The following is a 56783-nucleotide window of genomic DNA, read 5'->3' as shown; positions in this document are numbered from 1 at the left end:
TGGCCACCCGCATGGCCGAGAGGGGCGGCGACCGGCCGGTCTACGTACTCGACGAGCCGACGGCCGGCCTGCACCTCGCCGACGTCGAGCAACTGCTGGGCCTGCTGGACCGGCTCGTCGACTCCGGCAGGTCGGTCATCGTCGTCGAGCACCACCAGGCGGTCATGGCGCACGCCGACTGGATCATCGACCTCGGTCCCGGCGCCGGCCACGACGGCGGCCGGATCGTCTTCGAGGGCACCCCCGCCGACCTCGTCGCCGCCCGTTCCACCCTCACCGGCGAGCACCTCGCCGCCTACGTCGGCGCCTGACCGGGACGCGCGGCCTCCCACCGCGAGGCGCCGCGCGGACGTCGTCCCGACGGCGTCGACGGGCGGCGTCCCGCCCGGGAGAACACCTGGACTCCGACCGGGACGGCATTCCGTCCGGGTCGGAGTCCAGGGCCGCGGCGTGGCGGGGCTGCCTCCGCGGCCCGGCGCAGCGCCCTGCTGGCTCGACGGGGTCACTGCCGGACTACTCGCTCAGGGCCGGGGAGTGCGGACCGGCTCACGTCCGCGCTCTTCGCGACGCCGGGACCGGCGTACGCGGTGCGCCGGCCCACGGGTGGGGCGAGCGTCCGCCCGCGCGGCGGACCCCGGTGGGGACCGCAGCGGTTGCGGGCAAAGACAAAGGCGAGGGACCCGACCGGACTCCTCGCCACTCTCAACGTATAGCGCACCGGGGGACTTGCGGCAAGGCCCGGGTCGTGCCGCAGGATGGTCGACCGAGGCCGCGACCTGCACAGACGCGTCAGGCGGAGCGCTGCCCGCCCTGGCCACCAGGTTCGCCACACCAGTCCGGACGCCTTGCCGCACGCACGGGTCGCCGGCGACCCCAGATCGGAGCCCACGACGTGAACCCGCTGACCACCGGCGTGTTTGACCTTCCCGACCACCTTTTCCCCAAGGCCGACCCGGCGCTGATCGCGGGCGACGAACAGCACTTCGCGGCCGTCGCCGAGAGCCTTGAGCAGACGATCGCCGAACTGTCCGACCGGCTCGACGCCGAGCGCAGGGCGCCCGGCGGCCTGGGCCGGCAGGCGATGGACCGGGACGCGGAGATCCACCGGCTCACCGCCCGCCTGCGCGCGCTGCGCCGCTTCGGCGTGGACCTGTGCCTGGGGCACATGGTCCGTGCGGACGACCCGGAGCCGGTGTACATCGGTCGGCTCGGCCTGACCGACAGCACGGGCCGCCGGCTGCTGGTCGACTGGCGCTCGCCCGTGGCCGAGCCGTTCTTCGGAGCCACCCATGCCCACCCGATGGGTCTGGCGAGCCGCCGCAGGTACCGCTGGACCGGCGGCCGGATCAGCGACTACTGGGACGAGGTGTTCACCCCGGACGGGTTCGACGGGCACGCCGCACTGGACGACCAGTCCGCCTTCATCGCCAGCCTGGGCGGCAGCAGATCGGAGCGGATGCGCGACGTGCTCGGCACCATCCAGGCCGACCAGGACGCCGTCATCCGCGCGGGATCGCGCGGCGCCCTCGTCGTCGACGGCGGTCCGGGCACGGGGAAGACCGTCGTCGCCCTCCACCGCGCCGCCTACCTCCTCCACTCCGACCCCCGCCTCGGCCACCGTCGGGGTGGCGTGCTGTTCGTCGGCCCGCACCGGCCCTATCTGGCCTACGTCGCCGACGTCCTGCCCAGCCTCGGAGAGGAGGGCGTGCAGACCTGCATCCTGCGGGACCTCGTCGCCGAGGGGGCCGCCGCAGCGGTCGAGAGTGACCCGGACGTGGCCCGCCTGAAGTCCTCAGCCCGCATGGTCGGGGCGATCGAGACGGCCGTCAGGTTCTACGAGGAGCCGCCCACCGAGGGCATGACGGTCACGACCCACTGGTCCGACATCCCGCTGGGCGCCGACGACTGGGCCGTGGCGTTCGAAGCGGCAGAGCCCGGAACCCCGCACAACCAGGCACACGACCAGGTGTGGGAGGAACTGCTCACGATCCTGGTGGACAAGCACGACGGCGACGCCCCGGCCGGCCTGCTCCGCAAGTCGCTGCGGCAGAACCGGGAGCTGCGCACGGCCTTTCACCGCGCGTGGCCGCTGCTCGAAGCCGCCGACCTGGTCGGAGACCTGTGGTCGGTACCCGCCTACCTGCGGCTGTGCGCTCCCTGGCTCGGCCCCGACGAGGTGCGCAAGCTGCAGCGCGATGACCCCCAGGCCTGGACGGTGTCCGACCTGCCGTTCCTGGACGCGGCACGGCAGCGGCTCGGCGACCCGGAGGCGGCACGCCGCGAACGCCGGCGGAAGGCGGCCGCAGCCGCCGAACGGGAGCAGATGGCCAAGGTCGTCGACGCCCTGCTCGCGGCCGACGACGACGGCGAGGGAGCGGTGACGATGCTGCACGGGCAGGACCTGCGGGACGCCCTGGCCGACGAGACGGCACTGTCCGCCGCCGACCCGGACCTGCTCGCCGGCCCGTTCGCGCACATCGTCGTCGACGAGGCCCAGGAACTGACCGACGCGGAGTGGCAGATGCTGCTGGTGCGGTGCCCGTCCCGGAGCCTCACCGTCGTCGGTGACCGTGCCCAGGCCAGGCACGGCTTCACGGAGTCGTGGCAGGGCCGGCTCGAGCGGATCGGGCTCGACCGGATCAGCCTGGCCTCACTGAGCATCAACTACCGGACGCCACGGGAGGTCATGGCGGAGGCCGAGCCGGTGATCCGGGCCGTCCTACCGGACGCCAACGTGCCGGCCTCCGTCCGCAGCAGCGGCCTCCCCGTCGTCCATGGACCGGTCGCGGACCTGGACTCGGTCCTCGGCGCCTGGCTCGCCGCGCACGCCGACGGGATCGCCTGCGTGATCGGCGATCCCACGTTCCGCTCGACCCCCCGCGTGCGGTCGCTGACCCCGGAGCTGTCGAAGGGGCTCGAGTTCGACCTGGTCGTCCTCGTCGATCCGGAGGAGTTCGGCGAGGGCGTCGAAGGGGCGGTCGACCGCTATGTCGCGATGACCCGGGCGACCCGGCAACTCGTCGTCCTCACGAGCAGCTGAGCCCGGCCGAACGCACACCCGCCCCCGGGCCGGGCGGGGCCGGACCGGTGACCGGGCTGATCCGCCGGTCCGGCGCCGCCGAGGTTGGAATCGACGGTTCAGACTGTCCAGGACTCGCTCGGGCGTACTTGGGTCCTTCGAGGTCTTACGTGCTCGAACTGCGGCAACTCCGCTACTTCGTGGCCGTCGCCGAGACCGAACACGTAGGCCGGGCCGCCGAGAGGCTGCACATCTCCCAGTCGCCGCTGAGCCGGCAGATCGCCCAGCTGGGGAAGACCCTGGGCCTGACCCTGTTCGAACGAGGGCAGCAGCGGATCCGGCTCACCCGGGACGGGCAGGTCTTCCTGGCCGAGGCCCGGGCACTGCTGCGGCACGCGGACCGGCTGGAGAACCTGGGCCGCCGGCTCGGCAGCGGGGAGGAGGGCGGCCTGTGCGTCGGCTACGTCGCCGACGCCGTGCACACCGTGGTGTCGTCGTTCCGGGCCACCGTCCTGCGAACGGGCAAGGCCCGCTGAGGCGCGCACGGCGACTCCCACCGCCGGCGCCCCCGGCCGGGCGTGCACCGGCGGCCGCCTCGCCCGCGCCGGCGGCCCGGCCGCTTCCCCCGCACCGGCGCTCCACGACTTGCCGACCGGACGGGGCGCACTAGCGTGACGGTGGTGGGGGTCCGAGGGAGAGGGGCGCATGGTCACGCTGCTCGCGGTCAACATCGGTATGCCCAAGGACGTCGCCTGGAACGGCCGCACGACGCACACCGGGGTCTGGAAGCGGCCGGCCACCGGCCCCCGGATGGTGCGCCGCCTCAACATCGACGGAGACGGCCAGGGCGACCTCGCCGGGCACGGAGGCCCCCACCGCGCGGTACTCGTGTACCAGCTCGACTCCTACCGGCACTGGCGGCGGTATCTGCGCCGGGACGACCTCACCCACGGTCACTTCGGCGAGAACTTCACCGTCGACGGGCTCTCCGACGACGAGGTGTGCATCGGCGACCGGTACCGCATCGGTGACGCCGTCTTCGAGGTCACGCAGCCGCGCGTCACCTGCTACCGGGTGGGCCTGCGCCTGGACGAGCCGCGGATGCCGGCCCTGCTCGTCGCCCACGGCCGGCCGGGCTTCTACCTGAGAGTGCTCACCGAGGGGCAGGTCGAGGCAGGTGACGAGATCGTCAAGATCGCGACCGGCCCCGAGGCCATGACCGTCGCCGAGATCGACGCACTGCTCTACCAGCCGGGTCACCCGCGCCCCCAGCTGGAGAGGGCCCTGCGCATCCCCGCGCTGAGCCCCGGCTGGCAGACCTCGTTGCGGGCCCTGCTGGACGACTACGAGAAGCAGGGCCGCATCACGGGCAACACCGGGCTGACCGCGGCCGCCGCCGGCCCGCCGCCCGCATGGCCCGGCTTCCGGCCGCTGGAGGTCACCGCCGTCGATCCGGAGAGCAGCGACATCTTCTCCCTCGGCCTCGCGGCGCCCGACGCGAGTCCGCTCCCCGCGGCCCTGCCCGGCCAGTTCGTCACCGTCCGGATGCACCCGGACCCCGACCGGGCGCCGGTCATCCGCAGCTACTCGCTGTCCGGGGCGCCCGGGGCCGGCCGCTACCGCATCAGCGTGAAGGAGGAGCCCCACGGTGTCGCCAGCGGCTGGCTCCGCCGGCATGTCGCGGTCGGCGACGTGCTCGACGTGGCGGCCCCACGAGGTACCTTCACCCTCCGCGAGGGCGAGAACCCGGTCGTGCTGGTCTCGGCCGGCGTCGGGGCCACTCCGGTGCTGGCCATGCTCCACGCGCTCGCCGCCACCGGCGGCCCCAGGCCCGTCTGGTGGCTGCACGCGGCCCGCGACGGCACCGCGCACCCCTTCGCCCGGGAGGCGCGCACCCTGCTCGACCGCATTCCCTCCAGCCGCGCCCACATCTTCTACAGCAGGCCGCGGAGCAGCGACCTGCTCGGCCGCGACGACACCCACTCCGGCCGGCTCTCCGCCGGACTGCTCGGAGACCTCCACCTCCCCGTGGACGCCGACGCCTACGTCTGCGGTCCCGTCACTTTCATGGAGGGCATCACCCGGGCACTGGTGGACTGCGGCCTGGACCCGGCACGCGTGCGCACGGAGACCTTCGGTTCGGTGGCCGCCCTCACCCCCGGCGTGGTGCCCACCGGCGGACGGACCCCTCATCCGCCGGCCCGGCCCGTGCCGGAGGCCACCGGTCCGAGTGTCTCCTTCGCCCGCAGCAACCTGACCGTTGCCTGGGACCCCGCGTACCCGACGCTCCTGGAGCTGGCCGAGGCGTGCGACGTCCCCGTCCGGTGGTCGTGCCGCACCGGCGTCTGCCACACCTGCCAGACCGCTGTCCTCTCCGGCCGCGTCGGCTACTCTCCCGACCCCCTCGACCCACCTGCCGACGGCGACGCCCTCATCTGCTGCTCGCAGCCCGCCGAGGACCTCACCCTCGACCTGTGAGCACCCCCGCGGACGGGACCGTGCCGCCTCCACGGCTGGCGGGACAGCGAGCTGACGCGCGTTCAGGCGCCTCCCCCACCCCGCCTCCCGGGGGTCAGCCGCGCGACCCGCCTGGGATGTCACCGCCGTCGCCGGTGATGCGGGTGACGGCTTCCAGGGTGAGGGCGCGGTCGTGGGGTTCCCGGGCCAGGGCGCGGTGCAGCGTCAGTCCCCCGATGAGCGCGTCGAGCTGCCGGGCCGTGTCCCGGTCGAAGTGCCTCTCCAGATGAGTGCGGCTGCGGGCCATCCACTCCTGGGTGAGTTCCCGGTAGGACGGGCGGCGGGCGGCGAGGGTGTAGAGCTCCTGGGTGAGGACGAGGTCCCGCCGGCTTCCCTCCGACAACGTGTGCACGAGGTCGGCGACGGCCGCTCTGGCCTGGTCCCGGTCGGCCGGGCCGGCGAGATGCGCGTCGAACACCGCGACGATGTGGTCGGTGAAGTGACGGAAAGCCTCGCGGAGCAGTTCGTCCATGCCGCGGAAGTGATAGGTCATCGACCCCAGCGGTACGCCGGCGCGCGCGGCGATCTTCCGGTGGGAGACTCCCGCGACGCCTTCGTCCGCGATGAGGTCGAGGGTGGCGGCGAGGATGCGTTCGCGGCGCTGCGGGTCGGCGTGTCCGGTGGCCATGACGGGCTGTCACCGCAGGGTGCGGACCGGCCGGGCCGGGTTGCCGACCGCGACGACGTCGGCGGATACGTCCTTGGTGACCACGGCGCCCGCACCGATGACGGCGTTGTCCCCGATGGTGACACCAGGCAGCACGATGGCGCCGCCGCCGATCCACACGTTGTCACCGACGGTGATCGGGCGGGCCGCTTCCAGCCTGTCCCGTCGCGGCTGCGGTTCCAGCGGGTGGGTGGGGGTGAGCAACTGGACGTTCGGTCCGATCTGGCAGTCCTCGCCGATGACGATCGCCGCGACGTCCAGTGCGGTCAGGTTGTAGTTGACGAAGGTGCGCGCGCCGATCGTGATGTTGCTGCCGTAGTCGACGTACAGCGGCGGCCGTACATGCGCGTCCTCGCCCAAGAAGCCCAGCAGGTCCGTCAGGAGCGACTCGGCCTCGTCCGTCTGTTCGACGTAGGCGGCCTGGTAGCGTGCCGCCAGCCGCATCGCCCGCTGCTGGCGGCGGGTGATCTCCGGATCGTCGGCGATGTACAGGTCGCCCGCCAGCATGCGTTCCAGATGCGTGCGGGAATCCCCCGCGAAGTAGTCCTTCGGCATGCGCGTGAGATTACGCTCAGCAGCGTACGACTGTACACTCCTGTGCGCGTACGGCCCTGAGACGGCCCTGAGGACCACGGCCCACGGGCGGCCTGCGATCAGCGCGGTCCGGTGACTGCCGGCCGTGCGCGGAAGCCGGCCGCAGGCCTTGCCCGAAGGGTGAAGCAACACGAATGAGCCCCATACCTCCCGCCGGTCGTGACCGGCTGCCCTCGCTGACGGGGTTGCGCTTCTGGGCTGCAGCGCTCGTCGTCCTCTACCACCTCTCCCGTCAGGTCGGCCCCCTCCCGGGGCTCAGCGAGGCCGTCTGGTACGGCCGCAGCGGCGTGACCTTCTTCTTCGTGCTGTCGGGAGTCGTCCTGGCCTGGACCTACGACGGGGCGGGCGTTCCCACCCGGGTCTTCCTGTGGCGGCGCTTCGCCCGCATCTGGCCACTGCTCGCCGTCAGCGTCGCCGCGTCGATCGCCGTGTGGGCCGCGATGGACCGCCCGGTGTCCGCCAAGGCCGTGGCGGACACCCTGCTGCTCGTCCATGCCTGGTCGCCCCAGCCGGTCATCTTCAAGGGCGGCAACCCGGCAGCCTGGTCCCTCAGTGACGAGGCCTGGTTCTACGCGCTCTTCCCCGTGCTGATGGCGCTGCTCGCCGGCCGCCGCACCAGGGTGTGGATCTGGACGGCGGTCGCCGTCACCTGCGGTGCGCTCGTGCTGTGGCCGGCCTTGTCCGGTCTGCCGCCCGCCACTCGGAACTGGGCCCTGGACTATCTGCCCCTGACCCGGTCCCTGCAGTTCGTGCTCGGCGTGGTGGCCGGCCTCGCCCTCCGGCGCGGCTGGCGGCCTTCCCTGCCCCTGCCGGCGGCCGTCGCGCTGGTCGCCGGCTGGCACGCGATCCTGATTCCGTGGTCGCACGCGGTGCCGGACGCCCTGTGGTACAGCCCCTACACCGCCTCACAGTGGCTCTCGGCACCGATCTTCGCCGCTCTGATCTGTTCCGCCGCTCGTGCCGACCTGGAGGGCAGGCGCACCGGGCTGGGCGGGGCGGGGATGCTCAGGCTGGGGCACTGGTCCTTCGCCTGGTACCTGACCCATGAGATCGTGATCCGCGCGGCTCTCTTCCACTGGGGCAAGCCCGCGCCGGGCGGCCCGACGGTTGTGCTCTGGACGGGCGTGCTGACGGCCAGTCTGACCGTCGCGGCCGTCGCCTACCACTGGCTGGAACAGCCCGCGGAGCGAATGCTGCGACGCCGCTTCTTCCGTCCCGCCGCCCCGGCGCGCGAGCCGGCGGCTCTCGGCCAACGCTGAACACCGCGTTCCCAGGCGGTGCGCCTGCTGCCTCCCGCCCACGTGTGCGGGCGGGTGCGGGCATCGCGGGAGGAAGGCCGCCCACCACAGAACGATAGGGGAGAAATCCGCTCCGGGCGATGCGGAGCCGGGCCGCAGCGGGGCACCGCGGACGAGGCCGCACAACACCCCCGCATACGGGGCCAATCGGGGCCGACTGAACCGGCCGGCCGGGCAGCACGTCCCGCCTCATGACCAGGTGGCGCGGCACGATCCGGACGCCCCCCGCCGCAGGCACCGCGGGGGCCTCAGGGCGGCGGGTAGGGGTCGTAGCAGTCGGGGACGGGCTTGTAGAGCACGTGCCACGTCCGCCCCTCGACGACGCCGCTCGGCGGCAGGCCGTGGCACTCCTGGATCCACTCGATCTTCTCCACCGTGACCGAGTCGAGCACCCCGCTGAGCGGGAGCTTGGGAGGCTCGCCACCCCACATGTTGCTCAGGCACTGCGCCTGCTTGACCGCAGGGCCGGTCCCGCCCTCGGTGAGGACGGGCTGGAACGCCGGTGAGATGTAGGGGCACCGGGCGGAGTCGGCTGCGCCGGCCTGGGGAACCGCCAGGCCCAGTACGGCGAGGGTGCACAGCGCCGCGCCCGAGGTGACCAGTCCGCGCTGTCTCATGCCGCTCCTTCCACCCGGCCGCCCAACGGGCGGTTCGTGCCGGGGAACGGGTATCCCCATCGTCGCCGCGTTCGGCGGGGCCCGCCAGTTGCGCACGGACGGCGCGGAGCGGGGGAGGGGCGGAGACTCGGGCGCAGGCCGGGCGCGACGTGGCGGACGCTTCGCAGGACACAGGCGCCGGTGGAGCGGACGCCGGCGTGGCCGCGCCGGCGCCGTCCCCGACGGTGATGCCGCCACAATGGGCGCCACGCCGGGGTTAGGGTCGGCGGATGCGCCAGGTCACGGGTAGCGAAGCCTTGTCAGGGATCGTGCATGAGGCACTGGGGGCGGGAGCCCGCGTCGTCGGAGTGGACCGGTTGCGCGGAGGGAGCAGGAAGGGGGTCTACCGGGTCCACACGGACGGATCACGTGCAGCGAGTGTGATCGTCTACAGCTGGGCCGAGGCCGAGAACTTCTGGCCGGCCGCGGGAGCCGTCGATGCGGCCCACCCGTTCGCTCCGGCCTCCGGGCTGGTCCCGTTCCTGGCCGCTCGACGGAGGCTGGACGGCCTTGGCGTCCGGGTGCCAGGGGTGCTTCTGGCTGATGGCAGCCGACGCCGCTACCCGGCGGATGCAGCAGTTGTCGAGGACGTTGCCGGCGGCACTCTGGAAGCACTCCTGGTAACGGATCCCGCACGCGCGTCCCACGCATTGAGTGAGCTGGCAGCAATGCTCGACGCGATGCACCGGCAGCGCAGTCAGCACTACGGCAGGGTGGACGTTCTCGAACGGGGCGACAAAGCGAGTGGCGCTTCGTGCGAGCAACTGGTGCTCGGGCGTGCCGTCGAGGACCTCGCTGAGGCGGCCGAATGCGACCACAGGATCGGGTCAGCCGTGGCCCGTTTCCACGATCGCCTGCAGGAACTGGCCGCGCGAGTTGCTCCGCGCACGCAGCACGGACTGATCCACGGGGAACTCGGGCCCGACCACGTCCTGGTGGGTGCCTCCGGACACCCCGTTCTCATCGACATCGAGGGCCTGATGTTTTTCGATGTCGAGTGGGAGCACGTATTCCTGCAACTTCGTTTCGGCGACCAGTACCCGGTCTTGTCACGCCCCGGACTTGATCCGGCACGGCTCGACCTCTACATGCTCGCGATGCGTCTCTCACTGGTGGCCGGCCCCCTTCGCCTGCTCGACGGCGACTTCCCACACCGGGCGCTGATGGGGGAAATCGCCGAGCACAACGCGAAGGGGGCGCTGGCCCTGTTGGGCCGGTAGCGCCGCGTCCGCCACATGACGCTCCCCACCCCCACGGCCGGCCGCCTCGACGGGCGGCCGGCCGCTCCGCGTTGCGAGCCTTCTGGCGGCGCTCTCGTCGGCCGAGGTGGCACCCCACCTGGGTCACGGCATCAATGCCGTCAATGATCCACCGCTGTCAACACGCCGGGCCTGGGATTCGGCCACGGTGGTGGTGTCGCGCGCCGGCGTGGGTGGCCGGAATCGCCTTGTCGAACTGGCACTCGGGCGCGGGCTGGGTATGCCTCCCGTGCAGAGCGACGCGGGGGCATTGGGGGCGGGTACCGTGGCACGCCTGTCGTGGACGTCCAACGGGTACCCTTCGCCACGCTCGCAACGACGGCTCACTGTGCGCCGTCTGCGAGCCCAGGGCCGCTACGGCCCCGGACTCCGCGATGTCCTGCCCGCCCTGGCCGGGCTGGTGGCGGCGGTGTGCTCGGTGGTCGCCGGGCTCGCGGCGGGATACCGTGCCGCCGGGATCGCCGTCCCCGTCGCCGGCGTCGCCGCCATCATCCTGCTCGTCACACTCGCGATCCGGCGCCGACGCCCGGGCGCCCGGCGCCGCCTCGGCTACTACACCCCGGGTGAACTGCGCGAACTCGACACGCAGGGCCTTGCCCTGGCCGTGGCCCGGATGCTGAGGAGGGAGGGGTGGCGGGTGCGGATGCTGCCCGCGCCCGACCGGCCGCGTCTGTGCGCCCGGGACGCGGACGGCCGGCTGCTCGACGTGGCCTTCCGGCCCGTGGCGGAGCCGTTGCCCGACGAGGACGTGCCCCATCCCCACGTGCACCCGGACGGCGCGGAGGCGCCCCTCCGTCTGGTGGTGCACCGGGGCGCCTTCCGGGCCCGCGACGCGCGGTGGGCACGGCGGCAGGGCAGAACCTGGCTGCTCGACGGCTCCGCGCTCGAACGCTGGGCACAGGGCGTGCACCTGGACGAACTGCTCCCGCACGGCTCGTGACACTCCGCGCGGGGCGAAGCCGGGCATGTCACGGATAGAAGTGCGTGAGGGACTCGGCGACGCAGGCCGGCTTCGCCGACCCTTCGAGCTCGAAGGTGAAGGCGCGGTGCATCTGCACGCCGCCGCGCTTCACCTCGTGCACATCGGTGACGGACGCGTGCAGCCGGATCCGGCTGCCGACGGGCACCGGCGCCGGGAAGCGGACCTTGTTGACGCCGTAGTTGAGGGCCATGGCGACGCCCGTGACCTTCAGCAGTTCGGCGAACATGGGGATGCCCCAGCTGAGGATCATGTAGCCGTGGGCGATGGTCCGGCCGTAGGGGCCGTGGGCGGCTCGTTCGGTGTCGGTGTGGATCCACTGATGGTCGCCGGAGACGTCGGCGAAGGTGTCGATGAGGTGCTGGGTGACCTCCTTCCACGAGGAGTGGCCGAGGTCGCGGCCTGCCAGCCGCGTGATCTCCGGGATGCCGTGGACGGTCAGTGCCATGGGAGTGCGTGTCCCCTCGTGCGGGGCCGCCCCCTCCAGGCGGAGGGGGCGGCGTCGGCGGGTGCGGTGGCCGCGGGTCAGGCCGGGACGGCGGCCGTGGTGGAAGCCGGCTGGTCCACGCCCCGCTCGTCGTGGTTGGGGCGCTTGAGGAGCAGCAGCATGCAGCCGAGGGTCAGGGCGACCTGGAAGATGGCGTACGCGATGACGACGGCGATCGATCCGGTCCGGTTCAGCAGGAACTGGCCGATGATCGGGGTGGTGCCGCCGAGCAGCGTGCCGCAGAGCTGGTAGCACAGGGAGATGCCCGTGTAGCGCAGGCGGGCGGGGAAACGGCTGGCGAGCATGCCGGCCAGCGCGGCGTAGTACAGGCAGTGGGGGATGGTGGCGACGGCCACCCCGAGCATGGCCAGCGCGTAGTTCTGGGTGCCGATCAGGATGAACATCAGCGGCAGCAGCACCAGTTCGGGGACCAGCATCAGCGTCACCGCGCGGGACCAGCTGCGCATCCTCGTGGCGATGACCGCTCCGAAGGGCTGCACGATGACCTGGGTGATGTTCGCGACCAGAATGATCGTGAGGAAGGAGCTGCGGTCGAAGTCGAGACTGGAGGTCGCCCAGGACAGTGCGAAAGTCGACTTGAAATAGGTGGCCGACAGGCCGATGGTGCACGCGCCGACGCCGAGGGCGATGAGGAGCGGCTGGGTGCGCACCACCTCGGCCACCGGAAGCTTGGCGACCTCCTTGTTCTTGATGAGGTCCGCCATCGCGGGCGACTCGGCCACCTTCATCCGCACGAACAGACCGACGATGACCAGGAGCGCGGAGGCCAGGAAGGGGACCCGCCAGCCCCAGGAGACGAAGGCCTCGTCGGGCAGTTGACTGGTGGCCAGGAAGGCGATGGTGCTCAGGGTGTTGCCCACCGGCGAACCCTGCTGGGCGAACGCCCCGTACAGCACCGACTTGCCCTTGGGGGCGTGCTCGGAGGCGATCAGCACCGAGCCGCCCCACTCGCCGCCCAGGCCGATGCCCTGCACCATGCGGATGCCCACGAGCAGCAGCGGGGCCGCGATGCCGATCGAGGAGTAGCCGGGCAGCAGACCGATCAGCGTGGTGGAGACGCCCATCATCAGCAGCGTGATGACCAGCGTCTTCTTCCTGCCCAACCGGTCGCCGTAGTGGCCGAAGAGGATGCCGCCGAGGGGACGGGCGAGGAACCCCACCCAGAAGGTCGCGAAGGCGACCAGGGTGCCCAGCGCGCCACCGAGTTCGGGGAAGAACACCCTGCCGAAGACGAGGGCGGACGCGGTGCCGTAGATGTAGAAGTCGAACCATTCGATGGTGGAGCCGATGAAGGCTCCGATTCCGGCCCGTTGGGCGGTCTTGTTCCGCTCCCTTGCGGCAGACGCGCTCATGGTGGCTCCCATGGTGTCGGTGATCGTGGCGTGGGTGGGGGCTCGGGCGTCGATCAAGGAACGCCCGTGCCCCCGGGGGACGGCTACGGTGACCCCGGGCCGGATGCGAAACGGCTCCGGGACCACCTGGCACTCGGTGCGGCGAAACGGTGTGCTGCGGGAGTGCGGTGGAAAGCAGAGAGAACGCCGCAGGACGCAGAGAAGCGCGAGGAGAAGCGGATTTCGCGTCGCCCGGCGCGACGGGGTCCGGGTTCGGCCCGCGTCGCGGCGGCGTCAGGCGGGGATGCGCTCGAAGACGGCGGCCAGGCCCTGGCCTCCGCCGATGCACATCGTCTCCAGCCCGTAGCGGGCCTGTCGGCGGTGCATCTCCCGGGTCAGGGTCGCCAGGATGCGCGTCCCGGTGGCACCCACCGGGTGCCCCAGCGAGATCCCCGAGCCGTTGACGTTGATCCGCTCGTGGTCGTCCTCGGCCAGCCCGAGCGCCCGCGTGCAGGCGAGCACCTGCGCGGCGAACGCCTCGTTGAGCTCGATAAGGTCCATGTCGGCCAGGGACAGTCCCGCCCGTTCCAGTGCCGCCCGGGTGGCGGGCACCGGTCCGATGCCCATGGTCCCGGCCGGCACCCCGGCCCGGGCGCAGGAGACCAGCCGCACCAGCGGCTTCAGGCCCAGGCGCTCGGCCGTGGCGCGGCTGGTCACCAGGCAGGCGGCGGCCGCGTCGTTCTGCCCGCTGGCGTTGCCGGCGGTGACCGTGGCCTCGGGGTCGTCGCGGAGCATGACGGGCCGCAGCGCGGCGAGTTGCTGCGCCGTCGTCCCGGGACGCGGATGCTCGTCCTCGTCGACGACCGTCTCGCCCTTGCGGGTGCGTACGGTGACCGGGACGATCTCCTCCTTGAACAGCCCGTCGGCCATGGCCCGGCCGGCGCGCTGCTGGGACCGCAGGGCCAGGGCGTCCTGGTGCTCGCGGCTGACGGCGAACTCGCGGCGCAGGTTCTCCGCGGTCTCGATCATTCCGCCGGGGACCGGATGGTTCACGCCCCCGGCGGTGGCCCTGCCGCGCGCCAGGGAGTCGTGCAGTTCCAGGCTCGGCGTCCTGATGCCCCAGCGGCCGTCGTGGGTGTAGAACGGGGCCGCGCTCATGACGTCGACCCCGCCGGCGACGACGACGTCGCTGAAGCCGCTCCGGATCTGCATGGCCGCGTCGAGGACGGCCTGCAGGCCCGAGCCGCAGCGCCGGTCGACCTGCACGCCGGACACCGTGTCCGGCAGGCCGGCGTCGAGGGCGGCGACCCGTCCGATCGCGGGTGCTTCGGCGGTGGGGTAGGCGTGCCCCAGGATCACCTCGTCGATCCGCTCGGGGCTGACGCCGGTGCGGGCGACGACCTCGGAGATGACCAGTGCGGCCAGGGCGGCCGGCCGCTGGGACGACAGGGCGCCACCGAACCGGCCGATCGGCGTGCGCAGCGGTTCGCAGATGACGACGTCGGCGGGCTGAGAGGACATGCGCCGTCCTTTCCGGGCGGGGATCCGAGCGAGAAGATGTCCCGCTGACCTTCGCACCACCGACTAAGAAGGTCCAATATCCAATTCGTACTTCATTGAGACGCGGCAAGTATCAGCCGGGCCACGGGGGGCCGCCGCGGCACCCCGGTTCGCCCTGCCGGCTCCGCCGGGCCGCACGCGCCGGCCGCCGTGCCGAAGTGCGCCGGGACTACGGCGCCTGCGGGGGAGCCGGTGACAGGCGTGGCGTCGGAAGCGCCTCCTCGGCCACGGCCAGCACCGAGTGCAGCGCGGCGGACGGGTTGTCCCTGCGCCAGGCCAGCGCGGCCCGGAGCCGGACGGGCGGCCCGTCCAGCGGGCGGTAGACGAGGCCCGTCTGCTGGATGTGCTGGCAGGAGGTCAGGGTGAGGGTCACGCCCACTCCGGCGGCCACCAGCGCGAGGATGGTGTGGGAGTCCGGCGCCGCCTGCACCACCCGCGGGATGAACCCCGCCCGCTCGCAGGCCGCCACGGTGACGTCCCGCAGCGAGGAACCGGTGTTGGCCGGGAAGCTGACGAACGGCTCCTCGGCCAGGGCCGCCACCGGAATGCGCTCACGCTGAGCCAGCTGATGGTCCGACGGCAGCGCGCAGACGAGCTCCTCCTCCGCGATCACGTGCGTCGCCACGCCCGGCTGGGTCACCGGCAGGCGTACGAAACCCAGGTCCAGGGAGCCCTCCGCGACCTGGGCGAGCGCCACGTTGGCGTACGTCTGGCCCGCCAGCACCAGCTCGATGCCCGGGTGCGCGGCGCGCACCGCCCGGGTCAGCAGCGGCAGGGTCTCGTGGCTCGAGGCGCCGGCGAAGCCGACCGTGACCCGCCCGAACTCGCCGCGTCCGGCCGCCCTGGCCGCCCGCGTGGCGGTGTCCAGGTCCGCCAGCACGGTGCGGGCCGGTTCCAGGAAGGACTGGCCGGCGCTGGTGAGCCGCACCGAGCGGGTGTTGCGCTCGAACAGCTGGACCCCCAGTTCCTTCTCCAGCTGGCGGATCTGCTGACTCAGCGGCGGCTGGGCCATCTGCAGCCGCTTGGCGGCGCGGCCGAAGTGCAGTTCCTCGGCCACCGCCAGGAAGGCGGTCACATGGCGCAGCTCCATGAGGTCCCCGCTCCAGTCTCCCGTGATTCATCTCTCCAGCATCTTGGTGCGACCTTAATTCGGTATTGGACAGCAATCAATCCCGCTGGGACGGTGTGGTCACCCGTCCACCCATGCCGAGGAGCACGACGATGCGACCGGACGATCCGGCAGCCCCGATCGAGGCGCCCGCTTCCGCCGCCCCCCGCCCGCCGCAGGACAAGACCATGTCGATGCGGGAGGCGATCGCCGCCTACGTGCACGACGGCGACACCGTCTCGCTCGAGGGCTTCACCCACCTGATCCCGACCGCTGCCGGGCACGAGATCATCCGGCAGGGCCGCAGGAACCTCACCGTCGTCCGGATGACCGCCGACATCGTGGTGGACCAGATGCTGGCCGGCGGCTGCGTGTCGAAGCTCGTCTCCTCCTTCGTGGGCAACTCCTCCGCCGGTTCCCTGGGCGAACTCCGCCGCCGGATCGAGCACAAGGTGCCCGAACCGCTCGAGTTCGAGGAGTACAGCCACTACGGCATGGTGTGCCGCTACCTCGCCGGCGCCCAGCGCCTGCCCTTCTACCCCCTGCGCTCCTACGCCGGCAGCGGCCTGCCGTCCGTCAACGACGGCATCCGGAAGGTCACGTCGCCGTACCCCGGGCCCGACGGCGCGGAGGAGCACGTCCACGTCGTACCCCCGGTCAACCCGGACGTGACGATCGTCCACGCCCAGCGCGCCGACCGGGCCGGCAACACCCAGATCTGGGGCCTCACCGGCATCCAGGCCGAAGCCGTCTTCGCCGCCCGGAAGGCCGTCGTCGTCGTGGAGGAGGTCGTCGAGGACGACGTAGTCCGCTCCGACCCGAACCGCACGGTCGTTCCCGCGCACGCCGTGGACGCCGTCGTCGTGTGCCCCCGCGGCGCCCACCCCTCCTTCGCCCAGGGCTACTACGACCGGGACAACGCCTTCTACCGGGCCTGGTCGCACATCAGCAAGGACCCCGCCCGGCTGCAGGAGTGGATGACCGAGTGGGTGTACGGCACCCGCGACCACGAGGAGTACGTCGCCAAGCTCGGCGAGACGTTCTGGGCGGAACTGGCCGTCGGCGACGCCTGGAGCCTGCCCGTCAACTACGGGCGGCGGCTGTGACCGGAACGGGAAACGCACCGGAGGGGCCGAGCGCACCGAACGAGCCGTCCGGCCCGCGCGGAAGCGGCCCGGTACCCGACCGCACCGAACGGAACGAACGGAACGAACGAGAGAGGGACATGAACGCCGCCTCAGCGACCTCGGAAGCCGCGACGTCCTCGGAGCTGCTGTCCGTGGTCGCCTCACGCGAACTGGCCGGCAAGCGGACCGTCTTCGCCGGCATCGGACTGCCGACGCTCGCGACCTCGCTGGCCCAGCTGACCGTCGCGCCCGGGATCGAGATCGTCTACGAGTCCGGGGTGTGCGGAGCCCATCCGTCGCACCTGCCCGAGACCATCGCCGACGCCGTGCTCATCACCGGCGCCGAGGCGGTGCTGACCATGCCCGCCCTCTTCGGCTACGTCCTGCAGGGCGGGCACATCGACGTCGGCTTCCTCGGGGCCGCGCAGATCGACAGGTGGGGCAACCTCAACTCCTCCGTCATCGGCGACTGGCACGCCCCCGACGTGCGGCTGCCCGGGCCCGGAGGCGCCATGGAGGTCATGGCCAACGCGCGGGAGGTCTTCGTGGTGATGCGCCGTCACACCCCCCGGTCCTTCACCGCCGAACTGGACTTCTGCACCTCGCCCGGCCCGGACCGCGCGCTCGCGGAGGGGATCCGCCCGCTCGGTGCGGGCGTCACCAGGGTCATCACCGATCTGGGCATCCTGGCCCGCTCGGGCGCCGGCGAGGAACTGCGCCTGGTCGCCACCCACCCCGACGTCACGGTCGACCAGGTCCGCCGGGCCACGGGCTGGGACCTCCAGGTCGCCGACACCCTCACCACCATCGATCCGCCGACCGCGTCCGAACTGCGCCTGCTGCGCGAGGACGTCGATCCCGACCGCGTCTACCTGCGCTGAGAGGAACGAGGAGTCACATGCGCATCAGGATCGTGGGCACCGGCGTCATGGGCCGGGGCATCGCCCAGTGGGCGGCGACAGCCGGTCACACCGTCGAGCTCTGCGACGCCCGGAAGGACGCGGTGGCCGAGGCCGTCGACTTCGTCCGGCGCATGCTCGAACGGGCCGCGCAGAAGGGGCGGACGACCTCCGCGGCCGCCGCGTCCGCCGTGGCGCGGCTGATCCCGCTGGAGTCGCCCACCGCGCCGGGGGAGGGGGTGGAGCTGGTCGTCGAGGCGGTGCGCGAGGACCTGGCCACCAAGACGGAGCTGTTCCGGCAGCTGGAGGAGGCCCTGCCCGCCGGCACGGTGTTCGCGACGAACACCTCCTCGCTGCCGGTCACGCAGATCGCCGCGGGCCTGTCCGACCCGTCACGGCTGGCGGGACTCCACTTCTTCAACCCCGTGCCGCTGATGAAGGTCGTCGAGGTCGTCCCCGGGGCGCTGACCCGGCCGGACATCCCGCCGGCCCTCGTCGAACTGGTCCAGGGCACCGGGCACACCGCCGTCGTCGTGGCCGACACCCCCGGGTTCCTCGTCAACCACGCCGGCCGCGGGCTGGTCACCGAGGCCCTCGCCCTGCTGGAGGAATCCGTGGCCGACGCGGCCGGGATCGACCGCGTCGCCCGCGACGTGCTCGGCCTGCGCATGGGCCCCTTCGAGCTGATGGACCTCACCGGCCTGGACGTCACCGCCGCCGTCATCGACTCCATCTGGCAGGGCTTCCGCCACTCCGACCGGCTCCGGCCGTCCTTCCTCACGCCCAACCGCGTGGTCGCCGGCTTGCACGGCCGCAAGACGGCACGCGGCTTCTACGACTACGGCCCCGACGCCCCGGCTCCCGCCGCCACGGCCGAGCAGCCGGTCACCGGCGACCCCCGCCGTCCGGTCCTGGTGCACGGCCGGGGACCGCACGCCGACGCGCTGCGCCAGGCCCTGGCCCGCTCGGGGGCGGCCCTGGAGACGGGGTCCCAGCCCTCGGCCGGCACGGTGGTGCTGGTTCCCAACTGGGGCACGACCGTGGCGTCCGCGGTCGCCGGGGACGGCCTGCCGCCCGAGCGGACCCTGGGCGTGGACCCCCTCTCCCTCACCACCGGCCGCCGCGTACTGGCGGTCACACCGGCAGCGGACCCGGCCGCCGTTCGCGACGCGCGTGCCGTGCTCGCCCGTGCCGAGGGCACGGACACACCCCTTCGCGTCTCGGTCGTGCGTGACACGGCGGGTTCCGTCGCCCAGCGCCTGCTCGCCTCGATCGTGGCCGTGGCGGCGTCGATCGCCGAGCGCTCCATCGCCGCCCCGGACGCCATCGACACCGCGGTCACGGCCGGTCTCGGCTACCCGTTCGGACCCTTGGCGTGGGGTGACCGGATCGGCGGGCGGCAGCTCGTCGCCCTCCAGCAGGAGCTGTACCGCGGCACCGGCGACCCCCGGTACCGGCCGACCCGCTGGGTCACCGAGCGCGCACAGCTCGGCCTCCCGCTGACCGAGGCCGGCACCACACCCGCCGACTGCCTCGGCTGAGGACCGGTTTCGGTGACGCCCCGGCCCGGGACATGGAGCGGTGTCCCGGGGCGGCGACCACTCAGTGCGACCGTACGGTCAGGTGGACGGTCACCTCGTCCGGGCCGCCGGGCGGGTGGGCACGGACCGGCGGGCGGACGCGGTGGAAGGCGTGCCGGCCCTGGTGGAGGCGGCCCGTGGACACCGCATCGACACCCTGCTGATCCGGCCCGACGGGCCGGAGGTGTCACGTGAGACGTGGGTGGCGGCGGAGCCCGACCAGCCGGCGGGGCGCCGCACCGGCGCGCAGATCCTGGGCGAGAGCGATCCCGTCGCGGTCCGCGCCGACGACGCGCTGCTGCGATCGGCCGTCGCGACCGACGCCGACGTAGTGCCCGTGCCGGCCGAGGAGGACGGCCCCGAGCTGCCCGCGGGCGGCCTCGGCGCACTGCTGCGCTGGACGTACGAGTCCTAGGAGCCTTTCCGGCGCCGGGATCACCCTCACCGGGTGCCGCGCCGCCGGTGCACGAGGCGAGGAGGCCCGCGGCGGCCCGGCGCGGGGCCCCGGCTCCGGCATTCCCGCCGCCCCTGGTGTCGTGCGGGTGATTCGGGTAACCCGCCCACTCCGGGCGGTGGGAGTCGTGATCCGCCAAGGGAGAAAGGAGCCGGACCTCCATGGAACGTGGCAGCAATCCGGTGAGTCGTCGCAAGGACGACGAGATGAAGCACGAGCTGCAGGGATACCTCAGGTCAGGGCAGCACACACACGCCGAGGACGCCGTCGATCCGGAACCCGAGGCCGACGACGACATCCGCCCGGCCACGCCCGGCCCCGTGCCGCCGCCCGGTCCGGAACGCGAGCAGGCCGAGCGGGAGGCGGCAGCGCACGAACTGCACCTGGAGATGGCCCGCCATCTGGACCGCACCGTCTTCCCCGCCGACCGGGACACCATCGTGCGCGCCTTGCGCGACCGGCATGCGCCGGACGCGCTGGTGGCGGCGGCGGAGGCGCTCCCGGAGAAGGGCATGTACCACAACGCGCACGAGATCGTCGTTGCGCTGCTGGGTCCGGTCGGCCTCGTGAACCGGCCCGCCTCGTGAACCGGCCCGGACGGGGTGTGCCGTCGGGACCCTTCGCGGATCGATCGCGGTGACGGCGGCCCTCGCCCGCCGGGCCGCGCGACGGGAGGGGGCTCGCGGTCTCCGGCCGGCCCCCGCCGGCCGCGATCCCCGCGGGACGTGTGAGGCGGCGGTCGTCGGGCACCCGTCGGACGCACGGGCCACACCGCCGCACGGACGCGGGCCGACCGCCCCGGGGGCGTCCGGAAGACCCGGTGAGTGAGGCCCACACCAAGAGCCGCACCCCTGCCCTGACAGCCGTGGGGCCGCGCGGCCCCCCGATGCCGGATCGAGCGCCGTCCGGTCTGCGCCACCCGTACCAGGAACTCCACCAGCGACCCAGTGCGCCGACGACGGAGCGCGGCGGTGTCCGGACGGCTCCCGGAGAGGGACTTCGCTTCCCGCCCCGGAGGGCGCCCGCACCCCGCGGCGCGTCGCCGGCGCGGAAAGGACCTCCTCATGTCCGAGGGGAAGACGGGGGCACACATGCCAGGGCACGAGACACTCCCGCTGCCGGACTACGACCATCTTCCGCTGGGCAGCCTCCGGCACCGCATCCGCACGCTCGACGAGGCGGGTCTGCGCGAGGTGCTCGCCTACGAGGAGGCGCACGGCAACCGGCTTCCCGTCGTGGAGGTGCTGCGTGCCAGGCTCCAGGGGCTCCGCGAGGGTGCCCGGCCTTCGGAAGGCTCGCCTCTCGCGCCGGCTCCCGAGCGGGCGCCCGGGGCCGACACCGGATCCCAGGTGTCACCCGCCACGGCGGGTCCGCCGATGAACCCGTCGTCCCACGGCGTGCCCGAGAACCCGTCCCAGCAACCGCGATGATGATGAGGAGGACGATCCCCGGGACACCGGGCCCGACGAACGCCAGTCCGGCGGGCCGGCACGCGCGCGCGGGATCCCGGCGGTGAGCATCGTCCGGCGCCGCCCGCCCGAAGCGGGCAGCGAGCCGGTGCGCCAGGCGTGAGCCCACGAGCCCACCGACGCGGGGTGCCGCGAAGACCAGGCCGTACTGCCAGGGGAGAAGACCGGGCCGTACCGCCGGGGTGCGAGCCCCGGAGTGCCCAACAGGAGTACGGCCGGCAGCGGCTCGGTCGCCATGATCAGGCCGTTGACCGCGATCGCGTCGAAGAACAGCGGGCGCAGCGTGGGACGGGCGAGGACGTGGCGCCGTCCCGCCGGCAGGTCGCCCGGGCGCAGTCGCGGTCCCCCGGCGCGCGGGGTGCGGTTCCGTCCCGCCGATGGCGCGGATGCCCAGCACCGACAGCACATGGCTGACCGCGTCGGCGACCACGGTCGTCACCGGTCCGAACATCCCGATGGCGGCACCGCCGAGCGTCCGTCCGACCATGGTCGCCGTCCACGTCGTGGACTCGAACCAGCCGGTCGCGACGAACAGGTCCGCCCGGGGCACGAGCGCCTTCAGATACGCGCCGGCGGCGGCGTTGTATGCCCCGGCGGGTACCCCCGCGTCCTCTGCCCCGGCTCTCCCCGATCGCCCGGCCACGACCATGCCCACACCACACGCGCCTGCCCGGCCCGGCCCGCCGGGCGCGCGTCCGCCGCCCCACCGGCAGCCGCCTCGTCGCGGCGTCCGCCGCGCTCGTCCCGGCCGGCAGGCGGTCCCGGGCCCCCGGACACGAAGGGGAGCCGTCGCGGACCTCCACACGCGGCTGAATCCGGTGAGGCAGGGGAGATGGTTAGCCGGGGCCCGCGACCGGCGGGGACCGCGGCGGCAGGCCCGCCGCCTCACCTGAAACGGGAGACGCAGACCATGGGGACGGTCGTACAGGTCCCGCAGACGCGGGACATGATCGGGGACGAGCTCTCCGGCGACGAAGCCTTCGCCGCGCTACGGCGCTACGGCGGTGTCCGGCTGCTGGCCGACGCGTTCTCCAGGTTCCGCTACGCGGACGGCTTCACCAACGCGCGCGCCCTCGGTTTCCAGATCGTCCTGGGTCTGGTGCCGTTCACCATCGCGCTGGTCGGCGTCGCCACGGCCGCGCACACCGAGAGCGTCGGGCGCATCGTCGAGCTGGCCCTGGGCAGGATCGTGCCGGGCGCCAGCTCGGACGTCGTCGAGGACGCGCTGCAGGGCACTCGGCGCACCGCCCACTCCGACGTCTGGAGCACCGTCGCGCTGTGGCTGGGCCTGGCCTTCTCCGTCGTGAACCTCGCCCAGGCCATGGCGCAGGTCGAACGCGGTGCCAACCGCATCTACGGCATCGAGCGCGATCGGCCCTTCGTGCGCAAGTACGGCCGCGCCCTGCTGCTCGCGTTCGCCGCGGGCGTGCCCATGGTCCTGGGCTTCCTCGTGCTGGTGGCGGGCCGGGCCCTCGGCGACTCGACCGCCGAGGCGTTCGGATGGTCCGGCTTCCCGGGGTGGTGGGACGCCCTGCAGATACCCCTGGGCACCGTCCTCGCCTGGGTGGCCTCCGCCGTCGTCCTCCGCTGGTCGCCGCGCCGTGACCAACCCGGGTACACCTGGCTGGCGTTCGGGTCCGCCGTGCACCTGGTGCTGTGGGTCGCCGCCACCTGGCTGCTGACGCTGTACGTCGCCAGGAGCGGCTCCTTCGGCGCCGTGTACGGGCCTCTCACCGCCTTCGTGGCCCTGCTGCTGTGGGCCAACCTGACGGGTGTCGCGCTCTTCCTGGGCATCGCGTTCGCCGCCCAGCTGGAAGCGGCGCGGGCCGGCCTGCGCTCCGCCGTGCGCCCGGACCCGGGGTCCGGGCCCTGACACCGGTGCCACCGACCGGAACCGCGGAGCGGGGCGGCAGAACGTGCGGTGGCGCGGACCTGCCACGGTGAGCAGCGCGCGTGGGGCCGAGTCGCCACGAGTGGCCGGCGGCAGGCTCGAACCGCTCCTGGACGCCGATCCCGCCGTGCGGCGGATGCCTTGGACGAACCGGCCGCCATGCTCGGCCGAGCAGCGTCCCGCACCGGGCCAGAGGCCGGCGCCCTGTCAGGAGTCGGCGCCAGCGTCCCCGTGCGCGGCGGTGAGGTCGTCGTAGACGAGGAGGCCGTCCCCGCGCAGCCGCACGCCGGGCGTCGGCAGGTGAGGGCGGCACCGTCCGTCATGCATCAGGTGCTGGACCGGTACCCCTCGGGCGAGGACGGCGAAGTCGGCGATGAGACGGCGGTGACAGCGCCACCAGACCGCTTCGCTGCACATCACCGCCGTACGGGCCACGGCTGCCTCGGGCAGCAGCCGTTCCATGGCGGCGACGAAGCCGGGCGTCCTGGTGTGTGCGGCGTAACCGCGGAAGGACGCGTTGCGCCAGACGACGTCGGGGCTGTCCGGAGGCCGTTTGCGGAACCCGCCCAGGTCGGGCTCCCACCGGTAGGCGAGCCCTGCTGCGGGCATCCACGCCTCGAGCCGCTGTCTGGCCAGATCGGGATCGCGGCGGCTGCCCGGTGCGGTGCGCACGTCGACGACGCTGGTGACGCCGGCGCCGTGGAGCAGCTCGACGATCCGGTGCCGGCCGGCGGTGCCGTGCCCGAAGGTGACCAGCATCGGTTCCGTTGGCTCACCACGCGTTGGCCCCCGCGCAGGAGGGTCGACCGAAGCATCCACGTCCGCCTCCCGAAGACCACCGTCCCCATCAGTGTGACCGAGCGCACTGCTTGACCAGGCGGGTCGAGCACCCCGCTCGATGTCTCCCGGAAGCCGCCGGACGCAGCCGTCGTGGTGGACGACCGGGCCCCGGACGGGGAGCCCGGCCGCCCGGCGCCTCAGCCGCCCACGTGGACGCCGGGGCGCCGGTCCGGGTCGGGCTCGTTGCTCCGGATGATCTCCCGCGTGACCGGAGCGGTGTCGCCGCGCCCGAGGAGGAAGTAGCGGAACATGTGCCGCAGAGGGCTGCCCTCGGCCCACGCGAAATAGCAGTGCGGCCGCACGCCGGTGGCATCCCGCAGAGCGAGCAGGATCGCGGCGATGGCATTGGGGGCGGCCGGGGCCTCGGCACGCAGGATCCGGTAGCCGTCGACCTCGACGCCGCGAACGCAGAGGGTCTCGCTGAAGTCGGAGGGGTCGACCACGTCGATCTCCAGGAACAGCACGTCGGCCGGGCCGGGCACCGGGTTGCTGCCGCGCTGCTCCCGCTCCTTCGCCGCGTACTCGGCGCCGTCGCCGGCTTGCCGCCGGTTGGCGATGATGTTGATGGCGTTGTCGTGGGCGAGGGTGTCGGTGATGAACCGGCGGGCTTCCGGGTCGAGGACGATGCGGTCGGCGCGCAGTTCGGTGGTGCGCGAGACCCTGGAGATCAGCGACACGGCGATGATGCCGGCGATGAACGTGCCGGAGATGGCGATGCCGTCGGGCTTGTCGACGATGTTGGCCACCAGCGCGTAGAACAGCACCGCGGTGAGCAGCGCGAAGCCCGTACCGGCCAGGCGCCGGCGGCTGCGGACGACCGAGACGGTGACGGCGAACGCGCCGGAGACCATCATGGCCAGGATGCCGGTGGCATAGGCGCCGGCCTGGGCGTCGACGTCGGCGTCGAAGGCGATCGTGATGGCGATGCACAGGACGGTATAGACGACGACGACCGGGCGCACCGCGCGTGCCCACTCGGGGGCCATGCCGTAGTCCGGTAGGTACCGGGGGACGATGTTGATCAGCCCGGCCATCGCGGACGCGCCGGCGAACCACAGGATCAGGATGGTGCTGATGTCGTAGGCGGTGCCGAACGCCTCCCCGACGTGTTCGTGCGCCAGCCAGGCGAGGGCCCTGCCGTTGGCCGCACCGCCGGGCTCGAACTCCTTGTGCGGGATGAGGACGGTGGTCACGAAGCTCGCGGACAGCAGGTAGACGCTCATGACGAGCGCGGCCGTGGTCAGCAGCCTGCGGGTGTTGCGAATACGCTTCTGCAACCGCTGTTCTGCGTCGCGCCCGTCGGCGGACACGAGCGGCATCATGCTCACGCCCGTCTCGAAACCGGACAGACCCAGCACCAGCAGCGGGAACGCCAGCAGCGCGGGCTCCGCCAGATGGGCGAGGCCGCCACCGCCCCGGCCCAGCGCCTCGGTCCACGCCGACAACGCACCCGGCGTGCTGAAGACCTGCACCACACCGACGGCGATGACGACCGCGTTCAGCAGCAGGAAGACACCCACCAGGGGGATGGCCACCTTGACCGCCTCGCTGAACCCGAGCAGGAACACCCCTCCGAGCAGCAGCAACAGCAAGACCGTGAGGCCGACCTCGTGACCGTGCAGGGCATGCGGGAAGAACGGGTTCTCGACCACGTGCACGGAGGCGTCCGCCGTCGACAGCGTGATCGTGATGATCCACGAGGTGGCCACGAACCCGAGCAGGACCAGCACGAACAGCTTGCCCCACCAGAACGGCAGCAGATCCTCCAGCATCGCCACCGACCCGGCACCGTTCGGGCTCTCCCGGGCCACGCGGCGGTACATCGGCAGCATGCCCGCCAGGGTCAGCGCCACGATCACCAGCGTCGCCAACGGCGACACCGCCCCGGCCGCCAGGGCCGCGATCGCCGGAACATAGGCCAGGCTGGAGAAATAGTCGACGCCCGTCAGGCACATCACCTTCCACCAGGCGTGTGACTCGGTGTGTGCCTCGCCGACCGCCGGCCCCACCGGCTGCACCCGGTGCCGCAGGAACCACCGCCCCACGCTGCCGGTCGGCTGGACGCGCCCCGCCGGGCTGTCCACCTCTTCCGGCACGGTTATCCCGTTCGCTCGCTGCACGACCTCATCAGCCCTTCCGCTATCCGCCGCCCGAGTACGTCCGTCCCCGCCACCACGGTGACGGGGGTACAGACGATCACCGAGTATGCGATCTGCCGGGAATCCCGCCCTCGCCGGGACCGGCAGTCAGGGGCCCCGCCCCGCGTGCCGCTGCGGCAAGTCGGACGCCACCCTGGCAGCGCCTGCTCCGCGATCGGTGAACTACACCTCGGCACGGGGCCTGGATCCGGCCCACCGGGGCAGGTGCGGGATGACCGGCGTGTGCCGGCCGATCGAGTGATCCGGGAGGCGGGGAGCACAGGTGTCCAGGAACGACGACACGGCGGACGCGGCCGAGCGCACGGGGGACGCCGCGCCCGAGGACACGCTGCTGCGGGGACTGGAGGTGGACGACAGGCGCCCGGAGCGGCCGATACTCCTGGACGCCGACGGCCGTCCGATCGAGACCTGGCGGGAGAACCATCCCTACGACCGCAGGATCGGCCGGGGCGAGTACGAGCGGACCAAGCGCATCCTGCAGATCGAACTGCTGAAGTTGCAGCGGTGGGTGAAGGACACCGGTCAGCGGATCGTCGTGGTCTGCGAGGGGCGGGACGCGGCCGGCAAGGGCGGCACCATCAAACGGTTCACCGAGCGGATGAACCCCCGCGGAGCCCGGGTGGTGGCACTGGAGAAGCCGACCGAGCGGGAGGCGGGCCAGTGGTACTTCCAGCGTTACGTCTCCCACCTGCCGGCCCGCGGCGAGATCGTCTTCTTCGACCGCTCCTGGTACAACCGGGCGGGCGTCGAGCGCGTCATGGGTTTCTGCACGGAGACCGAGTACCAGCGGTTCCTCGGACAGGCCCCGCTGTTCGAACGAATGCTCGTCGACGACGGCATCCTGCTGGTGAAGTTCTGGTTCTCCGTCTCCCGGGCCGAGCAGCGGACCCGGTTCGCGATCCGCCAGGTCGACCCGGTGCGCCGCTGGAAGCTCTCGCCCACCGACCTCGCCTCCCTCGACCGGTGGGACGACTACACCACGGCCAAGGTCGACATGTTCCGTGCGACCGACACCGCCCGCGCGCCGTGGACGGTGGTGAAGAACAACGACAAGCGGCGCGGCCGGCTGGAGGCGATGCGCGCCTTCCTCGACCGCTGCGACTATCCGGCGAAGGACGCCGAGGCGGTAGGCAAGCCCGACCCCCTGATCGTGGGCGCGGCGAACACTCTGCTCGAGCCCGGCGAGGAACCCACGGACCTCTCACCGACCCCGCTGGCCGGCCCCGGCAACGGCCCCGGCAACCACCCCGAGAACACCGCGCCCCCTTCGACCTGACCACCGCGCCGGCAGCACCGCCTGGCCGGAATCCCGGGTGTCCTGATCCACGGTCGGCTCGACCTGGCCAGCCCCCTGAAGACCGCCTGGGAGTTGTCCAGAGCATGGCCGGACGCGGAGCTCAAGGTGGTGGACGACTCGGGGCACACCGGCAGCCCCACCATGCTGGGACGCGATCCTCGACGCGATCGCACGGTTCGGGAGGAACAGCCGGCGCTGAGTGCCGGGGCGGGCAGCCGCCGGTGGCCGGCACATCGGTGCGTCGCCGCCGAGGGCCTGGGCTCAGCCGTGGTCGACGAGCTGGGCCTTGCCCTGCTTGCGGGCGCAGTGCGCACAGCAGAAGAACGCCCCGTCCGCCTGGAGGCCGTGTCCGAGGATGCGGCACTGGCAGTTGTCGCAGATGGGCGCCATCCTCTGGGCGGCGCACTCGATGCTGTCGAAGGTGTGGACCGCTCCCGCGGCGTGCACCTCGAACGACATCTCGTAGTCGTTGCCGCAGACTTCGCACTCGGCCATGAAGGCTCCACTCCTCGTCGCTGCACGGGCAGGACCGGCTCCCGCACCGGCGTCTGCCGGTGCCCTTGGACCGTAGCCGCAAGAGCCGCCGGCCCTCGGGTGGCACGGTGGCCTGCGTCCGAGCGACACACAGGAATCACTCTGGCGGGCGGCGGTGTCCGGGCCCCGGGCAGCGCGCGGATCACGGCCGGTCGTGACGGCACTGGCCGCCCACGCGCCGGCAGGGTGGACACTGGTGGTGCGGGCACTCTGTGAAGGGGCAGCGTGTTCGCCGGCAACGACGGGGACGCCGATGATGAGCGATCAGTGCCGGGACACGGACGGGCGGCGGATGCTGGCGGGCCTGCTGACCGCCAGCCACCTGATGCCCCTGGAACTCCTTCCGTCCAGGGCGGCCGCGCACGCGGCAGCGGTGGGATTCAGCCAGGTCCTGATCTACCTGGGAGACCTCCAGCGTGATGTGCTGCGGCTGCTGACCGGTGCGGGGCTGGACGCCGGACAGGGTGCAGTCGGCGAGGAGGACGAGCTGAAGATCGACGGCACCGTGGCGGGGCGCGCCTTCCAGTACGGGCAGATCCTGCCCGGCGCCCCGGCGGGCCAGGGCGCGGCTCACTGGTGGGTCCCTCTGCTGGACGGTGCCGAACGCCTGGGCGTGCTGCGCGTCACCACCGCCGACGACGACGCGCGGGCCCGGGAGGACATGCTCCTGCTGGCCGCCGTGGTCGCGTTGATCGTCGACAGCAAGCGGCGCAGCAGTGACTCCCACGCGCGGCTGACGCGGACCCAGCCGTTGAACATCGCGGCCGAGATGCAGTGGCACCTGATGCCGCCGCGCACCTACGCCGACGGACGGATGGTGATCGCCGCGGCGATGGAGCCCGCCTACAGCATCAGCGGTGACGCCTACGACTACGCCACCGCCGGCCACGTGGCGCATCTGTCGATCTTCGACGCGATGGGCCATGACACCGACGCCGGCCTGACCGCCCACCTGGCGGTGGGTACGTGCCGCAATTCCCGCCGCCAGGGTGCCGGCCTGGTCGAGATCACCGAGAGGATCGAACGGACGCTGATCGAGCAGTTCGGCAAGCGGCGCTACGCCACCGGCATCCTCGCCTGCCTCGACACCCGTACCGGTGTGCTGACCTGGGTCAACCGGGGCCACCACACGCCGGTCGTCATTCGCGGCGGCCGCTGGAGCACCCACCTGAGCTGCCGGCCCGCGCATCCGATGGGCACCGGTCTGGGTCTGCCGGTCACGCTGTGCCGTGATCAGCTGGAGCCCGGAGACCGGCTCGTGCTGTACACCGACGGCATCACCGAAGCGCGCGGGACCGGTGACGAGGAGTTCGGCCTGGACCGCTTCACCGATTTCCTCATCCGCCACCACGCGGACGGCCTGCCCGTCCCCGAGACGCTGCGTCGCCTGATCCACGCCGTGCTCGAATACCACGACGGCCAGTTGCAGGACGACGCCACCGTGCTGTTCTGCGAATGGCTCAGCCCCGCCGCGCACCTCACCGAGCAGGCAGCCGCCCTGACAGGTCTGCCGTCCCACCTCACCAGCGGATCGAGCCGTGTAGACGGGGACGGTTCCCCATGAGCGCCGGCCTGTGCGTGACCGTCCGCGAAGCCGGCGTCCGCAACACCGTGGTGACGCCGGCCGGAGCCCTGGACTTCCGCACCGCCGACCGTCTGCACGAGCAGGCCACCGCCGCGATGACCGCCTGCCGGCACCTGGTGCTGGACATGTCCGAGGTCACCTTCTGCGACTCCTCCGGCCTCAGCACCCTGCTGCGCCTGCTCCGGCACGCACAGGGCAACGACGTCACCCTGGCGCTGGCCGCCGTCCCCGCCCAGATGGCCAGACTGCTGGCCATCACCGGCGCGCACGCCGTCTTCTCCCTCCACGCCAACATCCCCGAGGCCCTCGCCGCCGGGAACGAGACGGCCCACGACGGCTGACCGCCGCTCTTCGGGGCCCGCGGTCACGGAACTCCACCCTGAACGGCTGCCGCACCACGCCTGCGGAGGTGGTGCTCGGGGCGCTGCTCAGGCATGGGGGGAGCCGGGGGCGGGCGGCCGGTCGCGGGGGGCAGAGCGACGCTGCGGCTGCGGGCGCCGGCGGCGCTGGACGGCTCCGTAGGTCTTCTCCAGCGCGGCGGTCGTGGCGTCGTACGAACGCTGGGCGACACCGACGAACAGGCAGTCGACCAGCGCCAGCTGGGCGATGCGGCTGACCGTCGCACCGGAACGGAAGGGCGTCTCCCGCGCGCAGGTCGTCAGCACCAGGTCAGCGCTCTGTGCGAGGGTGGAGCGCGGCACGTTGGTCAGGGCGATGGTCGTCGCGCCGCGTTCGGCCGCGGCCTGGAGGGGCTCGACGGTGTCCTCCGTCTCCCCGGAGTGGGACACGGCCAGGGCCACGTCGCCGGGCCCGAGGAGGGCGGTGGCCGTCAGAGCGGCGTGCCGGTCGGTCCAGACGAACGCGATGCGGCCGATGTGGTGCAGTTTCTGATGCAGGTCCTGGCCGACGAAGGCGCTCGCACCGACGCCGAAGATGTCGATCCGCCGGGCCCCCGCGACGGCGTCGACCGCGCGCCCCAGCACCTCCACGTCCAGCCCGGCGCCGGAGTCCTCCAGGGCGCGGATCTCGTTGTAGATGATCTTGCTGACGATCTCGCCGAGGGTGTCCGTGGCGCTGATGTCGGTGCCGGGCGACGGGCGTTCACCGCCGAGGGCGTCCTCGCGGGCCGCGGCGGCGGCCAGCGCGAGGCGCAGCTGGGGGTAGTTGGCGATGCCTATGGCCCGGCAGAAGCGCATCACCGTGGCCACCGAGGTGTCGGCGCGCCGGCCGAGCGCGCTGATGGACAGCTCAGCCGCCTGGGCCGGGTCGGCCAGCACGGCATCGGCGACCCGGCGCTCCGAGGGCGCCAGGGACGGCAGGGCCGCGCGGATGCGCGCCAGGGTCCCGGCGGGCGAGGCGTCCTCCGCCGGCTGGGCCGGTGAGCGGGGTGGTTCTTCCTGGCGGGACATGGGCCGTTCCCTCCTCCGGGGGCTGCGCGACACGGTAACCAGACCCCTGCGGTGCGTCAAAAACTTACCTGCTGAATTGCGTGAGGTTACTTATTGACATACGGATGGTGGCCTTCCGATACTCGCTGGACCGCGATCCGCGCCGGTCCCGGGCTCCCCGGCCGTTCCGTGACCTCCGACGCGACGGATCCTGAGGGACGCGAAGGCATGCCGTATGACAGCAGCAGTGGCGGTCGACCTGGGCAGGACGGGCTGCCGTGCCGTCCTGTGCGGCGACCGCGCCGGCCCCGCACCCGAGGTGCACGAGGTGCCCGGAGCCCCCGGGCCCCCCGCCGGCGACGGAGTGGCGGCGGCCCGTGCCGCCGTCCGCGCGGCCGTCCTCCCGCTCCTCGCCCGCGAGCCCTCGTTCCGGCCGGCCGCGCTCTGCGTGGGCGCCGCCGGACTGCGCGCCGTGCTGCGCGCCCACGACGGACGCGGACCGGGCAGCGCGCTGCCGGCCGCCGCCGTCGACCGTTTCGGCGACCCCGGCCGGCTGCCCTCGGCCCTCACCCGGGACGGCAACCCGGCGCGCACCGCCGCGTCCTTCGCCCCGGACGTGGCGCGCGCGGCCGCCGCGGGTGGCGCCGCCGCCTCAGAGATCGTCCGGGACGCCGCCACCGCGCTCGGCGAGGCGGTCCTGGCCGCCGCCCGCCGCATCGGCGGCGACACCCACCGGGTCACCGTCACCGGCGGGCTCGCCGCACTGGGCGAACCGCTCCTCGGCCCGCTGCGGGCGGCGCTCGCCGGCGCCCCGCGCCCCCTGCGCCTGCGGCCCCCGCTCGGGGACCTGCTGGACGGCGCGCGCCTGCTGGCGCCGGACGCCCCGGCACCGCACGAACCCCAGGTCGCCCGCGTACGGCGGACGACGCCCCTGCCCACTGTCCCCACCCCGCCGGCGGCCCCGCCGGCCGCTGACTAGGAGTGAGCGTGCGCCAACTCGACCTCGTGGTGGTCGTCGTCTACCTGGTGGCGATCGCCGTGATCGGACTGCGCCTGGCCGGACGGCAGAAGACCGCCAAGGACTACTTCGTCGGCGAGGGCCACATGCCCTGGTGGACGGTCTCCTTCTCCGTGGTGGCCACCGAGACCAGCGTGCTCACCGTCATCAGCGTGCCCGGCGGCGCCTACAGCGGGCAGGGCTTCGGCAACGTCGAACTGGCCCTCGGTTACGTGATCGGCCGCGTCGTCGTGGCCACCGTGCTGATCCCCCTCTACAAGCGCGGCGGCTTCGTCAGCGCCTACCAGTACCTGGGAGACAGATTCGGGCTGAGGCTCCAGGGGCTCGCCTCGGTGACCTTCGTCTTCACCCGGCTCCTCGCCGAGGGCGTCCGGCTCTTCGCCTCCGCCATCCCGATCAAGCTGCTGCTCGACGAGTTCGGCGTGCACGCGGGCTACCGGGTCATCATCGTCGTGCTCACCGCGATCACCGTCGTCTACACCTACCTCGGCGGCATCAAGGCGGTCATCTGGACCGACGCGATCCAGATGGGGCTGTACCTGGGCGGCGCGATCCTCGCTATCGCCGTGCTGTCCGGCCACGTCGGCGGCCACGGCTTCTCCCGCGCTCTGCACGCGGGCCAGTTCCGTCTCTTCGACACCGACTTGGGTCTGGCGCACATCCTGACCAGCCCGTTCGCCCTGCCCACGGCGATCATCGGCGGCGCCATCTTCGCCATGGCGAGCCACGGCTCCGACCAGCTGATCGTCCAGCGCATCCTCGCGACCCGCTCGCTGCGCGACGGCCAGAAGGCCATGATCGCCTCCGGTGTCTTCGTCACGCTCCAGTTCGCCGCCTTCTCCCTCGTCGGCGCCCTGCTGTGGTCCTACAACGAGGGCAGGAGCTTCAAGGACCTCGGTCTGAGCAGCTCCGACAACCTGTACCCGAACTTCATCCTGCACGGCCTGCCCGTGGTGGTCTCCGGCCTGCTCGTGGCCGGCATCCTCGGCGCCGCGATGGGCTCGCTGTCCTCGGCGCTGAACTCCATGTCGAACTCGACGGTCGCCGACATCATCCACAGCTTCTTCCGCGCCACGCCCTCCGAGGACTTCCTGCTCAGGCTCGCCCGGGTGATGACGCTGGTGTGGGCGGTGCTGATGGCGGTCTTCGCCTGCGCCTTCAGCACCAGCACCGGCAACGTCTACCTCACCGGCCTCACCATCGCGGGCTACACGTACGGCGCGCTGCTCGGCGCGTTCCTGCTCGGCCGGATCGTCCGGCGCGCCAACGAGACCGACTCCGTCGTGGCGTTCCTGGTGACGGTCGCCGTGATGACGTACATCGTGCGCGACGTCAAGATCGACGTCAGCGTGGCCGGCGCCACCGTGCCCACGGCGATCGCCGCCCAGTGGCTGGTGCCGATCGGCGTGGTGGTCACCCTGGCCGTCGGAGGCCTGATGAGCCTGTTCCACCGCGCCCCCGCGCCTGCCGAGGTGACCGACGGCGGTGAACCGGGCCCCGACCGCCTCGCGACGGCAGCCGGCCGCGACTGACCGTGCGATCGCCCCACCCGGTGCGGGGGCGCCCGCCCGGCCCCGCACCGGCCCCGCCCGACACTCTCCGGAGAGACGCCATGCAGCAGCCGCAACCGACCCCGTCCACGCGGCGGATCCTGTGCCGGGAGGCGCCGTGCGTGTGATCGGCCTGATGTCGGGCACCTCCTACGACGCCATCGAGGCGGCCGCCGCGGACCTGACGCTGGACGGCACCACCCTGCTCCTGCGGCCCCTCGGACACCTCTCCGTCCCCTACCCGGACGACCTGAGGGACCTGATCGCCGTCACCCTGCCGCCGGCCGCCACCACCCTGGAGGCCGTGTGCGCCCTGGACACCGGCATCGGGCAGGCCTTCGCCGGCGCCGCCGGACGCGCCCTGCGCGAGCTGTGCGGCGGCACCGCCGATCTCGTCGTCTCGCACGGCCAGACCATGTACCACTGGGTGCGGGACGGCACCGTGCGCGGCACGCTGCAGCTCGGCCGGCCCGCGTGGATCGCCGAGGCCACCGGCCTGCCGGTGGTATCCGACTTGCGCAGCGCGGACGTCGCGGCGGGCGGGCAGGGCGCACCGCTGGTCGGCCTGACCGACACCCTGCTGCTGCGCGACCTGCCCGGCACGCCCGCGGCGCTGAACCTCGGCGGCATCGCCAACGTCACCGTCCTCGCTCCCGGCGCGGAGCCGCTGGCGTTCGACACGGGCCCCGCCAACGCCCTGCTGGACGCGGCCGTACGGCACTTCACCGGCGGCGCCTGCGCCTACGACGAGGACGGGCGCCGCGCCGCCGCCGGCCGGACCAGCCCCGAACTGCTGCGCGTGCTGCTGGACGACCCCTACTACCGCCGGCCGGCCCCGAAGAGCACGGGCAAGGAGCACTTCCACCTGCCCTACCTCCGGCGGGCGCTCGACGCGGCGCCCACGGCCGCCCCCGACGACGTGCTGGCCACCCTGACCCGGCTGACCGCCGTCACCGTGGCCGACGCCTGCCGCGCCCACGCGGTCACCGAACTCGTCGTCTCCGGCGGCGGCGCCCGCAATCCGGTGCTGATGCGCATGATCGCCGAGGAGCTGCCCGGCGTCCCGCTGCGCCCCAGCGACGACCTGGGCCTGCCCTCCGCCGCGAAGGAGGCCCTGGCCTTCGCGGTCCTGGGATTCCTCACGGTCCACGGTCTGCCGGGCGTCCTGCCCTCGGCCACCGGTGCCCGCCGGGCGGCGGTCCTCGGCAGCATCACCCCCGGCTCGTCGCCGCTGCGCCCGCCCGAACCCGCCGCACGGCCGCCACGCCTGCTGCGCGTCCTGCGCTGACCTCCCACCCCGGTGCCGAGGACCCATGAGCCCTTTCGCCGCCCCGTCTCCCGGCCGTCCCCCGGGCCGACGTCCCTCTACCCGACCACCGCCCGGTCCGGCCCCCGACGCGGCCGAACGCCGCCGCCCGAACGGGGCGTCGGCCGCCGCGGGGCCACGGTCTCCGGACGGGGCGGGAGCCCGCAGACGCGTCCGGCCGACGTGCCGGCGTGACGAGGCGCCGACGTGCCGGTCGCCCGGTGTGGCGGTGGTTCCCGCTCTCCGGTCGGCCCCTGCCGTGAGGGGGCGTTCACTATAGTGAGCCACCGGTCCCGCGACGGTCCTGACCCTTCCAGGGGGTGCGTGCACGGTGCTGCAAGTGGACTTCTCAGAAGGGTCGTTGACCCGATTACGGGTCGCTCGCGGAGCGGACCCGCTGTGGGACGCCGTCCTCAGCCTGCACCTGCTGCAGAACAGGCAGGAGTCACTGGCGTACGACGGGTGGCGGCGGGAGGTGCGTGCGGCCCTGCTCCGCGAGGGACTCGCCGACGACGTCCGGGCGTTGATGCCGCTGTGCCCGGCCTCGGGGTACTTCCCCGACTTCCTCACGCCCAGCACCGGCGAGGCGAGTCTGGAGCACGGCGTGGACCGGGTGATGTCCACGCCCCGGCGCAGGCTCGTCACCGAACTCACCCTGCTGTGCGCGGACCTGCGGGGCCCGGTGCCGCGCAGCGTGCGCTGGGTGGCCACCGGGGACCCGGCCGCCCTGCGCTGGCTGGGCAGCACCCTGCGGCGGTACCACGCCGTGGCCGTGTCGCCCTACCTGGACGCGATCGGGGCACGCGTCGCGGAGGACCGGGCCCGGCGTGCCGAGGCGGCGCTCGGTGGCGGCGCCGAGGGGCTGCTCGCCAGCTACACCGAACTCCCCGGCTGGCAGTGGCACGGCGGGCGCCTCGCGGTTCCGTACCCGGAGGCCCGGCTGATGCGGCTGCGCGGTCGCACGCTCACCGTGGTGCCGGGGTTCTTCTGCGTACGGGCTCCGCTGACGCTGGTGAACGAGACGCTGCCGCCGGTCCTGGTGTACCCGACGCCCCCGGACCCCGGCTGGCTGCCGCGGCTGCGCGCCGGGGCGGGCAGGCCGTCCGTGGCGCAGCTGATCGGCACCTCGCGTGCGCAGGTCCTGGAACTGCTCCGGACCCCGATGACGACGACGGCGCTGGCGGCGGCGCTGCGCCTCGCGCCGTCGACCGCGAGCCGGCACGCGACGGTGCTGCGGGAGGCGGGGCTCGTGGTGACCCGCAGGGAGGGCAACCGGGTGCTGCACCGGCGGACCGCCCTGGGACGGGCGCTGCTGGAGGGAACGGGTCCCGGGCCGGGTGCGGCCCCCGCCCCGGCAACGCCGTTCGAGACGGTGACCGCACCCCACGGCGCGTCGCCGGACGCACCGTAGGGGGCGGGCGGATGCGAGGCATCCGCCCGCCGCGACCGGCTCAGCAGGTCGGCACGCCCGGGAGCCAGGCGTCGGGGACGTCGATGAAGATGTTGGAGATGTAGCCGCCGTAGTCGGGCAGGTAGGACCAGGCGTCGTTGCTGTAGCCGTCGTAGTTGACGAGCTGGCCGTGGACCTGGCACTTGACGCGCACCGTGGTCGGGCCGGGCAGGGTGGCCACACGGGCGGACGTGGTGGTCGCCTGCTGACGGATGCTCACGTCCGTCCCCCAGGTCGGGAAGGACTTGGTGTCGCCGCCGCCGTCGGTCCACAGGTAGGTGACGGTCACGTAACCGTTGTTGTTGAGGCCGATGTTGTAGAAGGTGCCGTCGGCCAGGTCGATGCCGGCCGGGTTGGCGACCTGGCGACCGAACTCGTCCCGTCCGCCGTTGTACCCGTTCTGGTAGGCGGCCTGCGCTTCGGGCACTCCCCGGGCGAGGTCCTTCCACTGCTCCCGCTGCGTGGAGGGGTTCCAGTAGTCGTCGTGCGTGTTCCAGGGGCCCACGTCCCAGACGGGCGCGGTCTCGCAGCGCGCCGGCCCGCACACCTGCACCGAGTACTGGCCGCTGCCGTTGGGCGACAGGGCACGCCGCGAGGGCAGGGCCACGAAGTGGTCGTTGCTGCGTATGACATGGCCGTTGGCGGTCGTGCCGCCGACGAGCCCCTCGCGGGTGGCGAAGACACGGGCCGAGAAGGCCGAGGCCGCCGCCAGCGGCCGGGCGGCGGCGGTTCCCCCGTCGTCCGCGCTCAGCGTCAGTTCCTCCACGGCCGGTGTGGTGCCGTCCTGGGCGCTCCACAGGGTCAGCCGGGCCTGTACGTCCTCCACGGGCCGGGGCAGTTCGGCGGGAGCGCCCGCCGTCGCCTGCCGCCACTCCGTCCAGGTGCCGTCGGCGGCCCGGCCGCGCACGTCCACCGCCACGCTCGTCCCGCCGGGCACCGCGGCGTCGAGGTCCACGGTGACCCGGTTCACCGGCCGGCTCACGTGGTGCGACTCCAGCACGGCCGACGCGTAACCGCGGTCCTGGCCCAGCGACGCCGGGCTGAGCGAACCGTCGCGTACGCGCAACGCGCCGTCGCCGTAGCGGACGTTGACGTCGTCCGAGCCGGGGTGGGACAGGTCGGCCCGCCAGGAGACCACGCCGGTGGCGGCGTGCGGCGCGTCCGCGGCGTCGGCGGCCGGGGCCGTGCCGAGCGCCGTACCGGCCAGGGCGAGGAGGCCGAGGGTGCCGCGGAGCAGGAGGGATCTGCCGCGCGGGGCGGGCCTCTTGTGGGGGGACAGGTGGTTCAGCATGTGGGTACTCCCGGGAGCCAGGCGTCGGGGACGTCGATGAAGATGTTGGAGATGTAGCCGCCGTAGTCGGGCAGGTAGGACCAGGCGTCGTTGCTGTGGCCGTCGTAGGTGACGAGCTGGCCGTGGACCTGGCACTTGACGCGCACCGTGGTCGGGCCGGGCAGGGTGGCGACGCGGGTGGACGTGGTGGTCGCCTGCTGACGGATGCTCACGTCCGTCCCCCAGGTCGGGAACGGCGTGGTGGTGCCGCCGTCCTCCCCGCGGACGAGGCTCATGTAGTACGACCAGTCCCAGTACGGGCCGGGGTCGGTGTGGTCGTTGCCGGGCACCTCGCTGTGGCCGACGATGTGCGTACGGTCCTTGGGGATGCCGTACTTGTCGGTGAGGTACCGGGTCAGCGCGGCCGAGGACCGGTACATGCTGTCGGTGAACCAGAACGGCGTGCTGATGTAGCCCTCGTGCTCGATGCCCACGGAGTAGGCGTTGGCCGAGCGGGCGTGCCAGGCGGTGTCGCGTTCCCGCACCGTCTGGGTGACCTGGCCGTCGGAGGAGCGGACCACGTAGTGCGCGCTGACCTCCGCCGCCGGGTCCTTGAACCAGTTGATGGTGCCGGCGTAGGAGCCCTGCGTGACGTGCACGACCACCGTGGTGATGGCCGAGCTGCGGCCGGTTGCGTAGTTGCCGGCGTAGGCCGGTGACCACAGGGCCGACGGATAGTCGGCGGCGGCGGCGAGTTCCTCCGGTGCGGCCTCGGCGTACTTCCCGCGCCGGGGGTCCACCCGGTGCGGGGCGACGCGGACCTCCTCGCCGCCGGACACGTGGGCGCGGACGCCCTGTTCGAGGACGTCGTAGACCGCGTCCGCGTACAGGCGGCCCGCCGTGTCGCTGCCGGGCGCGCCGTAGCGGGCGGCGACCTGGTACCAGTCGTCGAGCCGGTGCCGGCCGGCGGCGCGGAGGCCCGACTCGTCGGCCATGGCGCGCAGGACGGCGGCCCCGCCGCGGATGTTCGCCGCGGGGTCGTGCTTCAGCCGGGTGGCCGTGGCGGTGGTGAGCCGGGCGGCCTGTTCGAGCGTGTGCCGGGTGGGATTGCTGACCAGGTGCATCATCCCGAAGCCGTTGTCCTGGCTGGGCAGTCCGTGGTGGTCGTCGAGGCGCGTCTCGGCGTAGGCGACGGCCACCAGCAGATCGCGGGGTACGTCGTAGGCGGACGCCGCCCGCGCGAAGGCTTCGTTGAGGGAGGTCGCGGCCGGCGTGGCCGGCGGGGAGGGGGCCGCCGCGGTGGCCGGCTGAGCGGTCAGGGCGAGGCCGGTGGCCAGGGCCAGCCCGAGGAGGGCGGCCCGCAGGCGTCTGAGGGGAGGTCCGGGGGGCATGTGGGGGCTGCTCCGTTTCTCGGGTGAGGGGTGGGACGGCATCGCGGGGAGCCGTCGTCGGACATCTGAGGGAAGGCCGCCGCGGTGTGCGGCCCGGTGCCGGGAGGGGAGGTCCCGGCGACGGGCCCTGTGCTCGTGCCCGGGCAGGGGTGCGGCGGGGCAGTGGCCAGGGCGCTCGTCAGCACACGGGGACGCCGGGCAGACGGTCTCCGGGGGTGTCGACGTAGACGTTCGTCAGATAGCCGCCGTACTGGGGGAGATGGGCCCACCAGTCGCTGGCGCGGGTGGCGTCCGTGATCCGCTGTCCCTGCTTCTGACAGGTGACCAGGACCTCCACGCCGGCCGGCAGCGTCGTGACGACGGCCGAGCCGGTCGTGGCGCCGGCGCGGACGCGCACTCCCGAGCCGAGAGTGGCGAAGCGGACTCCGGAGGGGCGCTGGGCGCCGGGCACGTCGAGCGAGTCGACCAGGCGGGTGAGCCGGGAGTACGCGGTTCCGTACGGCGTGCCGTCGGGGTGCAGGGTGAGCACGGCCACGATGGACCGGTCGTCCGCGCCGACGGTGCCGGTGGAGTGCAGGGCCTCACTGACCAGATCGACTCCGCCGGTGGCGGCGACGGTGGCGCGGCCGGTGGCGGCCCCGGGCGGCCGGGCGCCGTGGGCGGAGTCCGCGCCGGCCGGGGTGGCAACGGGCGCCGGTGTGCCCGCGTCCGCGGTGCAGCCGCCGGAGGTGAAGCCGGACCACCCCTGCTTGACCGCCCAGGGGCCGGTGAACGCCGACGGGATGCCGAAGTACTGGTCGTAGCCGTCGTTGGCGCACCGGGTCGAGCGGTGCAGAGCCCCCATGACGAGGTCCCGTACGGGGGCGGGAGCACGGTCGAGGACGTAGCGGTAGATCCGCACGGTGTCCGACGCGGTGACGGCGGTGTACCCCCAGAAGCCGGGGTGGCTGGCGGGCGGGGGAGCGGTGCCGGTCAGTCCCAGCCGGGCGGCCATCCGTTCGACGATCCGGCTGCCGCCCCGCTGCGACCAGTAGTGGCTCGCCTCGCCGTCGTCACTGCTGCGCAGCATGGCCTCCAGACGGGCCCGGTCCTCGGCCGGGACCTGGTAGCCGGGCCCGAGGTCCCACAGGACGTCGAGGGCCAGGAGCAGCTTCACGACCGACGCCGACCGGAACTGCCGGTCCTCGTCGAGCAGTTCGGTGAACCGGCCGGTGGAGCGGTCGAAGACGGCGACGCCGGCGGTGACGCCCGCGGGGACGTCCGGGCCCGGCGACGGCCGGGGCGAGGCGGCCAGGGCCGGCACCGCCATCAGCGCGCCCAGCACGCCCAGGGCGACGGCGAGGGTCACGAGTCGGCCGGCGCCGTGCCGGACACGGCGCCGGGAGCGGTGGGACGGCCGTACCGACTGCCGGTCGGCGGAAGGGCCGGACGCCGCGGGGGAACGCCCGGGTCGCGGGTCGCGGCCGGCCGTGACCGCCGCCGGCCGACCCTCCGGGTGTCCCGGGACCTGCTGTCGCGTGCGCGCTGAGTCCCGGTGTTCCGGGCGTGCCTGCTGCATCGTTGCCCACTCCGTCCGCCGTGCCAACGAGACCCGCAGTGGCGCGAGTCGACCGCACCCCGGTCACGCATGGTGGCCCGTTGGACTTGTCATGGGCAAGACATTGCGTTCTGAACGAAAGGCACCGCCCGCTTCTTGTGCCGCACCAGCCCCGTCCCTACCTTGTGCCCCGGCCCGCCGTCCGCCCGGACGCCGGCGTCCCCAGCTGCTTTCCCCACGAAGGAGCGATGCGCGATGCCCCTCAGACGCCTCTGGACCCCAGCGGTGACCGCCCTGATCGCACTGGCCGGCCTGCTGCTCCTCCCGGTGCAGTCGGCTGGCGCCGCCACCACCGGGACCACGGTGGCGGCGGCGCCGAACTTCAAGGCCCCCTACCCGTGCGGCCAGAAGTGGACCTACAGCCACCACTCGGCCGAGGTGCGCCGCGCGCTGGACTTCGTCCGCGCCGACGGCGGCACCACCAACGGCACCCCGGTCCTCGCCTCCGCCGCCGGCACCGCCTACCGGTACTACCAGGCGAGCGGCGCGGGCAACTACATAGCCATCGAGCACGGCGGCGGCTGGCGCACCTACTACTTCCACCTGTCCGCCTACAGCGTTCCCGACGGCGCGCACGTCGAGCAGGGCCAGCAGATCGGGACCACCGGAAGCACCGGCAACTCCACCGGCCCGCACATCCACTACGAACAGCTCTACAACGGCGTCGGTCAGGACATCGTCATCAACGGTGTCGCGCTGGCCTACCCCGGCAGCTACAACCAGTACTTCCTGAGCAGCGACAACGGCTGCGGCGGCGCGGGCGTGCCGTTCATGACCTGGGGCAGCGGCGTGCGGGTGCGCAGCGACGCCTACCTCAGCGCGCCGGTGGTCACCACGCTCGGCGGACCCACGAGCGTCCGGGTCCTGTGCCAGAAGCAGGGCGACACCGTGAACGCGGAGGGCTACACCAACAACTGGTGGAGCAAGCTGCGCGACCAGAACGGCTTCATCAGCAACATCTACATCGACAACCCCGCGGCACAGCTCCCCGGCGTCCCCCTCTGCTGACCCGGCCGCGGTGAACCGGCCGGCCCGGACACATCCGGGCCGGCCGACCCGCGCGCGGCCGGGCCCGAGCGGTCGCCGGCGGTGCTTCCGGGCGGGGGTGACGACGCGTCAATCGTCTTGCCCGCTCTCCGGCGGACGGGCCGCCCCGCCGGCAGGCCACGGGTCAGCCCGCGATCGAGTCCAGCTGCTCCGCAGCCGGGCGCAGGGCCCACAGATCACCGCCGGGCGGCGCCTGCAGCTTCGGCTCGGCCGCCTCGGCCGCCGTGTCCCCCGCGTCAGCCGCCGCGTGCACCACGTCGGTCGCCGCGTACCGGTGGAACTCCAGCTCGGGGTGCGGCCAGGCGGAGGCGCCGGTGGCGGCCGGCAGCAGGTAGCCGACCGCCCTGAACAGGCTCTGCCCGTCCGGCCCCCGGTAGGCCCACAGGTTCACGCCCACGTGCCTGCCGATCGCGGCGAGCCGGGTGTAGGCGACCAGGTCGAAGGTCGAGTAGTGCCAGCTGCGGGTGCGCGCCAGTTCCTGCGGCTGACCGCCGTCGCCGGCGATCTGCGGCTCGATGGGCCGGGCGCGGGCGTCGAGCACCGTACGCCGGGCCAGGTCCCGGTCGCCGGTGTCGGCGCGGTGCTGGGCCACCAGTAGGGGGCCTCGCTCAGGTGGTCGTGCACGTCGCCGCCCGGCGCCGGCCTCGGCTTGTCGGCGACCGTCCAGGGGCCCTGGTCCAGCCAGGCGTCGGCCCGGGTGGTCAGCTGCTTGACCGAACGCCGCAGCCGGGGGTCGCCGTGGTCCAGGCGCAGCCTGGTCTGCCGCAGCCGGGCACCGTCCAGGACGGCGGTGTCGGGGACCTTCGGGGCCGTGTGTGCGGAGGCGGAGGGGACGAGTACGGCGGCGAAGGTCGCCGCCGCGGCCACGAGGACGGCCACACGGGGTCTTCCACTCATCAAGCGCTCCGATCAAGCCATTAGTCCATGTCGATGAACAGAGTTCACGATGGGGACCGTGGGGGCCTAGAGCCGCCGAGCGCCCAGAGTCGACCCTGTGCCCGGAGACGTGCGGTGCGGGTGGACGCCTCATCCACAGTGGAGGTCCAGCCGGTCGAACCCGGTTCAGCCGGCACCCCACGGCCGGCACCCCACGGTGGGCGCCGGGCCGCGGGCCGGGCCGCGGGTGCTCCGACGCGCCTGCGGGACGCACGAGATGCCGCGCCCGTCCGGCGTGGCCATCATGGTCAGCCAGGCTCCGTCCGGCCGTCAGCGCTGCCGGACGGCAGGGAAGGGTGATGACCATGGAGCTGTTCCCGCCGGTCCCGCTCGCCGAGTGGCGCGACACCAAAGAGACGGTCCACCGCTTCGCGCAAGTCGTCGGCAAGGTGCGACTCGCCGCCAGCGCCCGGCGCAACCACTGGTGGAACGTCCCCTTCCACCTCACCGGGCGGGGCATCACCACCCGCCCGACGGGACTGGCCGACGGACATCCGATCTTCACGATCGACTTCGACTTCGTCGCGCACCAGCTGCTCGTCTCGAGCCTGGACGGCCGGCAGATGTCCCTGCCCCTGACCGGCCAGTCCGTGGCGTCCTTCCACGACGCGGTCATGCGCGCGCTCGCCGCGCTGGGCGTCCGGGCGCACATCGACCTGGACCGGCCCTTCGACCTGCCCGACTCCGGCCGGCCGTTCGCCGAGGACACCGAGCACGCGACCTATGATCCGGCGCAGGCGGGCCGCTACTGGCGGGTCCTCAGCCAGGTGGCGTCCGTACTGGAGGAGTTCGCCGCGGGCTATGCGGGGAAGGTCAGCCCAGTCCACCACTTCTGGCACACCTTCGACATCGCCCACAGCCGGTTCTCCGGACGGCGCGTCGAGCAGCCCGAGGAGATCGACCCGGTCACCCGGGAGGCCTACTCCTGGGAGGTGATCAGCTCCGGTTTCTGGTTCGGGGACGACACCTTCCCCGAGCCCGCGTTCTACTCCTACACCGCTCCGGAGCCCGCCGGGCTGGCCGAGGAGCCGCTCCGGCCGGCGGCGGCGCACTGGGCCGCCCGGCGCGGCAGCCATCTGGCCGTACTGCCGTACGAGGAGGCCCGTGCCGAGACCGACCCGCGTGCCGCCGTGCTCGCCTTCTACGACAGCGCGTACCGGGCCGGTGCCGGGCGCGCCGGATGGGACATCGAGTCGCTGGCCTCCCCCGGCGGGGTGACGGACCCGCAGTTGCGTCCGCGCCGCCCCGATGCGGCGCCCGGCTGAGACCGCGGCGGCAGAGGCGGGGCCCACGCCGCTGCGGCCACCCGGGCGCTGCCCCTGACCACGTGTCCGGTGACGGTGGACGCCGGCCGGATCACACGGCGGAGGAGGCGACCGCGGCGTGCTCGCCGTCGGCGGAGGCGTGCTCGCCGTCGTCCAGGGAGATGTCCTTGGTCTCCTTGCCGAGGAGCAGCGCGGTCAGCGTCAGCGCCGCCATGGCGGAGAGGTAGACGCCCACCAGCCACGGCGAGCCGTCGCCGGCCTGCCACAGCGCCACCGCGATGAACGGGGCGACGGCCGCGCCGAGGATCGAGCTGACGTTGTAGGAGATGCCGGACCCGGTGTAGCGCACGCTCGTCGGGAACAGCTCGGGCAGCAGCGCGCCCATCGGGCCGAACGTCATGCCCATCAGCGCGAAGCCGAGCACGAGCCACAGCACCACGCCGAGGGTGCCCAGACCGATCAGGGGCACCCAGACCAGTCCGAAGACCAGGATGGCGGCGGTGATCCAGACCAGGGTGGTGCGCCGTCCGTACTTGTCGGCGAGTGGCCCGGAGATGAGGGTGAACGCGGCGAAGAACAGCACGCCGAAGATCAGCATGAGGACGAAGGTGGTGTAGCTGTATCCCAGGCCGGGCACGGCGGCGTCCTTGGCGGTGCGTCCGTAGCTCAGCGAGAACGTGGTCATCAGGTAGAAGAGCACGTACGTCGCCAGCATGATGAACGTGCCGAGGATCAGCTGCCTCCAGTGGCCGCGGACCACGGTCGCCAGCGGCAGCTTCTGCACCTTCCCCGCTTCGCGGGTCTTGGAGAAGACCTCGGACTCGACGAGCCGCGACCGCACCCACAGGCCGATGGCGACCATCACGGCGGAGAACAGGAACGGGATGCGCCAGCCCCAGCTGACGAAGGCGTCGGAGGGCTGCGTGGGGTCGGCGCCCGCCGTGGACGGCAGCACCGCCCCGATGATCAGGAACAGGCCGTTGCCGATGATGAAGCCGAGCGGGGCGCCCAGCTGGGGGAACGTGCCGTAGAGGGCGCGCTTGCCGTTGGGAGCGTTCTCCGTCGCGACCAGCGCGGCACCGCTCCACTCGCCGCCGAGGGCGAAGCCCTGCGCGAGCCGCATCAGCACGAGCAGTGCGGTGGCGATCCAGCCGGCCTGCACGTAGGTGGGCAGAACACCGATGAGGAACGTGGCGATGCCCATGGTCAGCAGCGAGACCACCAGCGTCCGCTTGCGGCCCAGCCGGTCGCCGAGGTGTCCGAAGAAGACGGCCCCGATCGGGCGGGCGACCATCGCGGCGCCGAAGACCGCGAACGACGACAGCAGCGCCGTGGTCGGGTCACCACCGGGGAAGAAGAGGGAGGGGAAGACCAGCACCGCGGCGGTCGCGTAGATGTAGAAGTCGTAGAACTCGATCGTCGTGCCGATGAGGCTGGCGATGAGGACGCGGGAGCGCGGATTGACGGGTGTCTGGGCTGAGCCGGTGGCTTGTGCGGGCATTGCTCGGTCTTTCGCGCGAGGTGGAATCGGTCGCCGAGGGCCCGGACCTCCGCATACGTCCCCCTCGCCGAAAGACCGTGCGAACCGTACGGGCAGGGCAACGATCGCAGGCGTCTTACTTTCCGAAAAGCGCCGACCACATGGTGAGACGTCCGGTGGTCGCCCCGGGGTACCCCTCAGCCGACCGCTCGCCCCGGTCGCCGGCCGGATCCCGGCGGCCGGACGGGGACCGGGGTCCGACCGGCCACGACGCCGGATCACGGGGCCTGCCCGAGACACGTGTGGACACGCTCGGGGGCGCGGGCACCGGTGCGTCCGACGAACCGGCGAGCCGGAATCGAGATGCAGCTGGATGGCCAAAACGCCGATGTTCGTCACCGGTGGGACCGAGGCGCGAGCGCGTCGAGGACCCGGCCCACGTACGCGCTGCTACCCAGGAGCCGGCGCGGTGGCCGCAGTGGGGGAGCATCCGCCGGTGCGGGCCGGGGGCCGGCCCGCACCGGCCCTACCGGCCGAGTCCGGCCGGATCACGCCGGGCGCCGGGCGGTGACGGAGACCAGCGGGGGGTGGTGAGCTCCAGCAGGTGACCGGGTCGAACGCGCCGCTCCTTGCCGGGTGCCGGTCCGGGCCGGTGGGCTCAGCAGCTCAGCCGGGCGTCCGCCCAGTCGGCGTGGTCGGAGTCGGTGCCGTCGCCGCCGTCCGTGACGACGAGCCGGACGGTCCGGGCGCCCGTCACGTCCGCCCTGAGCGGCTGGGCGGGCATCGCATTGGTCAGCACACCGGTCGAGGCGGCCTTCGTGTCGTCCGCCCAGATCTCGAAGACGACGGTGCCCCTGGAGCCCTTCTCGTCGTCGACGCCGACGTCCGCGGTGACCGTCGTGCAGGCCCGGCCGGTGTAGTACTCCACGGCGCTCTCCGCGTGCACACCGAGCCCCTTGCCGTACACCGTCCCGCCTACGGTGATGGGGTGACCGTCGCCGGCGGCGCTCTCCCCGTTGCTGGTGTCGCGCTCGACGGGTCCGTAGCCGTTGGTGGCCGACAGCCACGGCAGGTCACCGAGCGCGGAGGTGCCCTCGGGCGGCGCCGGCACCACGGACGCCGTCAGCGGCAGGACCTGGGTGACGCGCTCTCCGGCCGGTGAGCGGTACCGCGCCCGCAGCGTCAGGTCGTACGATCCCGCCGGAGTCCCGGAGGGTGCCGTGAGCGACCATGTGGTGCGCAGGGACCGGTCGGTCGGCAGCGCGTCCACGCCCGTCGGCGACGCCGGTTCCACGCTCCAGCCGCCGGGGCCGCGCAGTGTGACGGACACCCCCAGGGCCGGGGTACGGCCCAGGCCGGTCACGGTGGTGGTGAGCCTGCCCCGGGTGCCGGCCTCGACCAGCGGGCTGCTCCGCAGGCCGAGCTCGACGGCGGGCGGGTGGGAGGCCCACCTGCCGTCGGCGGCGACGCGCAGGAGGACGGTGCCGTGCGCCGGTACCGTCGCCGCGATCGTGCCCGCGGTGTTGTAGCTGCGGTGCTGCCACAGATCGCGCAACGTGTAGGCGGCGGCCCCGGGCAGGCCCACGGCCGCGGCGGTCGTGGCGATCCGCTGCGCCTGGCCGGACTCGTTGAACAGGGCCACCGCCCGGCTGCCGTCCCTCATCTGCTTGGCGACGACCCAGCGTCCGTCCTCGGAGGTGACGACGGTGCCCTGCTTGCCCAGCGGATCCTGGTCGACGGCGACGACCTCCTCGTTGCCCAGGATGTCGAAGGTGGCGTCGGACGCCTTGCGCAGGTCCGTGCCGATGAGCAGGGGAGCGGCCATGACCGCCCACATGGAGAAGTGCGAGCGGTACTCGGTGTCCGTCATGCCCCCGTTGCCGACCTCCAGCATGTCGGGATCGTTCCAGTGACCGGGGCCGGCGTACGGGGCGAGCGGCAGGTTCTTCTTCAGGATCGACAGCATCGAACCCCAGCTGTCGCTGATGTCCCCGGTGGTGCGCCACAGATGGCCGACGTCGGCCGCCCATTGCCAGGGCTTGTTCTCCCCCCATTCGCAGATGCTGTAGACGATGGCGCGGCCGGTCGCCTCGAGCGCGTCGCGCATGGTCGTGTAGCGCTGCTGGGCGTCCACGCCCTGGTTGTTGCAGTTGTCGTACTTGAGGTAGTCCACACCCCAGTCGGCGAACTGCCGTGCGTCGCTGTACTCGTGGCCCAGCGCGCCCGGGAAGCCGGCGCTGTTGCACGTCTTCGTGCCCGCGCTGCTGTAGATGCCGAGCTTGAGACCCTTGGCGTGCACATAGTCGGCGACGGCCTTGATGCCGTTGGGGAACCGGACCGGATCGGGCACCAGTTTTCCGTCGCCGTCCCGTTGCGGCAGTGCCCAGCAGTCGTCGAGGTTGACGTACTGGTAGCCGGCGTCCCTGAGGTGCTTGTCGACGAAGATGTCCGCGATGGCCTTGACCATGTCCTCGTCGAATTCGGCGCGGCAGTGCGTGGAGTTCCAGTTGTTGAAGCCCATGGGAGGGGTGAGGGCGAGGCCGTCGTCCAGTGAGGGCGCGGCGGTGCTCCCGGCGGAGGCCGCGGCTGCGGGCGCGGCCAGTCCCGCCGCCAGCAGCAGGCCGGCGACGAGGGGGCCGGCGATGTTCCGGGAGGTGGTGCGGGTGCGAGGGTGACGCATGGTTACGTTCCTCCGGACCAGCAGTAGGCGGGTACTGACGGCATGTACGCGTCAATGGTGCGCGATTATGGTAGGAGCTGTTGGACTTTGATGGAAGGGGAACGGTGCAGGATCGCTCCCGCGTCCCCCGCTCACGTGGTGATCGCCCCCGTCCCCGCGGGCTGCTGATCCCAGGCCGATCGGGGTTCTGGACGTGGTTCCCCCTGGTCTGGTCAGTCGCGAGCCGAGCCCAGCCGAGCCCAGCCGAGCCCAGCCGAGCGGGCCGTGCCGAGCGGGCCGTGCCGAGCGGGCCGAGCGGAGCGGTACCGACCCGTGGCTGACGTCGCTTCTGGTTCGGCTGAAGCCGGACGCGTCGAGGTCGCGCTGCCTTGCGGGTGGTCCGGCCGGCGCGCAGCCAAACACCCGAAGGCGACGGCCGGCGCCGGGACGGGACCGGCCGGGATCGACGGCGATCGTGCCGGGCGCGGCGGCCGTTCGCCGCCCGTCGACCCGGTAGCGGTCCGGGCCTGCGGTCCGCCTGCGGCGGACGACGGGCCTCCGGGGCCGTTTCGCCTCAGATCTTCCAGGAGCGCAGCGCGTCGGCGACGGCGTACACGCCCACCCGGCTGTCCCGCACCTTCCGGACAAGGTCGGACAGGGCACCGTAGGGCGGGTCGATGCCCTCGCCGCACTGGTCCATGTACTGGGCGGCGACGAACGCGGCGAACAGGCTGTTGCGGTGCGGGAGGGGTTCGAGACGCACGATGGTGTGCAGAAGCGCGGCCGCGCGCCAGGCGGGATCCGGGTCGGACGCCTCGAGGGTGGGCATCCGCGTCTTGTGCCGCGCGACGGCCGCGACCAGCGCGGAGTAGTCGGTGACCGTCACGTCTTCGAGTCCGAGGGCGATCTCCTGGACATCCAGCAGCCAGGAGACGTCGATGCGCAGAGACATCAGGCGGCGACGGTCCCATCGCCACGCCGGGAAGGCGGCAGCTCCTCGGGGAACGCCTCGTCGAACTCCCCGCGCAGCCTGTCGGCCCACGCGGTGGCGCCGGCGACGAACCGCTTGCGGTGCATCTCCCGCACGCCGAGATCGTGGAGGTACTGCTTCAGGCTCTTGCCCTCGGCGGCGGCGGCCGCGCGGACGCCTTCCATTTCCTCGTCGGAGAAGGACACGTTCAGAGATGGCATGCGGCCGATGGTACCTAGTTGGTGCCATACCCGCCACACCCACCCTGCCTGCCCGGTCCGAGGGGGACGCGACGGGCGGCCCCCATGCCGTGTCCGTGCCGCGCGCGGAGACGTGACAGGCGGGGTGCGCTCAGAACACCCCGACCGGCGGCCCGTGGCGACGTCGTCGAGGGGCCGACCTCTCACAGGCCCGCGTGCTCCAGCAGCAGCCCCAGGTCCCCGTCCCTCACCCGGGTGACCCCCTGCGGGTGCCGGTTGGACAGGGCGTGCAGCGGGACGGGGTCGAGATGCAGCCGGCGGGTCGCCGCCGGGTTCAGCGTCGCCGTGACCCGCCACGGCTGGCGGGGGCTGCCGGCCACCTCGTACGGCTCCTCCTCGATCTCCGCGACCGCGGCGATCTCCCGCACTGGCGAGGCGAAGTAGATCCACAGGCGGTCACCGGGAGCCATGCGCCGCCACCTGGACAGGCACCACTCCCGGCGGGGCGCGGTCTCGGCGAGTCCCAGCATGCGGTCCTTGGCCAGGGCGCCGCCGTCCGGGTCGCCGTCCGTGGGTTTCACGATGAACAGCCAGTCCACGAAGAGGTCCTCCCGCTCGGATGTGCCCCGCGCCAGGTGCCTGTGCCCTGCTCGGCGCCGCTCTCGTGTGTGCTGCCCGGCACCGGACCCGGCATGCCCGGTGTCGGACATCCCGTGACGGGTACCGGGAGCCGACGGGGAGCCGCTCTCACCCGGAGGGAGAAGACGTGCTCTCGAACAAGTCCCGTCCCGTCATCACGGCAACGCTGCCCGTGGTGGCCGACCACATCCATGAGATCGCCCAGCGCTTGCGGGGCGAGGGCGGCGGCCCCGACGGCGAGATGTCGGCGCTGCTGCACGACTAAGGACTCAGCATGACCACCGATTCCGTTCTGGTCGCCGGCGCCGGAGGCGTCATCGGGCGCAGCGTGGTGGAGGGCTTCGCCCGCAAGGGCATCAAGGTCCGCGGCGTCAGCCGCCGTCCGCCACAGACCTCACCGGGCTGGGAACACCTGCCGGTCGACCTGCTGGACCCCTCGGCGGCGCGTGCAGGGCTGCGTCCCGCCGCCGACACCACGCGGCTCGTCTTCGCCGCCTACATCGAGCGCACCGACCTCGCCGAGCAGGTTGCCCTCAACGTCGCGCTGCTCGACAACACCCTCGGCGCCCTCGCCGCGGCCGGTGCCCCGCTCAAGCACGTCACCCTGTACCAGGGACAGAAGTACTACGGCTCCCACCTCGGTCCTTTCAAGACACCCGCGAAGGAGGACGACCCGCGCCTCATCGGCCCGAACTTCTACTACGACCAGGAAGACCTGCTGCGCTCCCGTGCCGGGGAGATGGGCTTCCGGTTCACCATCTTCCGCCCCGAAGCGGTCATGGGGTACGCCCAGGGCACCCCGATGAACCTCCTCATGGCGATCGCCGCGTATGTCGCCGTCACCAAGGAACTCGGACTGCCGCTGCGCTTTCCCGGGGCCCTGGAGGCGTACGACGGGATCCTCTACCAGATGTCGGACGCCCAGCTCCTCACCCGCGCGACCGACTGGGCCGCCACCGCGCCGACCGCCGCCGACGAGGCCTTCAACATCACCAACGGGGATGTCGTCCGCTGGAGCCACCTGTGGCGTGCGCTGGCCGCCCACTACGACATGCCCTTGGAGGAACCGAAGACGATCGTCCTCGGTCAGCACATGCCGGCGCAGGAACCCGTCTGGCGCCGGATCGTGCAGAAGCACGGTCTGGTGCCCACCCCGTACGCCGAGCTCGTCGACTGGCGGTTCGGCGACATGATCCTGAACTCGACGTGGGACAACGTCAGCTCGACCATCAAGCTCCGCAAGGCGGGATTCCAGGACTGCTACGACACCGAGGAGCGTCTCCTCGAACTGCTGGACGACCTCGGTCGGCGGCGCATCGTCCCGCCCGCCCGGGCATGACCTCACCATCCGAGCGGCGAACAGCGCGAAAGCGTCGGCTCCTCCGGCGACCAGGCTCTTCTGGCCGCCCTTCAGCGAGGCCGCGATCAGCAGGGCCTACCCGTGGCGCCGGGCTGCACGCTCCATGCCGCTGGTGATCCGGTCGGATACGGCGTCGCCGCGTCGTGGTCCGCCGCCTCGGCCCGGCGCGGACGGGCGCAGACGCCGGGACGGCGATCGCGTGCCCGCCCCGGATCCGCGGCACACCCGCCCCGCACCGGCGCGACCGGCCGCAGTCACCGACCGGCGGTGCTCTCCCGCACCAGAAGCCGGTGCCGGGCCGTCACCTCCCGCACGCCGGCACGTGTGCCCCGGTACCGGGGACCGTGGATCTGCTGGTCCAGCATCTGCACCGCCACCCGGGCGATCTCCTCCTTGTCGGGGGAGACGGTGGTGAGCGTCGGTGTGCTGTAGCGGCCGTCCTCGATGTCGTCGAACCCGGCGACGGCCACGTCCCCCGGTATGCGCAGGCCCCGGGCGAGCGCGGTGCGCTGAGCCCCGAGCGCCAGCAGGTCGTTGAAGCAGAAGACCGCCTGCGGCGGCTCCTGAAGTGCGAGCAGCTGTGCCATCAATCGCGCGCCGTCGGAGCGGTGGTAGGAGCCGGTCGGCGGGACGAGCGCCTCGTCGTAGGGCAGACCGGCCGCGGACAGGGCCTCCCGGTAGCCGGCGAGCCGCAGGTGAGCGGTGTTCGCGCTCGGGTGCACCTGCCGTCCGATGGCGGCGATACGGGTGTGGCCGAGCGACAGCAGGTGCTCGGTCACCTCTCTGGCCGCACGCTGGTTGTCGATGGCCACGTGGTGGGTGGATCCGTCGATGACCCGCTCGCCCAGCAGCACGAGCGCGGTGGTGTCGCTGCGCTCGGACAGCTCGTCACGCCCCACCGCGATCGGACTGAAGATCAGACCGTCGAGGACGGCTTCCGGACCGACGTGCTCGACCTGGTGCGGGAGCTCGGCGTCACCACCGTTCGCTATCCCGGCGGCAACTTCGTCTCCAACTACCGTTGATGGCGGGAGCGGTGATCGCCAGCCTGCCCGTCCTGCTGCTGTACGTCGTGGCCCAGCGCTGGGTGATCGAAGGCGTCTCCCGGTCGGGTCTGAAGGGCTGAACCTGCTGTTCCACGGGACCACCCCGGCGCGCCTCGACCCGCGCGCCGGGAACGGGCGGACCCCGGCCGGCCATCCCGCCGGCCGGCCCGTCCGGCCGCCGCCCGGGGCCCGCGGCCTAGCGGTAGAAGACGGCCACGCCTCCGTGGTGCGAGCAGGCGCCCTGGTGGTGGGCGGCGTAGGAGTAGCTGCCGTCGTTGCACAGAGCCGTGGCGCCGTTCCCGGCACTGCTGGATCCGCCCGAGCTGCCGGACCCGCTCGAGCCGCTGGCGCCGCCGCTGCCGGACCCTCCCGAGGAACTGGAGCCGCCTCCCGACGACCCGCCGGACGCGTCACCGCTGCTGCCGGAGCCCGTCGTGCCGGCCCTCGCGGTGACGGTCACCTTCACCTTGACCGTCCTGGTCGCCGTCACCGTGGGTGCGGGCGGAGGTGTCGCGGTCTCCGTCGCGGTCGCCGTCGCGGTGACCGTGGCGGTCGGCTGCACCTTGGCGGCCGCGGCCTGCGCGTCGTTCCCGTTCCCCTGGTCGCCTGCGCCGGCGCCGATCCCGAGGCAGAACGCCAGGCCCATCGCGGGCAGCACATAGCGCTTGCGGGCCCACTTCGGGGCGGCCCGGACAGAGGGCGTGGGCTGCGGCGGTATGGAGTACGGATTCGTCATGTGTCCCCCCAGGGCGTGGTGGCGGCGCCGACCGCAGCGCCGGCAGTGACATCGGTGTGCCGCGCAGGTGCAGCCCACTCGTGATCGGCCCCCTGAGCCGACGAGAGGCCCCGCACCGTGGCGCGAACGCGCCGGTCACAGTTCGCCCCGAAGAGTACACGGCACCTGCACCACCCACGCAATATCTTCACAACAGCCGTTCGCTGCAACGGGTTGAGGGCGCGTCGAGACCCGGGCGCCCGGAAGCGAACCGGCCACCGGTCCGCAGCTCAGCCACCTGAGCCTCCTGACCCGTGAAGCGGACGGGGCATGGCCGGACAGCCCGACCCCCGTCCCTCATCCCATCCCTGACGGACCGCCGACGGGCGACCTCACGGGTTGCCCGAGATCCTGCGGACGGCGGCGGCGAGGGCGGCGCCGACGGCCCGTGCCCCCGCCGCGTTGGGGTGCAGGGGGGCGGCCAGGTGCTCGGGGACCACGCCTTCGACGTAGCGGTCGTCCGGGGCGGCGCAACTGTCGTGTCCGACGCCCAGCGCGTAGCTGTCGACGAAGACGGCGCCGTGCTGTCCGGCGACCCGTCTCATCGCGGTGTTGAGGTGGTTGACCGTGCCCTGCAGGTAGGTGGCGTCCTGCTTCCAGAAGGGCTGTCGGGGATAACAGCCCCCGGCGCGCAGGTAGTTGCCGTAGCCGACGACGAAGACCCGGGCGTGCGGCGCCCGCCGGGCGATGTCGTCCAGCACCGTGCCCAGGGCGGGCGCCCAGGCGTCGATGCGGGCCTTCACCTTGTCCGCGCCGCCGGCGGTGTTCTTCTTCGCGCAGCTGGTGCCGTGCGGCTCGGGCAGAACGTTGACGCAGGCCAGGGCCTGGCTGAAGAGGCCGGTGTCGTTGCCGCCGATGGTGATGCTGACGATGTCGGTGGTGGGCGTGAGTGCCGCGTACTGGGCCGCTGTGCCGGGGCGCTGGGCGCTGCGCAGATGACCGACGGTGGCCGAGGAGCAGGTGACGTCGGTGAGGTGCGCGCCGAGGGCCGCGGCGGCGACGCGGGGATAGTCGGCCAGGGAACGCAGGCAGGCTCCGCCGGCCAGGTCGGCCGGCGGCACCATCGGCGCGGCCGCGTAGGAATCGCCCAGCGCGACATACCGCAACGGTGTGGCGGCGGACGCCGTCGTGGCCGGTGCCGTGGCCGACAGGGCACCGGGGGCCGTCCCCGACAGGGCACCGGAGACCACGGCGATGGCCAGGGCTGTACGCAGGGTTGCCTTCAAGGACGCCTCCATCCGGCACGTGCGGCGCGTGATGCTGGTCTTGCTCCGAGCATGGGGGAGCAGGCGGACCGCCGCACGGTGGTTCGCCTGCTCGGGGTGGTGTGGCCGGCTGCCGGTCTCAGCCGGCAGGCCGCGGTCTGCTCACCTGGCGGAGGTGCGGATGGCGGCGATGTCGAACTGCAGGCGCACCTTCTCGCTCACCATGGCTCCGCCCTGGGCCAGCCTGGCGTCGTAGGTCAGGCCCCAGTCGGAGCGGTTGATCGTGGTGGTGCCGTCGAAGCCGACACGCTCGTAACCGAACGGGTCGGTCACATGACCGATGTAGGTCAGTTCCAGGACAACGGGGCGGGTGACCTTCTTGATGGTGAGGTCGCCGTTCATGCGGTAGACGTCCTGGCCCACGAGACTCACGCCGGTGCTCGCGAAGGTCATCCGGGGGTACTGCGCCGCATCCAGGAAGTCGCGGCCGACCAGGTGCGCGTCGCGCTGCTCCACGCCGGTGTCGACGCTGGCGGTGTACATCACGATGTCGGCGCGCGAGCGAGCCGGGTTGCGGCCGTCGAAGTACAGGCGGCTCTCGTACTTCGGGAAGGCACCTCGCACCGTCGTCACCATCGCGTGCCGTACGGAGAAGCCGATCCTGCTGTGCGCGGGATCGATCATCCACTCCCCGGTCAGCGCGGACAGGGCGGCGTCGGGCAGGACCGCGGCACCCGAGGTCGCCGGCGCGGTGGGGAAGACGGGGCCCTCCTGCGTGTCCGGGGTGGGGGGAGCCATCGCGCGACGGAGAGAAGGGGGGCGGCCGAAGAGGTTCATGAGGCACGTAATTATGTCAGACCAGCCCGCGCCGCAAGACCTGGGCAGGAAACCCGCCCCTTCGGCAGGAGATCTTCACAGATCGACCCGGCCGTACGAGCGTCTCGGCCCGGCGTGGCCACTACGGCGGAACCCCGGCCCCCGCGGCTGCGGAACGGCGGCGGCAGACGCAGGCCGCCGGCATGGGGGAGGGGAGCGGTCGGTGTCAGGCCGCATCCGGACGACGGCGGACTTTCCGGACGGACCGGCGGGACGGCGTGTCATCAGGGTGATCGAGGCGCGGGTGATTAGGGTCTCGGAGTGCTGAATGAGCCGTTCGTAGTCGCGAGCACGCCGACGGGCGTCCATCATCCAGGCCGTGTACCGCCCGGCGGCGCCGCGGCCGGTCAGGCCACACCCGGAGGTCTCAGGACGGCCGATGGTCCTGATCGTGAGGTTCAGATGCCCGTTCGCCCGGATCACCAGCTCGCCCCCGTACGCGGAGTCGGCGCAGGCGAGAGCGGCATTGGCGAGGTACGTCAGGCGGACGCGGCAGAGGCCGCGCACCGCAGCGGCGGCGTGCGGGGCGGCGGCCGTGGTGAGCAGGACCATCAACGACGGGCGGCGCCGGTCGACCACGAGATGGCGTTCGCGGCCATCGACCTTCTTCCCTGGGTCGTGGCGACGGCGTTCTTCCCCGACCGGGGCCGCTTCGACTGACCGCGGCACCGGCGAAGACACCGTCGCGCCCCTGACCAGGAGCCTGCCGCCCGGAGCAGGCCGGCCACCTTCCAGCGATCTGTTTCGAACCGCAGCCCCGTTCCAGCGCGCGGCTTGCGTTGGAGTGTGCTCCAGGCCGTAGCGTCGCGCTCGCCGCAGAACGCGGGGCCGGTGATCGGCCGGTGCCCCGCACGGGATGCCGGGCGGTGGATTCTGCCGCTAGATGGATGAGGGGCAACGCGCGGCGTGGACAGTGAAAAGGCGCAGGAAGGGCTGGGATACGGCATGCAGGAACGAAGTCTGCGAGACCTCCGGGTATCGGCCATCGGCCTGGGATGCATGGGCATGTCCGCTTTCTACGGGTCGACGGATCGGGAGGAGGCGATCGCGACCATCCGCCACGCCCTCGATCTCGGGGTGAATTTTCTCGACACCGCGCAGATGTACGGGCCGCTCACCAACGAATCGCTGGTCGGCGAGGCGGTCCGGGGACATCGCGAGGAATATGTGATCGCGACGAAGTTCAACTACCGGATGGACAACGCCGTACCCGGCGACATCAGCACGGTCGGCCCGCAGGACGGCTCTGCCGAGCACGTCCGCAGCTCGGTCCACGGTTCCCTGGAACGTCTGGGAACGGACCACGTCGACCTCTACTACCAGCACCGCGTCGATCCGAACGTGCCCATCGAGGAGACGGTCGGCGCACTGGGCGAGCTGGTCGCCGAGGGCAAGGTGCGGTACATCGGGCTGAGCGAGGCGAGCGCCCAGACCATCCGGCGCGCCCACGCCGTGCACCCGATCACCGCGGTGCAGAGCGAGTACTCGCTGTGGTCGCGGGATGTGGAGGCCGAGGTGCTGCCCGCCTGCCGGGAGCTGGGCATCGGCTTCGTGGCGTACTCGCCGCTGGGGCGCGGCTTCCTCGCCGGGCGGTTCACTTCGCCGGAGGACTTGGACGCGAACGACTGGCGGCGCGAGAACCCGCGCTTCCAGGACGCCCACCTGGAAGCGAACCTGCGGCTGGCGGCGAAGGTGAAGGAGATCGCCGCGGAGAAGGACGTCACCCCGGCCCAGCTGGCGATCGCGTGGGTGCTGGCCCAGGGCGAGGACCTGGTCCCGATCCCGGGCACCAAGCGGCGCACCTATCTGGAGCAGAACGCCGCCGCGGCCGACATCGCGCTGACCGAGGAGGACCTGGCCCGCATCGACGCGGAGCTGCCCAAGGCGTCGGGTGAGCGGTACGACGAGGCGGGGATGCGGTCGGTCGATCGCTAGTGCCGCGGCAGGCAACGTTCGCCCCGTCGCGACGCCCGGCACGCCCTCTCGCCGCACCGGCCGGAAGCCCGAGTACATCCAGTACGAGG

49 protein-coding genes and 3 pseudogenes (1 of these 52 running past the window's edge) are annotated in these 56783 nt (G+C 72.8%); 28 read left to right on the top strand and 24 right to left on the bottom strand.

The features are described 5' to 3' along the window. The 4 genes and pseudogenes from ACWDNY_RS17325 to ACWDNY_RS17310 form a co-directional block, all read left to right on the top strand. Positions 1-311, top strand: the final stretch of a protein-coding gene (locus ACWDNY_RS17325; RefSeq protein WP_451646595.1) for an excinuclease ABC subunit UvrA. It extends 2089 nt beyond the left edge of the window; the window shows 311 of its 2400 coding nt (coding positions 2090-2400); the start codon falls outside the window, past its left edge; the stop codon is at positions 309-311. Between the two features lie 581 nt (positions 312-892). Next, positions 893-3040, top strand: coding sequence for an RNA polymerase recycling motor ATPase HelR (gene helR, locus ACWDNY_RS17320; protein ID WP_451646594.1), 2148 nt, complete (start codon positions 893-895; stop codon positions 3038-3040). A 149-nt stretch (positions 3041-3189) separates the two neighbouring features. Beyond that, a pseudogene (locus ACWDNY_RS17315) lies at positions 3190-3504 on the top strand (LysR family transcriptional regulator); the annotation flags it as partial. 220 nt (positions 3505-3724) lie between these two features. Next, positions 3725-5497, top strand: a complete 1773-nt coding sequence (locus ACWDNY_RS17310) for an MOSC domain-containing protein (RefSeq protein WP_451646593.1) — start codon at positions 3725-3727, stop codon at positions 5495-5497. 94 nt (positions 5498-5591) lie between these two features. On the opposite strand, the gene ACWDNY_RS17305 is transcribed toward ACWDNY_RS17310, so the two are convergent. Further along, on the bottom strand, positions 5592-6164 hold the full coding sequence (locus tag ACWDNY_RS17305; protein WP_451646592.1) for a TetR/AcrR family transcriptional regulator: 573 nt from the start codon (positions 6162-6164) through the stop codon (positions 5592-5594). Between the two features lie 9 nt (positions 6165-6173). Further along, a complete protein-coding gene (locus ACWDNY_RS17300) occupies positions 6174-6758 on the bottom strand; it encodes a sugar O-acetyltransferase (protein ID WP_451646591.1) in 585 nt (194 codons plus the stop codon). A 173-nt stretch (positions 6759-6931) separates the two neighbouring features. On the opposite strand from ACWDNY_RS17300, the gene ACWDNY_RS17295 reads away from it, so the two are divergent. Beyond that, positions 6932-8056, top strand: coding sequence for an acyltransferase family protein (locus ACWDNY_RS17295; RefSeq protein WP_451646590.1), 1125 nt, complete (start codon positions 6932-6934; stop codon positions 8054-8056). 287 nt (positions 8057-8343) lie between these two features. Here the strand turns inward: ACWDNY_RS17295 and ACWDNY_RS17290 are convergent, their stop codons facing one another. Continuing rightward, positions 8344-8712, bottom strand: a complete 369-nt coding sequence (locus tag ACWDNY_RS17290) for a peptidoglycan-binding domain-containing protein (protein ID WP_451646589.1) — start codon at positions 8710-8712, stop codon at positions 8344-8346. Positions 8713-8981: 269 nt separating this feature from the next. On the opposite strand from ACWDNY_RS17290, the gene ACWDNY_RS17285 reads away from it, so the two are divergent. Next, positions 8982-9971, top strand: a complete 990-nt coding sequence (locus ACWDNY_RS17285) for a phosphotransferase family protein (protein ID WP_451646588.1) — start codon at positions 8982-8984, stop codon at positions 9969-9971. A gap of 367 nt (positions 9972-10338) precedes the next feature. Then, entirely contained in the window at positions 10339-10950 is a 612-nt protein-coding gene (locus tag ACWDNY_RS17280) for a hypothetical protein (protein WP_451646587.1), read from the top strand. A gap of 28 nt (positions 10951-10978) precedes the next feature. Here ACWDNY_RS17280 and ACWDNY_RS17275 read toward each other — a convergent pair whose 3' ends face one another. From ACWDNY_RS17275 to ACWDNY_RS17260, 4 genes are all read right to left on the bottom strand, one after another. Continuing rightward, the gene (locus ACWDNY_RS17275; RefSeq protein ID WP_451646586.1) at positions 10979-11437 is read right to left on the bottom strand and encodes a MaoC family dehydratase; all 459 of its coding nucleotides are present in this window, start codon (positions 11435-11437) and stop codon (positions 10979-10981) included. Positions 11438-11514: 77 nt separating this feature from the next. Beyond that, on the bottom strand, positions 11515-12849 hold the full coding sequence (locus ACWDNY_RS17270; RefSeq protein WP_451646585.1) for an MFS transporter: 1335 nt from the start codon (positions 12847-12849) through the stop codon (positions 11515-11517). Positions 12850-13122: 273 nt separating this feature from the next. Then, a complete protein-coding gene (locus ACWDNY_RS17265; protein ID WP_451646584.1) occupies positions 13123-14349 on the bottom strand; it encodes an acetyl-CoA C-acetyltransferase in 1227 nt (408 codons plus the stop codon). Positions 14350-14557: 208 nt separating this feature from the next. Beyond that, positions 14558-15478, bottom strand: a complete 921-nt coding sequence (locus ACWDNY_RS17260; protein WP_451646583.1) for a LysR family transcriptional regulator — start codon at positions 15476-15478, stop codon at positions 14558-14560. Between the two features lie 206 nt (positions 15479-15684). On the opposite strand from ACWDNY_RS17260, the gene ACWDNY_RS17255 reads away from it, so the two are divergent. The 7 genes from ACWDNY_RS17255 (at position 15685) to ACWDNY_RS17225 (ending at position 22898) form a co-directional block, all read left to right on the top strand. Then, positions 15685-16602, top strand: a complete 918-nt coding sequence (locus ACWDNY_RS17255; RefSeq protein WP_451646602.1) for a CoA transferase subunit A — start codon at positions 15685-15687, stop codon at positions 16600-16602. Positions 16603-16721: 119 nt separating this feature from the next. After that, entirely contained in the window at positions 16722-17504 is a 783-nt protein-coding gene (locus ACWDNY_RS17250; protein ID WP_451646582.1) for a CoA-transferase subunit beta, read from the top strand. 17 nt (positions 17505-17521) lie between these two features. Continuing rightward, complete coding sequence (locus ACWDNY_RS17245) at positions 17522-19063, top strand: 3-hydroxyacyl-CoA dehydrogenase (protein WP_451646581.1); 1542 nt, start codon at positions 17522-17524, stop codon at positions 19061-19063. A gap of 82 nt (positions 19064-19145) precedes the next feature. Then, positions 19146-19517: a hypothetical protein gene (locus ACWDNY_RS17240; protein WP_451646580.1), complete on the top strand. Its 372-nt coding sequence runs from the start codon at positions 19146-19148 to the stop codon at positions 19515-19517. A gap of 200 nt (positions 19518-19717) precedes the next feature. Further along, positions 19718-20143, top strand: a complete 426-nt coding sequence (locus ACWDNY_RS17235) for a DUF2795 domain-containing protein (protein ID WP_451646579.1) — start codon at positions 19718-19720, stop codon at positions 20141-20143. A gap of 477 nt (positions 20144-20620) precedes the next feature. Further along, a complete protein-coding gene (locus ACWDNY_RS17230) occupies positions 20621-20986 on the top strand; it encodes a hypothetical protein (RefSeq protein WP_451646578.1) in 366 nt (121 codons plus the stop codon). A gap of 949 nt (positions 20987-21935) precedes the next feature. Next, the gene (locus ACWDNY_RS17225; RefSeq protein ID WP_451646577.1) at positions 21936-22898 is read left to right on the top strand and encodes a YihY/virulence factor BrkB family protein; all 963 of its coding nucleotides are present in this window, start codon (positions 21936-21938) and stop codon (positions 22896-22898) included. A 225-nt stretch (positions 22899-23123) separates the two neighbouring features. Here ACWDNY_RS17225 and ACWDNY_RS17220 read toward each other — a convergent pair whose 3' ends face one another. Both ACWDNY_RS17220 and ACWDNY_RS17215 read right to left on the bottom strand, forming a co-directional pair. Next, entirely contained in the window at positions 23124-23675 is a 552-nt protein-coding gene (locus ACWDNY_RS17220) for a DUF488 domain-containing protein (protein ID WP_451646576.1), read from the bottom strand. Positions 23676-23893: 218 nt separating this feature from the next. Continuing rightward, a complete protein-coding gene (locus tag ACWDNY_RS17215) occupies positions 23894-25876 on the bottom strand; it encodes an amino acid transporter (RefSeq protein WP_451646575.1) in 1983 nt (660 codons plus the stop codon). Positions 25877-26243: 367 nt separating this feature from the next. Here ACWDNY_RS17215 and ppk2 point away from each other — a divergent pair, with 367 nt between their 5' ends. Further along, complete coding sequence (gene ppk2, locus ACWDNY_RS17210; RefSeq protein ID WP_451646601.1) at positions 26244-27191, top strand: polyphosphate kinase 2; 948 nt, start codon at positions 26244-26246, stop codon at positions 27189-27191. A gap of 6 nt (positions 27192-27197) precedes the next feature. After that, positions 27198-27411: pseudogene (locus tag ACWDNY_RS17205) on the top strand (prolyl aminopeptidase); the annotation flags it as partial. Between the two features lie 62 nt (positions 27412-27473). Here the strand turns inward: ACWDNY_RS17205 and ACWDNY_RS17200 are convergent. After that, complete coding sequence (locus tag ACWDNY_RS17200; protein WP_451646574.1) at positions 27474-27707, bottom strand: hypothetical protein; 234 nt, start codon at positions 27705-27707, stop codon at positions 27474-27476. 292 nt (positions 27708-27999) lie between these two features. Between ACWDNY_RS17200 and ACWDNY_RS17195 the strand changes: the two genes are divergently transcribed. Beyond that, positions 28000-29310, top strand: coding sequence for a PP2C family protein-serine/threonine phosphatase (locus tag ACWDNY_RS17195; protein WP_451646573.1), 1311 nt, complete (start codon positions 28000-28002; stop codon positions 29308-29310). Further along, entirely contained in the window at positions 29307-29672 is a 366-nt protein-coding gene (locus ACWDNY_RS17190) for an STAS domain-containing protein (protein WP_451646572.1), read from the top strand. The genes ACWDNY_RS17195 and ACWDNY_RS17190 overlap by 4 nt, the downstream gene beginning before the upstream one ends. Positions 29673-29759: 87 nt before the next feature. On the opposite strand, the gene ACWDNY_RS17185 is transcribed toward ACWDNY_RS17190, so the two are convergent. Further along, entirely contained in the window at positions 29760-30740 is a 981-nt protein-coding gene (locus tag ACWDNY_RS17185) for a MurR/RpiR family transcriptional regulator (protein ID WP_451646571.1), read from the bottom strand. A 214-nt stretch (positions 30741-30954) separates the two neighbouring features. Here ACWDNY_RS17185 and ACWDNY_RS17180 point away from each other — a divergent pair, with 214 nt between their 5' ends. The 4 genes from ACWDNY_RS17180 to ACWDNY_RS17165 all read left to right on the top strand — a co-directional run bounded on the left by ACWDNY_RS17180 (position 30955) and on the right by ACWDNY_RS17165 (position 36004). Then, positions 30955-31698 (top strand): BadF/BadG/BcrA/BcrD ATPase family protein, encoded by a 744-nt coding sequence (locus ACWDNY_RS17180; RefSeq protein ID WP_451646570.1) that lies wholly within the window; start codon positions 30955-30957, stop codon positions 31696-31698. An 8-nt stretch (positions 31699-31706) separates the two neighbouring features. Continuing rightward, positions 31707-33269, top strand: coding sequence for a sodium:solute symporter (locus tag ACWDNY_RS17175; RefSeq protein ID WP_451646569.1), 1563 nt, complete (start codon positions 31707-31709; stop codon positions 33267-33269). Between the two features lie 136 nt (positions 33270-33405). Beyond that, complete coding sequence (locus tag ACWDNY_RS17170; protein ID WP_451646568.1) at positions 33406-34575, top strand: anhydro-N-acetylmuramic acid kinase; 1170 nt, start codon at positions 33406-33408, stop codon at positions 34573-34575. 358 nt (positions 34576-34933) lie between these two features. Further along, positions 34934-36004, top strand: coding sequence for a helix-turn-helix domain-containing protein (locus ACWDNY_RS17165; RefSeq protein ID WP_451646567.1), 1071 nt, complete (start codon positions 34934-34936; stop codon positions 36002-36004). Between the two features lie 40 nt (positions 36005-36044). Here the strand turns inward: ACWDNY_RS17165 and ACWDNY_RS17160 are convergent, their stop codons facing one another. The 3 genes from ACWDNY_RS17160 to ACWDNY_RS17150 all read right to left on the bottom strand — a co-directional run bounded on the left by ACWDNY_RS17160 (position 36045) and on the right by ACWDNY_RS17150 (position 40052). Next, positions 36045-37334, bottom strand: a complete 1290-nt coding sequence (locus ACWDNY_RS17160; RefSeq protein WP_451646566.1) for a hypothetical protein — start codon at positions 37332-37334, stop codon at positions 36045-36047. Next, positions 37328-38704, bottom strand: a complete 1377-nt coding sequence (locus ACWDNY_RS17155; protein WP_451646565.1) for an N-acetylmuramoyl-L-alanine amidase — start codon at positions 38702-38704, stop codon at positions 37328-37330. The genes ACWDNY_RS17160 and ACWDNY_RS17155 overlap by 7 nt, the downstream gene beginning before the upstream one ends. A 178-nt stretch (positions 38705-38882) precedes the next feature. Further along, complete coding sequence (locus tag ACWDNY_RS17150; protein WP_451646564.1) at positions 38883-40052, bottom strand: SH3 domain-containing protein; 1170 nt, start codon at positions 40050-40052, stop codon at positions 38883-38885. 444 nt (positions 40053-40496) lie between these two features. On the opposite strand from ACWDNY_RS17150, the gene ACWDNY_RS17145 reads away from it, so the two are divergent. Next, entirely contained in the window at positions 40497-41309 is an 813-nt protein-coding gene (locus ACWDNY_RS17145) for a M23 family metallopeptidase (RefSeq protein WP_451646563.1), read from the top strand. 163 nt (positions 41310-41472) lie between these two features. On the opposite strand, the pseudogene ACWDNY_RS17140 reads toward ACWDNY_RS17145, so the two are convergent. Further along, a pseudogene (locus ACWDNY_RS17140) lies at positions 41473-42245 on the bottom strand (alginate lyase family protein). 344 nt (positions 42246-42589) lie between these two features. Between ACWDNY_RS17140 and ACWDNY_RS17135 the strand changes: the two are divergent. After that, on the top strand, positions 42590-43549 hold the full coding sequence (locus ACWDNY_RS17135; RefSeq protein ID WP_451646600.1) for a DUF5996 family protein: 960 nt from the start codon (positions 42590-42592) through the stop codon (positions 43547-43549). 91 nt (positions 43550-43640) lie between these two features. Here the strand turns inward: ACWDNY_RS17135 and ACWDNY_RS17130 are convergent, their stop codons facing one another. From ACWDNY_RS17130 to ACWDNY_RS17110, 5 genes are all read right to left on the bottom strand, one after another. Next, positions 43641-45050, bottom strand: a complete 1410-nt coding sequence (locus ACWDNY_RS17130) for an MFS transporter (RefSeq protein WP_451646562.1) — start codon at positions 45048-45050, stop codon at positions 43641-43643. Between the two features lie 637 nt (positions 45051-45687). Next, complete coding sequence (locus tag ACWDNY_RS17125; protein WP_451646561.1) at positions 45688-47709, bottom strand: NPCBM/NEW2 domain-containing protein; 2022 nt, start codon at positions 47707-47709, stop codon at positions 45688-45690. Between the two features lie 553 nt (positions 47710-48262). Continuing rightward, positions 48263-48640: a toxin Doc gene (locus tag ACWDNY_RS17120; protein WP_451646560.1), complete on the bottom strand. Its 378-nt coding sequence runs from the start codon at positions 48638-48640 to the stop codon at positions 48263-48265. Further along, positions 48640-48879, bottom strand: coding sequence for a hypothetical protein (locus ACWDNY_RS17115; RefSeq protein ID WP_451646559.1), 240 nt, complete (start codon positions 48877-48879; stop codon positions 48640-48642). The genes ACWDNY_RS17120 and ACWDNY_RS17115 overlap by 1 nt, the downstream gene beginning before the upstream one ends. Positions 48880-49061: 182 nt before the next feature. Then, a complete protein-coding gene (locus tag ACWDNY_RS17110) occupies positions 49062-49457 on the bottom strand; it encodes a hypothetical protein (RefSeq protein WP_451646558.1) in 396 nt (131 codons plus the stop codon). 167 nt (positions 49458-49624) lie between these two features. Here ACWDNY_RS17110 and ACWDNY_RS17105 point away from each other — a divergent pair, with 167 nt between their 5' ends. Continuing rightward, on the top strand, positions 49625-49762 hold the full coding sequence (locus tag ACWDNY_RS17105; protein WP_451646556.1) for a hypothetical protein: 138 nt from the start codon (positions 49625-49627) through the stop codon (positions 49760-49762). 9 nt (positions 49763-49771) lie between these two features. Continuing rightward, positions 49772-50836 carry an SDR family oxidoreductase gene (locus tag ACWDNY_RS17100; protein ID WP_451646555.1) on the top strand — a complete coding sequence of 355 codons (1065 nt, stop codon included), beginning with the start codon at positions 49772-49774 and terminating at the stop codon, positions 50834-50836. 275 nt (positions 50837-51111) lie between these two features. On the opposite strand, the gene ACWDNY_RS17095 is transcribed toward ACWDNY_RS17100, so the two are convergent. The 4 genes from ACWDNY_RS17095 to ACWDNY_RS17080 all read right to left on the bottom strand — a co-directional run bounded on the left by ACWDNY_RS17095 (position 51112) and on the right by ACWDNY_RS17080 (position 54720). Next, positions 51112-51756, bottom strand: a complete 645-nt coding sequence (locus ACWDNY_RS17095; protein ID WP_451646554.1) for a LacI family DNA-binding transcriptional regulator — start codon at positions 51754-51756, stop codon at positions 51112-51114. 343 nt (positions 51757-52099) lie between these two features. After that, complete coding sequence (locus tag ACWDNY_RS17090) at positions 52100-52639, bottom strand: DUF3761 domain-containing protein (RefSeq protein WP_451646553.1); 540 nt, start codon at positions 52637-52639, stop codon at positions 52100-52102. 371 nt (positions 52640-53010) lie between these two features. Then, positions 53011-53904 (bottom strand): SGNH/GDSL hydrolase family protein, encoded by an 894-nt coding sequence (locus ACWDNY_RS17085; RefSeq protein WP_451646552.1) that lies wholly within the window; start codon positions 53902-53904, stop codon positions 53011-53013. Between the two features lie 141 nt (positions 53905-54045). Next, complete coding sequence (locus ACWDNY_RS17080) at positions 54046-54720, bottom strand: YceI family protein (RefSeq protein WP_451646551.1); 675 nt, start codon at positions 54718-54720, stop codon at positions 54046-54048. Positions 54721-55161: 441 nt separating this feature from the next. Between ACWDNY_RS17080 and ACWDNY_RS17075 the strand changes: the two genes are divergently transcribed. Continuing rightward, positions 55162-55419: a hypothetical protein gene (locus ACWDNY_RS17075; RefSeq protein ID WP_451646550.1), complete on the top strand. Its 258-nt coding sequence runs from the start codon at positions 55162-55164 to the stop codon at positions 55417-55419. A 285-nt stretch (positions 55420-55704) separates the two neighbouring features. Further along, on the top strand, positions 55705-56694 hold the full coding sequence (locus ACWDNY_RS17070) for an aldo/keto reductase (protein ID WP_451646599.1): 990 nt from the start codon (positions 55705-55707) through the stop codon (positions 56692-56694). The last annotated feature ends 89 nt before the right edge of the window (positions 56695-56783 follow it).

It is taken from the genome of Streptomyces sp. NPDC003697 (assembly GCF_053587115.1).
Note: the sequence above shows the minus strand (reverse complement) of the source record. Positions and strands in the feature narration are given on the sequence as shown.

Bases quoted from the DNA above. Each gene is read 5' to 3' on its own strand.
- ACWDNY_RS17230 (WP_451646578.1), top strand. From the start codon at position 20,621: ATGTCCGAGGGGAAGACGGGGGCACACATGCCAGGGCACGAGACACTC.
- ACWDNY_RS17155 (WP_451646565.1), bottom strand. From the start codon at position 38,704: ATGCCCCCCGGACCTCCCCTCAGACGCCTGCGGGCCGCCCTCCTCGGG.
- ACWDNY_RS17115 (WP_451646559.1), bottom strand. From the start codon at position 48,879: ATGCCATCTCTGAACGTGTCCTTCTCCGACGAGGAAATGGAAGGCGTC.
- ACWDNY_RS17075 (WP_451646550.1), top strand. From the start codon at position 55,162: ATGCCCGTTCGCCCGGATCACCAGCTCGCCCCCGTACGCGGAGTCGGC.
- ACWDNY_RS17185 (WP_451646571.1), bottom strand. From the start codon at position 30,740: ATGTCCCGCCAGGAAGAACCACCCCGCTCACCGGCCCAGCCGGCGGAG.
- ACWDNY_RS17100 (WP_451646555.1), top strand. From the start codon at position 49,772: ATGACCACCGATTCCGTTCTGGTCGCCGGCGCCGGAGGCGTCATCGGG.
- ACWDNY_RS17090 (WP_451646553.1), bottom strand. From the start codon at position 52,639: ATGACGAATCCGTACTCCATACCGCCGCAGCCCACGCCCTCTGTCCGG.
- ACWDNY_RS17245 (WP_451646581.1), top strand. From the start codon at position 17,522: ATGCGCATCAGGATCGTGGGCACCGGCGTCATGGGCCGGGGCATCGCC.
- ACWDNY_RS17235 (WP_451646579.1), top strand. From the start codon at position 19,718: ATGGAACGTGGCAGCAATCCGGTGAGTCGTCGCAAGGACGACGAGATG.
- ACWDNY_RS17070 (WP_451646599.1), top strand. From the start codon at position 55,705: ATGCAGGAACGAAGTCTGCGAGACCTCCGGGTATCGGCCATCGGCCTG.
- ACWDNY_RS17275 (WP_451646586.1), bottom strand. From the start codon at position 11,437: ATGGCACTGACCGTCCACGGCATCCCGGAGATCACGCGGCTGGCAGGC.
- ACWDNY_RS17285 (WP_451646588.1), top strand. From the start codon at position 8,982: ATGCGCCAGGTCACGGGTAGCGAAGCCTTGTCAGGGATCGTGCATGAG.
- ACWDNY_RS17195 (WP_451646573.1), top strand. From the start codon at position 28,000: ATGATGAGCGATCAGTGCCGGGACACGGACGGGCGGCGGATGCTGGCG.
- ACWDNY_RS17160 (WP_451646566.1), bottom strand. From the start codon at position 37,334: ATGCTGAACCACCTGTCCCCCCACAAGAGGCCCGCCCCGCGCGGCAGA.
- ACWDNY_RS17270 (WP_451646585.1), bottom strand. From the start codon at position 12,849: ATGAGCGCGTCTGCCGCAAGGGAGCGGAACAAGACCGCCCAACGGGCC.
- ACWDNY_RS17250 (WP_451646582.1), top strand. From the start codon at position 16,722: ATGAACGCCGCCTCAGCGACCTCGGAAGCCGCGACGTCCTCGGAGCTG.
- ACWDNY_RS17180 (WP_451646570.1), top strand. From the start codon at position 30,955: ATGACAGCAGCAGTGGCGGTCGACCTGGGCAGGACGGGCTGCCGTGCC.
- ACWDNY_RS17135 (WP_451646600.1), top strand. From the start codon at position 42,590: ATGGAGCTGTTCCCGCCGGTCCCGCTCGCCGAGTGGCGCGACACCAAA.
- ACWDNY_RS17145 (WP_451646563.1), top strand. From the start codon at position 40,497: ATGCCCCTCAGACGCCTCTGGACCCCAGCGGTGACCGCCCTGATCGCA.
- ACWDNY_RS17200 (WP_451646574.1), bottom strand. From the start codon at position 27,707: ATGGCCGAGTGCGAAGTCTGCGGCAACGACTACGAGATGTCGTTCGAG.
- ACWDNY_RS17255 (WP_451646602.1), top strand. From the start codon at position 15,685: ATGTCGATGCGGGAGGCGATCGCCGCCTACGTGCACGACGGCGACACC.
- ACWDNY_RS17265 (WP_451646584.1), bottom strand. From the start codon at position 14,349: ATGTCCTCTCAGCCCGCCGACGTCGTCATCTGCGAACCGCTGCGCACG.
- ACWDNY_RS17220 (WP_451646576.1), bottom strand. From the start codon at position 23,675: ATGCTGGTCACCTTCGGGCACGGCACCGCCGGCCGGCACCGGATCGTC.
- ACWDNY_RS17080 (WP_451646551.1), bottom strand. From the start codon at position 54,720: ATGAACCTCTTCGGCCGCCCCCCTTCTCTCCGTCGCGCGATGGCTCCC.
- ACWDNY_RS17300 (WP_451646591.1), bottom strand. From the start codon at position 6,758: ATGCCGAAGGACTACTTCGCGGGGGATTCCCGCACGCATCTGGAACGC.
- ACWDNY_RS17120 (WP_451646560.1), bottom strand. From the start codon at position 48,640: ATGTCTCTGCGCATCGACGTCTCCTGGCTGCTGGATGTCCAGGAGATC.
- ACWDNY_RS17290 (WP_451646589.1), bottom strand. From the start codon at position 8,712: ATGAGACAGCGCGGACTGGTCACCTCGGGCGCGGCGCTGTGCACCCTC.
- ACWDNY_RS17225 (WP_451646577.1), top strand. From the start codon at position 21,936: ATGGGGACGGTCGTACAGGTCCCGCAGACGCGGGACATGATCGGGGAC.
- ACWDNY_RS17295 (WP_451646590.1), top strand. From the start codon at position 6,932: ATGAGCCCCATACCTCCCGCCGGTCGTGACCGGCTGCCCTCGCTGACG.
- ACWDNY_RS17310 (WP_451646593.1), top strand. From the start codon at position 3,725: ATGGTCACGCTGCTCGCGGTCAACATCGGTATGCCCAAGGACGTCGCC.
- ACWDNY_RS17305 (WP_451646592.1), bottom strand. From the start codon at position 6,164: ATGGCCACCGGACACGCCGACCCGCAGCGCCGCGAACGCATCCTCGCC.
- ACWDNY_RS17130 (WP_451646562.1), bottom strand. From the start codon at position 45,050: ATGCCCGCACAAGCCACCGGCTCAGCCCAGACACCCGTCAATCCGCGC.
- ACWDNY_RS17260 (WP_451646583.1), bottom strand. From the start codon at position 15,478: ATGGAGCTGCGCCATGTGACCGCCTTCCTGGCGGTGGCCGAGGAACTG.
- ACWDNY_RS17125 (WP_451646561.1), bottom strand. From the start codon at position 47,709: ATGCGTCACCCTCGCACCCGCACCACCTCCCGGAACATCGCCGGCCCC.
- ACWDNY_RS17190 (WP_451646572.1), top strand. From the start codon at position 29,307: ATGAGCGCCGGCCTGTGCGTGACCGTCCGCGAAGCCGGCGTCCGCAAC.